This window comes from Streptomyces sp. WZ.A104 (assembly GCF_002382885.1).
Classification (GTDB): domain Bacteria; phylum Actinomycetota; class Actinomycetes; order Streptomycetales; family Streptomycetaceae; genus Streptomyces.
In genome coordinates, this window is sequence record NZ_NWVL01000040.1 from 1 (window position 1) to 55,570 (window position 55,570).

The 55,570-nt window shown below is 71.6% G+C and carries 54 protein-coding genes, 1 pseudogene and 1 riboswitch (1 of these 56 cut by a window edge); of the genes and pseudogenes, 21 read left to right on the top strand and 34 right to left on the bottom strand.

Features of this window, described 5'->3' with window-relative positions:
- Positions 1 to 67 precede the first annotated feature (67 nt).
- The 3 genes from CIB93_RS21365 to CIB93_RS21375 all read left to right on the top strand — a co-directional run bounded on the left by CIB93_RS21365 (position 68) and on the right by CIB93_RS21375 (position 3,566).
- Positions 68 to 1,048: a carbohydrate ABC transporter permease gene (locus CIB93_RS21365; RefSeq protein WP_096629066.1), complete on the top strand. Its 981-nt coding sequence runs from the start codon at positions 68 to 70 to the stop codon at positions 1,046 to 1,048.
- Positions 1,045 to 1,971 (top strand): carbohydrate ABC transporter permease, encoded by a 927-nt coding sequence (locus CIB93_RS21370; protein WP_096628984.1) that lies wholly within the window; start codon positions 1,045 to 1,047, stop codon positions 1,969 to 1,971. Before CIB93_RS21365 ends, CIB93_RS21370 begins: the two co-directional genes overlap by 4 nt.
- Before the next feature lie 179 nt (positions 1,972 to 2,150).
- On the top strand, positions 2,151 to 3,566 hold the full coding sequence (locus CIB93_RS21375) for a GH1 family beta-glucosidase (RefSeq protein WP_096628986.1): 1,416 nt from the start codon (positions 2,151 to 2,153) through the stop codon (positions 3,564 to 3,566).
- Positions 3,567 to 3,708: 142 nt separating this feature from the next.
- On the opposite strand, the gene CIB93_RS21380 is transcribed toward CIB93_RS21375, so the two are convergent.
- The 4 genes from CIB93_RS21380 to CIB93_RS21395 form a co-directional block, all read right to left on the bottom strand.
- Complete coding sequence (locus tag CIB93_RS21380) at positions 3,709 to 5,013, bottom strand: mannosyltransferase family protein (protein ID WP_179500192.1); 1,305 nt, start codon at positions 5,011 to 5,013, stop codon at positions 3,709 to 3,711.
- A 73-nt stretch (positions 5,014 to 5,086) separates the two neighbouring features.
- Entirely contained in the window at positions 5,087 to 5,446 is a 360-nt protein-coding gene (locus CIB93_RS21385; protein WP_179500193.1) for a hypothetical protein, read from the bottom strand.
- A 168-nt stretch (positions 5,447 to 5,614) separates the two neighbouring features.
- Complete coding sequence (locus CIB93_RS21390) at positions 5,615 to 6,115, bottom strand: SigE family RNA polymerase sigma factor (protein ID WP_096628990.1); 501 nt, start codon at positions 6,113 to 6,115, stop codon at positions 5,615 to 5,617.
- Positions 6,116 to 6,327: 212 nt separating this feature from the next.
- The gene (locus CIB93_RS21395; protein ID WP_257002294.1) at positions 6,328 to 6,873 is read right to left on the bottom strand and encodes an N-acetyltransferase; all 546 of its coding nucleotides are present in this window, start codon (positions 6,871 to 6,873) and stop codon (positions 6,328 to 6,330) included.
- A gap of 343 nt (positions 6,874 to 7,216) precedes the next feature.
- Here CIB93_RS21395 and CIB93_RS21400 point away from each other — a divergent pair, with 343 nt between their 5' ends.
- The gene (locus CIB93_RS21400; protein WP_179500194.1) at positions 7,217 to 8,035 is read left to right on the top strand and encodes a hypothetical protein; all 819 of its coding nucleotides are present in this window, start codon (positions 7,217 to 7,219) and stop codon (positions 8,033 to 8,035) included.
- Between the two features lie 56 nt (positions 8,036 to 8,091).
- Positions 8,092 to 8,679 carry a Uma2 family endonuclease gene (locus tag CIB93_RS21405; protein ID WP_096628992.1) on the top strand — a complete coding sequence of 196 codons (588 nt, stop codon included), beginning with the start codon at positions 8,092 to 8,094 and terminating at the stop codon, positions 8,677 to 8,679.
- Positions 8,680 to 8,682: 3 nt separating this feature from the next.
- On the opposite strand, the gene CIB93_RS21410 is transcribed toward CIB93_RS21405, so the two are convergent.
- The 9 genes from CIB93_RS21410 to thrC all read right to left on the bottom strand — a co-directional run bounded on the left by CIB93_RS21410 (position 8,683) and on the right by thrC (position 18,767).
- Positions 8,683 to 10,602: an ABC transporter ATP-binding protein gene (locus CIB93_RS21410; RefSeq protein ID WP_373558780.1), complete on the bottom strand. Its 1,920-nt coding sequence runs from the start codon at positions 10,600 to 10,602 to the stop codon at positions 8,683 to 8,685.
- Complete coding sequence (locus tag CIB93_RS21415) at positions 10,541 to 11,029, bottom strand: lasso peptide biosynthesis B2 protein (RefSeq protein WP_096628993.1); 489 nt, start codon at positions 11,027 to 11,029, stop codon at positions 10,541 to 10,543. Before CIB93_RS21415 ends, CIB93_RS21410 begins: the two co-directional genes overlap by 62 nt.
- The gene (locus CIB93_RS21420) at positions 11,026 to 11,277 is read right to left on the bottom strand and encodes a lasso peptide biosynthesis PqqD family chaperone (protein WP_096628995.1); all 252 of its coding nucleotides are present in this window, start codon (positions 11,275 to 11,277) and stop codon (positions 11,026 to 11,028) included. Before CIB93_RS21420 ends, CIB93_RS21415 begins: the two co-directional genes overlap by 4 nt.
- The gene (locus CIB93_RS21425) at positions 11,274 to 13,247 is read right to left on the bottom strand and encodes an asparagine synthase-related protein (protein ID WP_096628996.1); all 1,974 of its coding nucleotides are present in this window, start codon (positions 13,245 to 13,247) and stop codon (positions 11,274 to 11,276) included. The genes CIB93_RS21420 and CIB93_RS21425 overlap by 4 nt, the downstream gene beginning before the upstream one ends.
- Positions 13,248 to 13,297: 50 nt before the next feature.
- On the bottom strand, positions 13,298 to 13,420 hold the full coding sequence (locus CIB93_RS37200; RefSeq protein WP_107470971.1) for a keywimysin-related RiPP: 123 nt from the start codon (positions 13,418 to 13,420) through the stop codon (positions 13,298 to 13,300).
- Positions 13,421 to 14,546: 1,126 nt separating this feature from the next.
- On the bottom strand, positions 14,547 to 16,169 hold the full coding sequence (gene groL, locus CIB93_RS21435) for a chaperonin GroEL (RefSeq protein ID WP_047177982.1): 1,623 nt from the start codon (positions 16,167 to 16,169) through the stop codon (positions 14,547 to 14,549).
- A gap of 344 nt (positions 16,170 to 16,513) precedes the next feature.
- Positions 16,514 to 16,720 carry a cold-shock protein gene (locus CIB93_RS21440; protein ID WP_003967346.1) on the bottom strand — a complete coding sequence of 69 codons (207 nt, stop codon included), beginning with the start codon at positions 16,718 to 16,720 and terminating at the stop codon, positions 16,514 to 16,516.
- Positions 16,721 to 17,139: 419 nt separating this feature from the next.
- The gene (locus CIB93_RS21445) at positions 17,140 to 17,418 is read right to left on the bottom strand and encodes a MoaD/ThiS family protein (protein WP_030113311.1); all 279 of its coding nucleotides are present in this window, start codon (positions 17,416 to 17,418) and stop codon (positions 17,140 to 17,142) included.
- A 32-nt stretch (positions 17,419 to 17,450) separates the two neighbouring features.
- Positions 17,451 to 18,767 (bottom strand): threonine synthase, encoded by a 1,317-nt coding sequence (gene thrC / locus CIB93_RS21450; protein WP_096628998.1) that lies wholly within the window; start codon positions 18,765 to 18,767, stop codon positions 17,451 to 17,453.
- Positions 18,768 to 18,785: 18 nt separating this feature from the next.
- Positions 18,786 to 18,913: riboswitch (SAM riboswitch) on the bottom strand.
- 153 nt (positions 18,914 to 19,066) lie between these two features.
- Between thrC and CIB93_RS21455 the strand changes: the two genes are divergently transcribed.
- Both CIB93_RS21455 and CIB93_RS21460 read left to right on the top strand, forming a co-directional pair.
- Entirely contained in the window at positions 19,067 to 20,017 is a 951-nt protein-coding gene (locus tag CIB93_RS21455) for a glucosyl-3-phosphoglycerate synthase (protein WP_096629073.1), read from the top strand.
- 68 nt (positions 20,018 to 20,085) lie between these two features.
- A complete protein-coding gene (locus tag CIB93_RS21460) occupies positions 20,086 to 21,477 on the top strand; it encodes a trehalose-6-phosphate synthase (RefSeq protein WP_096628999.1) in 1,392 nt (463 codons plus the stop codon).
- Between the two features lie 141 nt (positions 21,478 to 21,618).
- On the opposite strand, the gene CIB93_RS21465 is transcribed toward CIB93_RS21460, so the two are convergent.
- Positions 21,619 to 22,941 carry a tetratricopeptide repeat protein gene (locus CIB93_RS21465; protein WP_257002296.1) on the bottom strand — a complete coding sequence of 441 codons (1,323 nt, stop codon included), beginning with the start codon at positions 22,939 to 22,941 and terminating at the stop codon, positions 21,619 to 21,621.
- 179 nt (positions 22,942 to 23,120) lie between these two features.
- Between CIB93_RS21465 and CIB93_RS21470 the strand changes: the two genes are divergently transcribed.
- The 3 genes from CIB93_RS21470 (at position 23,121) to CIB93_RS21480 (ending at position 24,895) form a co-directional block, all read left to right on the top strand.
- Complete coding sequence (locus CIB93_RS21470) at positions 23,121 to 23,492, top strand: DUF6415 family natural product biosynthesis protein (protein ID WP_096629001.1); 372 nt, start codon at positions 23,121 to 23,123, stop codon at positions 23,490 to 23,492.
- A gap of 111 nt (positions 23,493 to 23,603) precedes the next feature.
- Entirely contained in the window at positions 23,604 to 24,065 is a 462-nt protein-coding gene (locus CIB93_RS21475) for a hypothetical protein (RefSeq protein ID WP_096629002.1), read from the top strand.
- A 158-nt stretch (positions 24,066 to 24,223) separates the two neighbouring features.
- Positions 24,224 to 24,895, top strand: coding sequence for a bifunctional 2-polyprenyl-6-hydroxyphenol methylase/3-demethylubiquinol 3-O-methyltransferase UbiG (locus CIB93_RS21480; protein WP_096629004.1), 672 nt, complete (start codon positions 24,224 to 24,226; stop codon positions 24,893 to 24,895).
- 21 nt (positions 24,896 to 24,916) lie between these two features.
- Here the strand turns inward: CIB93_RS21480 and otsB are convergent, their stop codons facing one another.
- The 3 genes from otsB to CIB93_RS21500 all read right to left on the bottom strand — a co-directional run bounded on the left by otsB (position 24,917) and on the right by CIB93_RS21500 (position 27,703).
- Positions 24,917 to 25,768, bottom strand: a complete 852-nt coding sequence (gene otsB / locus CIB93_RS21485) for a trehalose-phosphatase (RefSeq protein ID WP_096629005.1) — start codon at positions 25,766 to 25,768, stop codon at positions 24,917 to 24,919.
- A gap of 335 nt (positions 25,769 to 26,103) precedes the next feature.
- Positions 26,104 to 26,379 (bottom strand): DUF3263 domain-containing protein, encoded by a 276-nt coding sequence (locus CIB93_RS21495; protein ID WP_096629007.1) that lies wholly within the window; start codon positions 26,377 to 26,379, stop codon positions 26,104 to 26,106.
- A 43-nt stretch (positions 26,380 to 26,422) separates the two neighbouring features.
- Complete coding sequence (locus CIB93_RS21500; protein ID WP_096629008.1) at positions 26,423 to 27,703, bottom strand: ABC transporter substrate-binding protein; 1,281 nt, start codon at positions 27,701 to 27,703, stop codon at positions 26,423 to 26,425.
- Positions 27,704 to 28,135: 432 nt separating this feature from the next.
- On the opposite strand from CIB93_RS21500, the gene CIB93_RS21505 reads away from it, so the two are divergent.
- The 3 genes from CIB93_RS21505 to CIB93_RS21515 all read left to right on the top strand — a co-directional run bounded on the left by CIB93_RS21505 (position 28,136) and on the right by CIB93_RS21515 (position 31,270).
- Positions 28,136 to 29,029, top strand: coding sequence for an ROK family protein (locus CIB93_RS21505; RefSeq protein ID WP_257002302.1), 894 nt, complete (start codon positions 28,136 to 28,138; stop codon positions 29,027 to 29,029).
- The gene (gene nagA, locus CIB93_RS21510; RefSeq protein WP_096629012.1) at positions 29,029 to 30,186 is read left to right on the top strand and encodes an N-acetylglucosamine-6-phosphate deacetylase; all 1,158 of its coding nucleotides are present in this window, start codon (positions 29,029 to 29,031) and stop codon (positions 30,184 to 30,186) included. Before CIB93_RS21505 ends, nagA begins: the two co-directional genes overlap by 1 nt.
- Positions 30,187 to 30,343: 157 nt before the next feature.
- Positions 30,344 to 31,270, top strand: coding sequence for a 1-phosphofructokinase family hexose kinase (locus CIB93_RS21515; protein WP_096629014.1), 927 nt, complete (start codon positions 30,344 to 30,346; stop codon positions 31,268 to 31,270).
- A 68-nt stretch (positions 31,271 to 31,338) separates the two neighbouring features.
- Here CIB93_RS21515 and CIB93_RS21520 read toward each other — a convergent pair whose 3' ends face one another.
- Both CIB93_RS21520 and cdgB read right to left on the bottom strand, forming a co-directional pair.
- On the bottom strand, positions 31,339 to 32,343 hold the full coding sequence (locus CIB93_RS21520) for a carbohydrate-binding protein (RefSeq protein ID WP_096629015.1): 1,005 nt from the start codon (positions 32,341 to 32,343) through the stop codon (positions 31,339 to 31,341).
- A gap of 144 nt (positions 32,344 to 32,487) precedes the next feature.
- The gene (cdgB, locus tag CIB93_RS21525) at positions 32,488 to 34,140 is read right to left on the bottom strand and encodes a diguanylate cyclase CdgB (RefSeq protein ID WP_096629017.1); all 1,653 of its coding nucleotides are present in this window, start codon (positions 34,138 to 34,140) and stop codon (positions 32,488 to 32,490) included.
- A gap of 387 nt (positions 34,141 to 34,527) precedes the next feature.
- Between cdgB and CIB93_RS21530 the strand changes: the two genes are divergently transcribed.
- The gene (locus tag CIB93_RS21530; RefSeq protein WP_096629018.1) at positions 34,528 to 35,034 is read left to right on the top strand and encodes a flavin reductase family protein; all 507 of its coding nucleotides are present in this window, start codon (positions 34,528 to 34,530) and stop codon (positions 35,032 to 35,034) included.
- A gap of 14 nt (positions 35,035 to 35,048) precedes the next feature.
- Here CIB93_RS21530 and arfB read toward each other — a convergent pair whose 3' ends face one another.
- Positions 35,049 to 35,483, bottom strand: a complete 435-nt coding sequence (gene arfB / locus CIB93_RS21535) for an alternative ribosome rescue aminoacyl-tRNA hydrolase ArfB (protein WP_096629020.1) — start codon at positions 35,481 to 35,483, stop codon at positions 35,049 to 35,051.
- Positions 35,484 to 35,684: 201 nt separating this feature from the next.
- Here arfB and CIB93_RS21540 point away from each other — a divergent pair, with 201 nt between their 5' ends.
- Complete coding sequence (locus CIB93_RS21540; RefSeq protein ID WP_096629021.1) at positions 35,685 to 36,260, top strand: TerD family protein; 576 nt, start codon at positions 35,685 to 35,687, stop codon at positions 36,258 to 36,260.
- Between the two features lie 103 nt (positions 36,261 to 36,363).
- Here the strand turns inward: CIB93_RS21540 and CIB93_RS21545 are convergent, their stop codons facing one another.
- The 4 genes from CIB93_RS21545 to CIB93_RS21560 form a co-directional block, all read right to left on the bottom strand.
- A complete protein-coding gene (locus CIB93_RS21545) occupies positions 36,364 to 37,761 on the bottom strand; it encodes a M1 family metallopeptidase (protein WP_096629023.1) in 1,398 nt (465 codons plus the stop codon).
- A 137-nt stretch (positions 37,762 to 37,898) separates the two neighbouring features.
- The gene (locus CIB93_RS21550; protein ID WP_179500195.1) at positions 37,899 to 39,122 is read right to left on the bottom strand and encodes a YncE family protein; all 1,224 of its coding nucleotides are present in this window, start codon (positions 39,120 to 39,122) and stop codon (positions 37,899 to 37,901) included.
- A complete protein-coding gene (locus tag CIB93_RS21555) occupies positions 39,119 to 39,715 on the bottom strand; it encodes an ankyrin repeat domain-containing protein (protein ID WP_096629024.1) in 597 nt (198 codons plus the stop codon). Before CIB93_RS21555 ends, CIB93_RS21550 begins: the two co-directional genes overlap by 4 nt.
- Before the next feature lie 37 nt (positions 39,716 to 39,752).
- Entirely contained in the window at positions 39,753 to 40,310 is a 558-nt protein-coding gene (locus CIB93_RS21560; RefSeq protein WP_096629026.1) for a heme-binding protein, read from the bottom strand.
- Positions 40,311 to 40,473: 163 nt separating this feature from the next.
- On the opposite strand from CIB93_RS21560, the gene CIB93_RS21565 reads away from it, so the two are divergent.
- Together CIB93_RS21565 and CIB93_RS21570 are read left to right on the top strand one after the other, a co-directional pair.
- Positions 40,474 to 42,078 carry a histidine kinase gene (locus tag CIB93_RS21565; RefSeq protein WP_373558781.1) on the top strand — a complete coding sequence of 535 codons (1,605 nt, stop codon included), beginning with the start codon at positions 40,474 to 40,476 and terminating at the stop codon, positions 42,076 to 42,078.
- Complete coding sequence (locus CIB93_RS21570; RefSeq protein WP_096629027.1) at positions 42,075 to 42,713, top strand: response regulator transcription factor; 639 nt, start codon at positions 42,075 to 42,077, stop codon at positions 42,711 to 42,713. Before CIB93_RS21565 ends, CIB93_RS21570 begins: the two co-directional genes overlap by 4 nt.
- A gap of 59 nt (positions 42,714 to 42,772) precedes the next feature.
- Here CIB93_RS21570 and CIB93_RS21575 read toward each other — a convergent pair whose 3' ends face one another.
- A complete protein-coding gene (locus CIB93_RS21575; RefSeq protein ID WP_096629029.1) occupies positions 42,773 to 43,006 on the bottom strand; it encodes a hypothetical protein in 234 nt (77 codons plus the stop codon).
- 306 nt (positions 43,007 to 43,312) lie between these two features.
- Here CIB93_RS21575 and CIB93_RS21580 point away from each other — a divergent pair, with 306 nt between their 5' ends.
- Positions 43,313 to 43,810 (top strand): hypothetical protein, encoded by a 498-nt coding sequence (locus CIB93_RS21580; protein WP_096629030.1) that lies wholly within the window; start codon positions 43,313 to 43,315, stop codon positions 43,808 to 43,810.
- A 168-nt stretch (positions 43,811 to 43,978) separates the two neighbouring features.
- Here CIB93_RS21580 and CIB93_RS21585 read toward each other — a convergent pair whose 3' ends face one another.
- A complete protein-coding gene (locus CIB93_RS21585; RefSeq protein ID WP_179500196.1) occupies positions 43,979 to 44,680 on the bottom strand; it encodes a pentapeptide repeat-containing protein in 702 nt (233 codons plus the stop codon).
- A gap of 43 nt (positions 44,681 to 44,723) precedes the next feature.
- Here CIB93_RS21585 and CIB93_RS38985 point away from each other — a divergent pair.
- Positions 44,724 to 44,948, top strand: a pseudogene (locus CIB93_RS38985) (NAD(P)-binding protein); the annotation flags it as partial.
- Positions 44,949 to 45,096: 148 nt separating this feature from the next.
- Here CIB93_RS38985 and CIB93_RS21595 read toward each other — a convergent pair.
- A complete protein-coding gene (locus tag CIB93_RS21595) occupies positions 45,097 to 45,642 on the bottom strand; it encodes a GNAT family N-acetyltransferase (protein ID WP_096629081.1) in 546 nt (181 codons plus the stop codon).
- 331 nt (positions 45,643 to 45,973) lie between these two features.
- Between CIB93_RS21595 and CIB93_RS21600 the strand changes: the two genes are divergently transcribed.
- On the top strand, positions 45,974 to 46,666 hold the full coding sequence (locus CIB93_RS21600; protein ID WP_096629032.1) for a rhomboid-like protein: 693 nt from the start codon (positions 45,974 to 45,976) through the stop codon (positions 46,664 to 46,666).
- A 67-nt stretch (positions 46,667 to 46,733) separates the two neighbouring features.
- Entirely contained in the window at positions 46,734 to 48,134 is a 1,401-nt protein-coding gene (locus tag CIB93_RS21605; RefSeq protein ID WP_096629033.1) for an FAD-binding oxidoreductase, read from the top strand.
- 86 nt (positions 48,135 to 48,220) lie between these two features.
- Here CIB93_RS21605 and CIB93_RS21610 read toward each other — a convergent pair whose 3' ends face one another.
- The 7 genes from CIB93_RS21610 to CIB93_RS21640 all read right to left on the bottom strand — a co-directional run.
- The gene (locus CIB93_RS21610; protein WP_373558782.1) at positions 48,221 to 49,042 is read right to left on the bottom strand and encodes a sortase domain-bontaining protein; all 822 of its coding nucleotides are present in this window, start codon (positions 49,040 to 49,042) and stop codon (positions 48,221 to 48,223) included.
- Between the two features lie 191 nt (positions 49,043 to 49,233).
- On the bottom strand, positions 49,234 to 50,958 hold the full coding sequence (locus CIB93_RS21615; protein WP_096629035.1) for an FAD-dependent oxidoreductase: 1,725 nt from the start codon (positions 50,956 to 50,958) through the stop codon (positions 49,234 to 49,236).
- A 9-nt stretch (positions 50,959 to 50,967) separates the two neighbouring features.
- Positions 50,968 to 51,897, bottom strand: coding sequence for a diiron oxygenase (locus CIB93_RS21620; RefSeq protein ID WP_096629036.1), 930 nt, complete (start codon positions 51,895 to 51,897; stop codon positions 50,968 to 50,970).
- 293 nt (positions 51,898 to 52,190) lie between these two features.
- Complete coding sequence (locus CIB93_RS21625; RefSeq protein ID WP_096629038.1) at positions 52,191 to 52,982, bottom strand: ABC transporter permease; 792 nt, start codon at positions 52,980 to 52,982, stop codon at positions 52,191 to 52,193.
- On the bottom strand, positions 52,979 to 53,980 hold the full coding sequence (locus CIB93_RS21630; RefSeq protein WP_096629039.1) for an ATP-binding cassette domain-containing protein: 1,002 nt from the start codon (positions 53,978 to 53,980) through the stop codon (positions 52,979 to 52,981). The genes CIB93_RS21625 and CIB93_RS21630 overlap by 4 nt, the downstream gene beginning before the upstream one ends.
- Before the next feature lie 136 nt (positions 53,981 to 54,116).
- Positions 54,117 to 55,007 (bottom strand): DUF4097 family beta strand repeat-containing protein, encoded by an 891-nt coding sequence (locus tag CIB93_RS21635; RefSeq protein ID WP_096629041.1) that lies wholly within the window; start codon positions 55,005 to 55,007, stop codon positions 54,117 to 54,119.
- Between the two features lie 188 nt (positions 55,008 to 55,195).
- Positions 55,196 to 55,570, bottom strand: partial view of a toxin-antitoxin system HicB family antitoxin gene (locus tag CIB93_RS21640; protein WP_096629042.1) — the 3' portion only. Its footprint extends 150 nt past the window's final position; only the last 375 of its 525 coding nucleotides appear in the window; its start codon lies off the right edge, out of view; its stop codon occupies positions 55,196 to 55,198.

Sequence of the window (55,570 nt, forward strand, 5' to 3'; positions counted from 1 at the left end):
CCCCCCCCCCCTCCCCCTCCCCCTCACCCTTCCTCTCCCTCCCCTCCCGACCCCGAAGGGCCGCACCGTGTCCCTCACCGCCACCGCGAAGGCCGGGCCCCGCAGCCCCGCCGGAACCGGGCCCGGTCCCGACGACGGACGGGCCGCCACGCTCCGGCGTACCTGGCGCAAGGCATCCCCGTACGCCTACATCGCCCCTTTCTTCACCCTGTTCCTCGCTTTCGGGCTCTTCCCCCTCCTCTACACCGCGTTCGTCTCCCTCTACCGGGTCGAGCTCCAGACGAGCGGCGAGATGGAGTGGCGGGGGATCGCCAACTACACGGCGCTGTTCACCGACGAGTACTTCTGGATCTCGCTGCGCAACACATTCACCATCGGCGTGCTGTCGACGGTCCCGCAGCTGGCGATGGCGCTGGGTCTGGCCCACCTGCTCAACTACAGACTCCGCGGCCGGACGTTCATCAGGACCGCGATCCTGCTCCCGTACGCGACGTCCGTCGCCGCCGCCACACTCGTCTTCGCGCAGCTCTTCGGCAGGGACTTCGGGCTGATCAACTACGCGATCGGGCTGGTCGGCCTCGACCCGGTGGACTGGCAGACGGGCACGGTCGCCTCGCAGATCGCGGTGTCCAGCATCGTGGTCTGGCGGTGGACGGGGTACAACGCGCTGATCTACCTGGCGGGCATGCAGTCGATCCCGCACGAGCTGTACGAGGCGGCGGAGATGGACGGGGCCTCGCGCTGGCGCCAGTTCATCCACGTAACGCTTCCCGGCCTCCGCCCCACGATCATCTTCACCGTGATCATCTCGACGATCGGGGCCACTCAGCTCTTCGGTGAGCCGCTGCTGTTCGAGGGGTCGATCTCGGGCGGGATCTCCCACCAGTACCAGACGCTCGGCCTGTACATGTACGAACAGGGCTGGGGCTTCTTCCACTTGGGCCGGGCCGCGGCCATCGCCTGGGTGATGTTCGTCCTGATCGTGGTGCTCGTCGGGGCCAACGCCCTGATCGCGCGCCGCCGCGCACGCAAGGAGGCCGGCCGATGACCGCGCTCGCCGCACCGCCGACCGCCCCGGAAGCGGGCCGCCCGCCGCAGGACCCGCCGCCCGGTGGGCGGGGACGCATGCGGGGACGTAAGGGAGGCGCGGGCCGCACGATGAAGGGCGGCTGGCTCTCCTACCTCATCCTCGGCTTCGCCCTCCTGATCTCGGCGTTCCCCTTCTACTGGACGATCGTCACGGCCAGCCGTTCCAACGCCGACATGGCGAAGGTGCCGCCGAGCCTGCTGCCCGGCCCGAACCTGATCAGGAACTTCGAGCAGGTCCTCGAAGAGGCGGACATCGGCAAGGCGCTGCTGAACTCGCTGATCGTGTCGAGTTCGATCACCATCGGCACGGTGCTGTGCTGCACACTGGCCGGATTCGCCTTCGCCAAGCTGAAGTTCAAGGGCCGGGGCGCGCTGCTGACGCTGACGATCGGGACAATGATGATCCCGCCGCAGCTGGGGGTCATCCCCCTCTTCATGCTGATCGCGAAGCTGGAGTGGGTGAACCAGCTCCAGGCGGTGATCCTGCCGGGCCTGGTCTCGGCGTTCGGGGTCTTCTTCATGCGCCAGTACCTCGTGCAGTCGCTGCCGGACGAGCTGATCGAGGCAGCGCGGGTGGACGGAGCCTCGACGGCCCGGATCTTCTGGTCGATCGTGATCCCGATCGCGCGGCCGGGGATGGCGGTGCTCGGGATGCTCACGTTCATGACGGCGTGGAACGACTTCTTCTGGCCGATCATCGCGCTGTCCTCACAGGAGCCGACGGTGCAGGTCGCGCTGCGGCAGCTCGGCGGCGGTTACGTCAACGACCAGTCGGTGATCATGGCAGGCACGCTGCTCGGCACGCTGCCGGTGCTGCTGGTGTTCGGCCTGCTGGGCCGACAGATCGTGGGCGGGATCATGCAGGGCGCGGTGAAGGGCTGACGGGGGCGGCGCCCGCTCAAGTCCGCAGGCAGGACGCGCCGCCCCGTCCCCGCCCCGTCCTCCCCTTCCTCTCCCTTCCCCTCTCTTCCCATCTCTTCCCCTTCCTTCCCCTCCCTCCCTTCTGTCCCCGTCTCCACTTCCTCACCTCCCTCCCCCCTCACCTCTGGAGTGTCAGTCTCATGACCGCTGTCGATGCCCGCCCGGCGACCGCCACGCATGACGCCGCGGGACTCCGCTTCCCCACCGCATTCCGCTGGGGGACGGCCACCGCCGCCTACCAGATCGAGGGCGGTGCCACGGAGGGCGGCCGTACGCCGTCCATCTGGGACACGTTCAGCCGGACGCCCGGCAAGGTGCGCAACGGCGACACCGGCGACACGGCCGCCGACCATCTGCACCGGATGCCGGACGACGTACGGCTGATGAAGGAACTCGGCGTCACGGACTACCGGTTCTCCGTCTCCTGGCCCCGCGTCCAGCCGACCGGCCGGGGCCCGGCGGTGGAACGCGGCCTGGACTTCTACCGCCGCCTGGTGGACGAGCTGCTGGCGGCCGGGATCAGACCGGTGGCCACGCTCTACCACTGGGACCTGCCGCAGGAACTGGAGGACGCGGGCGGCTGGCCGGAGCGGGACACGGCGCACCGGTTCGCGGAGTACGCGGGCCTGGTGGCGGGGGCGCTGGGCGACCGGGTGACGACCTGGACGACGCTCAACGAGCCCTGGTGCGCGGCGTTTCTCGGGTACGGGAACGGGGTCCACGCCCCCGGCCGGACCAGCGACCTCGCGGCCCTGCGCGCCGCCCATCACCTGAACCTGGCGCACGGCGCGGGCGCGAGGGTCCTGCGCGACCGCCTCCCGTCGACGGCCGAGATCTCGTTGACCCTGAACCTCCACGCCCTGCGTCCGCTGACGGACACGGAGGCGGACCGGGACGCGGTGCGCCGGATCGACGCGGTGGCGAACCGGATCTTCCTGGAGCCGGTGTTCCACGGGCGGCTGCCGCAGGACCTGGTGGAGGACACGGCGGCGGTGACGGACTGGTCGTTCGTACGGGACGGGGACCTGGAGGGCACGTCGACCCCGATCGACTCGCTGGGCATCAACTACTACTCCCCGAGCGTGGTTTCGGCGGGGCGGTCGGAGTCTCCCTCTCCCTGGGCGGGCGCGGAGGAACATGTGGCGTTCACTCCGGCCCCCGGCCCCCGCACGGCGATGGACTGGCCGGTGGACGCGAACGGCCTGTACGAGCTCCTGACCCGCCTCCGCGACGAACTCCCGGACCTGCCGCTCCTGGTGACGGAGAACGGCGCCGCGTACGACGACTACGCCGACCCGGAAGGCCGGGTCCACGACCCGGAGCGGGTGGCGTACCTGGAGGCGCACCTGGCGGCGGTGCACCGGGCGATCGCGGACGGGGTGGACGTACGCGGGTACTTCCTCTGGTCGCTGCTGGACAACTTCGAGTGGGCGTACGGCTACAGCAAGCGCTTCGGCATCGTCCACGTCGACTTCGCGTCCCAGCGCCGCACGGCGAAGGACAGCGCGCGATGGTACGCGGAGGTGATCGCGCGGGGTGGGCTGGAACGGGGGTAACTGCCGGGTGGGGGCTGGAACGGGGATGACCGCCCGGCTTGGGCCGGCGGAAGGCTGAGGGGCGTGGGATTCCCCGCCGAAGCCCACCGCGACGTCCATGTCCGCCACACCCGGCCGAGCCGCACGGGCGGGTTCGACCGACTCACCCCGCCCACCGCCCCGTGAGGAACGTCAGCGCGACCAGTGTGGTCAGCGGGGCGGCCACGCACAGGTACGCCGTCCTGAACCAGGGGCGGCGCAGGCTCAGGGCCGCCAGGCCGATCCACAACGGCCACCACAGCAGGGTCGCGCGGGGGATGGACGTGTACCAGTACGACGTTCCCAGCGCCCACAGGCTCAGCGCGACGTACACCGCCTCCGGCCAGCGGCGGTACCGTACGAGCAACGCGACCAGGGCCAGACCCACCAGCATCGCCGCCAACTCCGCCTGGAACAGCGCCGCGTAGCCGGTCGTATGTATGCCGTCGAACGCCGCGTGCCACGTGTTCGCCCACGCCTCCCAAGGGGCGTGGAAGATCCGGTACCAGCCGCGTTCCTGGGCGTGCTTCCACGCCATCCAGTCGCCCGTGTGAGCGTGCAGGTACCAGCTGTACGCGGCCGGGGGCAGCGCGGGAAGCAGCGTCCAGCCCGCCGCCCGCCAGTCCCGGCGGGTCCGGGCGGACAGCACGAAGAGCAAGGCGACGGCGGCGGCGAGGAACAGGCCGCTGACGCGCACGGTCGTCGCCAGCGCCACCAGAACGGCCGCGAGAGCCCACCGGTGCCGCAGCGCGGCGAGCCAGGCGGGCAGGGCGAAGGCGAGGAACAGCGCCTCCGTGTACCCGGCGGCCAGGAACACCGCGCAGGGAGAGAGCAGGAAGAGGACGACCGTACGGTGGTCGGCCCCGCCCTCCGGCAGGTACGCCCGCGCGATACGGGCCAGGGCCAGCACGGCCACCGCCCCCGCGACGAACGAGATCAGCAGCCCGGCCGCCGTCCAGTCGGGGACCACCGTGTGCACGGCACGCAGGAGCAGCGGGTACCCGGGGAAGAACGCCTCCCGGTTGTCCCAGCCACTCACCCAGGGGCCCGCGCCGGAGGGGAAGTAGCCGTCGCGCGCTATGTGGAGGTAGTGGTTCGCGTCCCACTGCTGGAAGGGGGCGAGGACCGGGGCCGCCTCCCGGTCTCCCGGGCGGGCGGGGAACAGCCAGCGGGCGAAGTGGGCCGTGATGCCCAGGGATATTCGGGTCAGGAGGTAGAGCCACAGCACCCTGCGGTCGGACGGGCTCAGGCGTGCGGACAGCCTGCGGAATCGGTCGGCCCAGGGGGGTCGGCTCGGCACAACGCACGCAGAGGCAGGGGTAGGAGTAGGGGTAGGGGAAGGGGCAGGGGAAGGGGAAGGGGAAGGGGAAGGGGAAGGGGAAGGGGAAGGGGAAGGGGAAGGTCTCAGGCCCGGCGAGAGTGTGAACATCGGGCACCTTTCGGACGCACCTCGGCGTGCAGGATCGCCCGGTGAGTCCGCCGGGGCACAGGAAGGAAGAGGGTCAGCGCTTACGGGAAGAGGTCACGGGGCTAGCGTCGCCGCCTCCCGCGTCGACGTCGTCGGCGTGGACGTCGGTGGAGCCGACGCAGGTGGCCGCGTCGTCGGCGTGGACGTCGGTGAAGCCGACGCAGGTGGCCGCGTCGTCGGCACGCCCCCCTGCGTCGCGGGCCCGCCCTCCGAACCCGTCGTCGTCCCCGGCACCGTATTGCTGGGCACCGGTGGTGGCGGCTCGGTCGGTTGACGGTCGGACGGTACGGGTGACGGGTAGCTGGGCGACGGGCTCGTGGCGGGGGCGACCGGGGCGGGCCGCGTCGGCAGCAGGCCCGCGGCGGCCGCGCCGCCCCCGCCGACGACCAGGCACACCCCGACCGCCAGCGCGGCCATCCGGCGTCGCTGCGCCCGCATGCCGCGCTCGGTGATGCCGGATGCCGGGGCCGCATCGGAGCGAGCCCGCCCGAAGTCCCCCGCCTGCCGGAACAGCGATCGCAACGGGTCTTCGGACCCCTCGACCCCCACGGGGTCCCGTGGTTCAGACATCAGGAGCCTCCTCCAGGCGGGGGTCCTGCAAACGGACGGCGAGCGCCGCCCGTCCGCGAACCAGATGCGTCTTGATCGTGCTGCCGGAAAGCCCGGTCTCCCTGGCGATCTGCTCGACCGTGAGGTCGCACAGGTAGTGCAGGGTCAGCGTGCGCCGCTGCTGCGCGGGCAGCTCACGGAGGGCGTCGACCAGAACCACATGCCCCGGGTCCGGCGGCGCCACGTGCTCCGGCACACCGCTCCCCCGGCCCCAGGCGTCTGCCGACCGCCGCCGGAAACGCCAACGGCTCACCGCCAGACGCCACGCGACCGTACGGATCCACGCCTCGGGCTGCCCGTCACGCTCCAGCCGCCCGCGCCGGACCCACGCCTTGACGAACGCTTCCTGCACGACGTCCTGCGCCTCCTGGAGGTCGCCGGTCATCACGTACAGCTGGCCCGTGAGACGCGCGACCGCCTGGGCGTAGAACTCTTCGAACTCCTCGACGGTCAAATGTCGCTCCCGGGTCTTTCGCTTCACCGGGTATACGCCCGTCGCAGGTCATCCGGTCGACACCGCCCACGAAGAATCGGTGGTGACGGTCGTCACAGGACCCGAAAGGCCCAGCCCCCCGGAAGATCACGCCCGAAAGGCCCAGCCCCCCGGAAGATCACGCCCGGAAGGTCCAGCCCCCGGGCGATCACGCCCCAGGAGGGAACACGCCCTCACTCGCCCAACCTCTTCTCCAACAACGTCACCCCGTACGTCCGCCCCCCGTCGCCGTTCTTCCCCGCCTGCTCGCCGACCACCACGTACCCCGCGTCCTCGTAGTAGCGGCGGAGCCGGTCGTTGGACGTCAGGCAGTCGAGCCGGCACAGCTCCCGCCCGTACGCGGCGATCCGGCGCTCGGCCTCGGCCAACAGCGCGCGGCCCGCGCCGGGCGGGGCGGTCCGGCGGTCGGTCATCAGGCGGTGGACGTAGCCCGCGACCGGGGGCTGCACGCCCCAGGCGGGCTCGTCGTCCCACCACAGCTCCCAGGCCCCGGCGCTCGGCCCGTCCGGCCCGAGGGTGGCGATCCACACCTCGCCCGCCCGCAGCCTCGCCCGGAAGTGATCGGCACCCAGATCGCCGGGCTTCCACTGCTCGATCCCGTGCGCGATCTGCCAGCGCGCGGCGGCATCCCGGAGGCGTACGAGCTCGGTCAGGTCACTCTCGGTCTCCTGCGCCCGGCGGAACGACAGGGTTGCGGGTATCAAGCTGGTGTTCGTCATACGGAGATGCTGCCGTACGCCGCGAGGCCACCGGTCGGCGGACCGGACCGCCCGAAGCTCAAGCCGTGAGATCCGAGCGCTCTTAACAAGGATTGGGTGGATGGGTCAGTTCCCCCACCCACCCACCCTGGCAGCGAAGTTGACCGTTTGTGACCGACTTGCGACGCACGGTCGCCAGGCTCTAGCGTGCGGAAGGACCAGACACAAGAAAAGACGACCCCCGCCGGTGCTGAGAACACCGAACAGGGGTCTGACCAACGAAGACCACATCACAGAAAAGACCTCCGTGGCTGACAACTACCTTAGTGCTGCCCCTACCACGCCGCACTCACCCCCGCACCCCATGGCCAACCCCGGCTACGGCAAGCGCTGCGCCCCCGGCGAACGACCGCGCACCGAACGCGACTTCGCCCACCTCCTCCCCCGCGACGCCGCCGTCGCCTCGTACATCGACCGGCTGCCCGACGGCTCCGACATCTCCGTGAAGACGCTGGCCAAGCACCTCCCGTACGGGCAGTGCGCCCTGGGCACCACCCTCAACCGGCTCCAGGCCGCCGGGCATCTGCGGCGCGGCAGCGAGTGCGTGATCACCGACAGGCAGATGTTCTGGGTCACCCGGACCTTCTTCTCCCGTACCGCCCGCGAGGACGCGTGGTGGAGCGCCTTCATCCGGGGCGACGTCCCGCCGGACGAACCCCGACGGCCCACCCGCTCCCGGGCGTTCATCCTGCTGGCCGCCCTGGGGCGTACGGCCCCGACGCTGACGCTGTCCGCCGCCGACTGCCTGCACCTGGAACCCCGGGTCGGCGAGTGGTTCGCCCGGGGCGCGACGGAGGCCGAGCTGCTGCACGCCCTCACCGACGGACTGCCCGTACCCGTGCATCACCCCGCCCGCCTCGTAGAGCGCCGCCTGCGCGACAAGCTGCCGCCCGAGCGGGTCCTGCCGGGCCCCCGGACCGTCCTGCGCACCCTGGAATGCGGCGAGTGCCAAGTCCCCGGACCGCCCGAAGCGCTGCTCGGCGGCCTCTGCCGGCCCTGCCGGGGGCCGTCCCCCAAGCCGCCTGCCGGGCCGCCCGGGGCCGTGCAGCCGCCCGGCGTGCGGGAGCGGATGAACGCGGTCCGGGCGGGCCTGGTCCCCCGGTCCGAGAGGACATACCGATGACCGTGCAGCTCGACCGCAGATCCGACGGGGCACGATGGAGGGGAGGAGGCGACGCCATGACCCCCAGCCCCGCCGATCACGCACCGCACGCCCAGATGTCCGTCGAGGAGTTCGAGCAGCTCGCCCGGACGGCCCCCGAGACCGTGACGCTTGAGCTCATCAACGGAAAGCTAGAGGTCAAGCCCGTGCCCGACGGCGACCACGGAACCATCTTCATGTGGCTGCTGCGTCAGTGCATGCAGCATCGCCCCGACCTCGACCTGCATCCGGAGCAGGGACTGATGGTGGAGGCGTACCGGCAGGGCCGCGCCCGCCCGGACGGTGTCCTCGCCCCTCGTCGGCACTTCGCCGGACAAGGGGAATGGGCACCTGCCGAGGGCGTCCTGATGACCGTGGAAGTGACCTCCCACGACCACGACACCGACCGTCGCGACCGGAACGAGAAGCCTCACGGATACGCCGCAGCGGGCATCCCGGTCTACCTCCTGATCGACCGCGAGTCCGGGACCCTCCTCGTCCACAGCGAACCCGACAAGGGCCGCTACCGGCAGCAGCACTCCTACGACTACGGTGACGCCGCCGTCCTCCCCCGCCCCGTCTCCATCACCCTGGACACCGAGGAACTCAAGGACTACGCCCGCTGACCCTCAGCGCACCTCCGCCGCCAGCTGCGTCGTCGCCAGTTCGCGGTAGAGGTCGTCCGAGTCGATCAGCTCCTCATGTGTGCCCGCCGTGCGGACCCGGCCCTCCTCCAGGACCACGATGCGGTCCGCGTGGCGGACGGTCGACAGGCGGTGGGCGATGACCAGCACCGTGCTCTGTGCGGCCAGTTCGAGGATGACATCGCGCAGCGCCTGCTCGTTGACCGCGTCCAGCTGCGAGGTGACCTCGTCCAGCAACAACAGGCGCGGGCGGCGCAGCAGGGCGCGGGCGATGGCGATGCGCTGGCGTTCGCCGCCGGAGAGGGTGACGCCCCGGTGGCCCACGGCCGTGTCCAGGCCGTCGGGCAGCCGGGCGACCAGGGTGTCCAGCCGGGTACGGGCCACGGCCTCGGCCAGCGCCTCCTCCCGCGCGTCCGGGGCGGCGAAGAGCAGGTTCTCCCGCAGCGTCCCGGCCAGGACGGGCGCGTCCTGTTCCACGTACGCGAGGGAGGCTCGCAGCTCCGCCAGCGGCCAGTCGCGGATGTCCCGGCCGTCCACGGTGATCGTGCCGCCGTCGTGGTCGTAGAACCGCTCCAGGAGGCTGAACACCGTCGACTTGCCCGCCCCCGACGGGCCCACCAGCGCCACCAGACCGCCCGTCGGTACGTCGAACGTGACGCCCTTGTGGGCCGGGGCGCGCTCGTCCCCGTACCCGAAGGTCACGTCCTGGAAGGTGACGCCCAGCGGGGTGCCCTCCCCCGGTACGCCCCCGGAGCCCGTGGTCGGTTCGCCCGGCAGCGACTCCACCTCGTCGATCCTCCGTACGGCGGCGAGGCCGCTCTGCAAGCCCGTCCAGCCCTCGACCAGGCCGCCGATCGGGCCCATCAGGTAGAAGAGGTAGAGCAGGAACGCGATCAGCGACGAGATCTCCAGCGAGCCCGACGCCACCCGCGCGCCGCCGACGCCCAGCACCGCCAGGAACGCCAGCTGGATCGACATCGTCATCGTGACGTCGGAGACCGAGGACCACTTCGCGACCGACACCCCCTGGTCGTACGCGTGCCGCGCCGCCTCCGCGACCGCCGCCGTCTCCCGCTCCTCCGCCCCGCTCGCCTTGACCGTACGGAACGCCTGGAGCACCCGGTCAAGGGCCGCGCCCATCGCGCCCACGGACTCCTGCGCGCGGAGCTGCGCCCGCTGGATGCGCGGCATCAGCAAGGCTGTTACGGCCCCGATGGCGACGATCACGACGAGGGTCACGCCGAGCAGCGCCAGGTCCATGTACGCCATCAGCGCGACTGTGCCCAGCAGCATCAGAACGCTGTTGAACGACTCGACGAGACCGCTGGACAGCACCGTGCTCAGCAGCGTCGTGTCGCTCGTGACCCGCGCCTGGAGGTCCCCGGGAGTCAGCCGGTCCACCGCCGGGACCTTCAACCGCATGATCCGGCCCACGAGTCGGCCGCGCGCCTGGAGCACGACGCCCTCCCCCGTACGGGCCATGAGATAGCTCCCGTACGCGGAAAGGTAGGCCCCGGCGAGGACGAGTGCGGTCAGCAGGACGAGCGGCCCGGCGGGCGAGCGGCCGTCGGCGAACGTGTCCACCGCGTGCTTCGCCATCAGCGGCATCGCGAGCCCCGCCCCGGACCCGGCGAGCGACAGCAGCCCCGCCCCCAGCAGGACGCCCCGGTGGGGGCGCGCCCGGGCGAGGAGGAGGCGGAGGGGGGAACGGCCCGGCACGGCCCCGGGGGCCCTCTCGGTGCCGGGGGCCTTCTCGGCCGCAGGGTCCCTCTCCACCCCAGGGGCCTCCTCGGTCCCAGGGGCCTCCTCGGGGGGACGTTTCGTCGCAGTTTCCGCCGCGCGCTCAGGCAGCCCGCCCGCTCCCGTCGCCCCCGTCGCCCCCGTCGCCCCCGCCACCGCGCTCACCCGGAACCCCCTCGCGTACCGTCGTCACCACCATCAAGGGACGCAGATCCGCCGGTTCTGCCTGCTCCCCGACCGTACGGCCCCCCGCCTGCACCCAAGCATGCGGTGAGAACGGCGGTGCCGTCCGGACCCCCGCGCACCAGTCGGGCCAGAAGCCGGACATCCTGCACGCCAGGGCGATGGCGACCGAGCGCGGCAGACAGCCGTAACGGCCCGCGCAGCGGCGACTGGTGGCGACGACCGCCTCGTACACCTCCAGCGTCTCCGCGTACGAGGCCGGGCGCGCGCCCCTGCTGCACCGGGTCAGCACCCGGCGCAGGCGGCCGGGCTTGAACCGGGCCAGGACGAACGCGGCGGCGATCGCCGCGCGCAGGCGCGGGCCGCCCGCTGCCGCGCCCCGGCGGGGCATGGTCATCTCGGTGGTCACGGGCGCAGGATCTTCGCGTCGACGAGCTGCCGGGTCAGCTCCGCCACGTCCGACTCCGCCTCGGCGCGCTCGACGTCGAACTCGGCGACGATCCGTTCGACGGCGGCCTCGGGGGCGTGTCCCGCCGCCAGGGTCTCGACGACGATGACGCTGGTGTCGTTCAACTGCCAGTAGCTGCCGTCCTTCTCGTCGAGGAGGACGCCGCCGTACTCGGTCGTCGTGACGGCTATGCCTTTTCTGAGCTTCACAGGGTCGCCTCGCTGGAGGGGGTGGTGGAATGGAGTGCGGGCCAGGCGTTCTGCGCCGTGCGCAGCCAGGTCTCCCCGGCCACGGTCGGGCTGATGGAGTGCTCGACCAGGACCGGCGAGAAGGGCTCGGCGGCGAGCCGGAGCAGACGGCGGGAGTCGACCAGGCCGTGTGCGGCGAGCCGGGAGTCCGCCCACAACTCCGCGAGTTCCGAGGCGTGTTGACTCAGCCCCTGGTGTTCGTCGGAGGACATGTGGTCCTTCGTCGTCCGGGCCAGCAGCGCGTCCGGCACCACCCCGCGCATCGCCTCGGCGAGGAGCGGCTTGTAGCGCCAGGGGCTGATCCGCTCCGGCAGCCGGACGGCGAGGGTCGCCTCCAGGACCCGGTCGTCGTAGAAGGGCGCGGCGACCGGCAGCCCGATCGTCATGCCGACGTCCTCCATCGCCTGGAAGTGCCGGGCCCCCATCCGTACGGCGTCGATGTCCACATGCCGCCCGCGCCACGGGTCGATCGGCTCGGCGTGCTCGGCGGCGGCCCGGAACTCCTCCGTGATCAGGGCGCATCCGTGGTCCGTGAACCACGGGCGCAGGGACTGCCGTACGCCCCAGGAGAGCAGCGGGGTCCTGGCTACGGGCTGGGGTTCGGTGCTGACCGCGCCCGCGATCCAGCGGGGGAACGTGGAGCGGCCCAACAGGGCCTTCAGCGTGGGCAGGAGGGGCCAGCCGAGCTGGTGGCGCAGGCCGCTGAGGTGGTTCCAGGCGGTGAGGGGGTTGCCGTGGAAGAGGTCCTGGTAGGCGTGGGGCAGGCCGAGGAAGAGTTCGTCGCCGCCGTAGCCGGTGAGATGGTAGCGGGAGCCGGTGGCGCGGGCGCGGCTCAGGAGCAGGTGCGCGCGGGCCCGGCCGGGGGCGACGGGGAGCGGTTCGTCGTTGAGCTCGGCGGAGGTGGCGGCGAGGTCGGCGTAGAAGTAGGGGGCGTCGTCGGCGGCGATGAGGTGGTGGTCCAGGGCGGAGGCACCCGCTGTTCGCCGCGCCGCCTCGGCTCCCCGTCCCGCCACGCCCTTCGGCGCCGCCTCGGCTCCCCGCGCCGCCTCCACCGCCCTCCGCGCCCAAGTCTCGTCCTCGCTGTAGCGGTCCCGGGCGGCCACCGTCAGCAGGGACAGGCTCGCCGGGCCGGTCTCCCGGGCGGCGAAGGTGAGGGCCGTGGAGTCCATGCCGCCGGAGAGCTCGCAGCTGATCCGGTCCAGGCCGCCGACATGGGCCCGTACGGAGGCGGCGACCGCGTCACCGAGTCTTCGGGCCCCCTCCGCCAGGGAGAGTTCGCCCGGCGGCGGCTCCCACCAGCGGTGCTCCGCGGGGCCGGGGACGGCGGCCGTGCCCGGTGCTGCGACGGGCAGGGCCAGGCCGTACCCGGCACCGGTCTCGTGGACGCCCCGCCACACGACGCGCCGGCTCAGGGGGTGCGGCACGAAGTCCAGCAGCCGCAGCGCGAGCGCGCCGTCGTCCAGGGGCGCGTCGATCAGGCGGGCCAGGACGGCGGGGCGGTCGGACGCGATGGTTCCGGCGTCCGGGTGCCGGGCGTGGTAGATCCGGCGCAGTCCGGTGGCGGTTCCCCGGACCCAGGTCTCCCCGGAGAGCCGGGCGACCACGTGGTAGAGGCCGGGCAGCCGGGCGAGGCGGGCCTCCAGGGCGGTCCGGCTCCGGGCGCCCTCCAGGAGCCCGGCGAGCACGGCGTCGGGGACGCGGTCCGGGCCGATGAGGACGAGGGCGTCCCCGCCCCGGGCGAGGTGGCTGACCTTGCGGACCAGCGGGCGGGCGACGACCCAGGGCCGGCCCGAGGGGTGGGCGACGGTCAGGGCGTCGCCCACCGGCGGGACCGTCCCGGTCACTCCCGGTGCGGGAAGCCGCCCGGCCGCCGCCGCTCCCGCCACGCTGTCCGGCAGGACGACGAAGTAGTCACGCAGCTGGCCGGGCATCTTCACCTTCCGGAAGTTCTCACACAGTGCGGGGGTAGGGGACCGGCGGATCAGACGATGCGCCGGGTCCAGTACTCCTTGTACGAGCCGACGAAGTAGCCGGCGGTCTTCTTCGAGAAGTCGCCCTGCTTGAACATCGACGGCTTCACGTAAGCCTTCTTCTGCTGCTTCATGAGACCTTCCCTTCTGCGTGATTGACGACCGTTATGCCCAACTTGGGTCTGCATAACTGAAGTTGTTCATGCGACTGGTGTTCACCACGTGAACACCAGAGCCATCATGTCCCGCTGCCGAACCGGTACGCATGATTCCGACTTACGGCACGAAGTTGGCCGGATAGCGCGAGCGGCGAAGACCTGGGCCCGAGCGCCCCACCACGGCACGGGGCACCGACCGGTCGGCATGTGCAGTCGCACATCGACGACTCCCTGCCGGCCGAGTGGACTGGACCAATGGCTGTACGCGGGGGCCGCATCGGGCAGTGAGCTGCCCGGAGAGCGGGCAGCGCCGGGTGTGTCGGAAGAACCAGCCGGGGCCGCGCCGTCCACAGGCCCCGCCCCCGACTGCACCACGGACGACCCGCGCGCCACCGGGATCGACGGAACCGGGCGCGCCCGTGTTGTCGTACGGCGTTGGGCGCTACAAGTAAGCATTCGGCCATGCCGAACAGCCGCGCCGCCTCCTCAGGCGCACCTCCCGTGGGCTCAGCGCGCCTCAGGTGGGCTTCGAGTGCACCTACGGTGGGCTCAGCGCGCCTACGGTCGGCTCAGGCCCGCCACCGGCCCGCCTCGCGCACCCGGTAGCCGCCCCAGGCCGCCGTTCCGACGCCCAGCAGCAGCGGGATCATGCCGTAGCCGACGAGCTCCGACGAGTGTGCGAACCACCGTCCGCCGTCGAAGACCTGCGTCGCGGTGATCGTCTCGGGGTCGGTCCTGCCGTCGTGGTCCGCGCTCGATCCGGCCGAACGTCTCCACCCGCATGCCGAGTAGGCCGGAGAGGCCCGTGCCGGTCACCACGACGAACAGCCCCGCCGCGAACAGGACCGTCCCCACGAGGACGAGCGAGGCGCCCTTGAGCCGGCCTCTGCTCCACCGCGTGCGCCCCGGGCCGCTGCTCCCCGCGCTCCCCGCCTGCGCAGCCGCCATGGCCACCCCGCCCCCCGTGTCCGTACAACCGTCCCCGCATTGTCCCAGCGGAGCCCGTCCCGGGACACGCCACAGGGGCGGCACCTCCGGTGAAGGAGATACCGCCCCTGTGGGACGTACGCGGAACTTCGATCGACCGGCGGACCGGACCCGATCAGAAGTCCATGTCACCGCCCGGCATGCCACCCGGGGCGGCCGCGCCGGCCTTCTCGGGCTTGTCGGCGATGACGGCCTCGGTGGTGAGGAAGAGCGCGGCGATGGACGCGGCGTTCTGCAGAGCGGAGCGCGTGACCTTCGCCGGGTCGAGAATGCCCTCGGCGATCATGTCGACGTACTCGCCGGTCGCGGCGTTGAGGCCGTGACCGATCGGCAGGTTGCGGACCTTCTCCACGACGACGCCGCCCTCAAGGCCACCGTTGACGGCGATCTGCTTGAGCGGGGCCTCCAGCGCGAGCTTCACGGCGTTGGCGCCGGTCGCCTCGTCACCCGTGAGGTCGAGCTTCTCGAAGACGGCCGAGGCCTGGAGCAGAGCCACGCCACCACCGGCGACGATGCCCTCCTCGACGGCGGCCTTGGCGTTGCGCACCGCGTCCTCGATGCGGTGCTTGCGCTCCTTGAGCTCCACCTCGGTGGCGGCGCCGGCCTTGATGACGGCCACGCCGCCCGCGAGCTTCGCCAGGCGCTCCTGGAGCTTCTCGCGGTCGTAGTCCGAGTCGGAGTTCTCGATCTCGGCACGGATCTGGTTGACGCGACCCTGAACCTGGTCGCTGTCACCGGCACCGTCGACGATCGTGGTCTCGTCCTTGGTGATGACGACCTTGCGGGCGCGGCCGAGCAGGTCGAGCCCGGCGTTCTCCAGCTTGAGGCCGACCTCCTCGGAGATCACGGTGCCACCGGTGAGGATGGCGATGTCCGCGAGCATGGCCTTGCGGCGGTCACCGAAGCCCGGGGCCTTGACGGCGACGGACTTGAAGGTGCCCTTGATCTTGTTGACGACCAGGGTGGACAGGGCCTCGCCCTCGACGTCCTCGGCGATGATCAGCAGCGGCTTGCCCGACTGCATGACCTTCTCCAGCAGCGGGATCAGGTCCTTGACGCTGCCGACCTTCGAGTTGACGATCAGGATGTACGGGTCGTCGAGCGACGCCTCCATACGCTCCATGTCGGTGGCGAAGTACGCCGAGATGTAGCCCTTGTCGAAGCGCATACCCTCGGTGAGCTCCAGCTCCAGACCGAAGGTCTGGGACTCCTCGACGGTGATGACGCCTTCCTTGCCGACCTTGTCCATCGCCTCGGCGATCTTCGCGCCGATCTCGGTGTCGGCGGCGGAGATGGAGGCGGTCGAAGCGATCTGCTCCTTGGTCTCCACGTCCTTGGCCTGCTCCAGCAGGGCGGCGGAGACGGCCTCGACGGCCTTCTCGATGCCCCGCTTGAGCGCCATCGGGTTGGCGCCTGCGGCGACGTTGCGCAGGCCCTCGCGGACGAGAGCCTGGGCCAGAACGGTGGCGGTGGTCGTACCGTCGCCGGCGACGTCGTCCGTCTTCTTGGCGACCTCCTTGACCAGCTCCGCACCGATCTTCTCGTACGGGTCCTCGAGCTCGATCTCCTTGGCGATGGAAACACCATCGTTGGTGATCGTGGGCGCGCCCCACTTCTTCTCGAGGACGACGTTACGGCCCTTGGGGCCGAGGGTGACCTTGACGGCGTCGGCGAGCTGGTTCATCCCGCGCTCGAGACCGCGCCGTGCCTCCTCGTCGAACGCGATGATCTTGGCCATGTGAAGTGGTCCTCCCGGACAGGGGTGGATTTCTCCGGACCGAGAGGCGCCCGCGACGGACGGCCTGCGTGCGTGGTGGTTCCTTGCCCCACCGCGCCTGCGGGCCTCACCGGCCCGGTCCAAGTTCTGTCACTCTCACCTGGAGAGTGCTAACGCCAATGATTAGCACTCGACCCCTGCGAGTGCAAGCGTCCCTGGTCGAATATGGACCGGACAGCGGACCGGATCCGGACAGCGATCGCGCCGTCCGCCCCGGACCCGGCACGCGCGAAGGGCCCGATCCCCCTGATCCGGGGGCCGGGCCCTTCGTGCGTGAGTGGTGTCGTCGGACGACCGCGCCGAGCTCAGCCGACGGCGAGCTTGACCATGTCGGCCTGGGGCCCCTTCTGGCCCTGCGAGATCTCGAATTCAACTCGCTGACCCTCTTCGAGGGTGCGGTACCCGTCCATCTGGATCGCGCTGTAGTGGACGAAAACATCCGCACCACCGTCGACCGCGATGAAGCCGTACCCCTTCTCCGCGTTGAACCACTTGACGGTGCCCTGAGCCATGCCTAACTCCCCTATTACTGGCCCTTGCACAGGACCGCACTTCGCGGGCCCGGGTCAGAACTCACCCTCCGACAGGAGAGGGTGTGCGGCGCCGTAGCGCGTCGACCGCGGCTGAATGTATCTGTCCAACTGCCCTCTGCAACAGGTCAATCGGACGAGAATTCTGGGCGCGGCCGAACGCCCGAATATGCGGGATTGCTGAAAATTACGGGCAAGTCGGGCCAGGCAAAGGCCACTTATGCCTCAAGAGGTTCACGTACTTTGGCTGCTTCTTATCGGTCCGGGCGCATTCTCATATGTGCGGGCGGCACGGGCAGCGAAGGAGGCTTCCCCAACTGTACCCCGCTCAACCATGCAGAATTGCCCCCTCCGCTTCTCTCGCGGAGGGGGCAACTGCGGGTGCTGCGGGTGCTGCGGCGTCAGCAGCCGCCGGCCACGGCCGGGATGATCGAGACACCTGCACCGTCGGGCGTGGCCGCGTCCAGGCCGCCCTCGAAGCGCACGTCGTCGTCGTTGACGTACACGTTGACGAAGCGGCGCAGCTTGCCCTGGTCGTCCAGGACGCGGGCGGCGATGCCGGGGTGGTCCTTCTCCAGGGACTCGATGACCTCGGAGAGCTTCGCGCCCTCCGCCGTGACCTCGGCCTGGCCGCCCGTGTACGTACGGAGGATGGTGGGGATGCGGACCTTGACGCTCATGGTGGTGCCCTTCTTCCTTCGTTCTGGGGTGGTCAGGCGGAGCCGAGGCCCGCGGTGCGGAACGCGTCCAGGCTCGGCTTGATCGTCGCCGTGGCCTGCGAGGTCGCGGAGACCGCGTCGAGCGTCTTGAGTCCGTCTCCGGTGTTGACCACGACGGTGGTGAGCGCCGGGTCGATGACGCCGGCCTCGATGAGCTTCTTCGTCACGCCGAGCGTCACCCCGCCCGCCGTCTCGCCGAAGATGCCCTCGGTGCGGGCCAGCAGCTTGATCGCGTCGACGACCTGCTCGTCGGTGACGTCCTCCACCGCGCCGCCGGTACGGCGGGCGATGTCCAGGACGTACGGGCCGTCCGCCGGGTTGCCGATGGCCAGGGACTTGGCGATGGTGTTCGGCTTCTGGGGCCGCACGACGTCGTGACCGGCCTTGAAGGCGGCGGAGACCGGGGAGCAGCCCTCGGCCTGGGCTCCGAAGATCTTGTACGGCCTGTCCTCGACCAGGCCGAGCTTGATGAGCTCCTGGAGCCCCTTGTCGATCTTCGTCAGCTGGGAGCCGGACGCGATCGGGATGACGATCTGGTCGGGCAGCCGCCAGCCGAGCTGTTCGCAGATCTCGTACGCCAGGGTCTTGGAGCCCTCGCCGTAGTACGGGCGGAGGTTGACGTTGACGAAGCCCCAGCCCTCGCCGAGCGGATCGCCGATGAGCTCGGAGCAGAAGCGGTTGACGTCGTCGTAATTGCCCTCGATGCCGACCAGTTCACCGCCGTACACCGCGGCCATGACGACCTTGCCCTGCTCCAGGTCGTGCGGGATGAACACGCAGGAGCGCAGTCCCGCGCGGGCGGCGGCGGCACCGACGGCCCCGGCCAGGTTGCCCGTGGAGGAGCAGGAGAGGGTGGTGAAACCGAAGGCGCGGGCGGCCTCGACGGCGATCGCGACGACGCGGTCCTTGAAGGAGTGCGTCGGGTTGCCGGAGTCGTCCTTCACGTACAGGCCGCCGGTGACGCCCAGCTCACGGGCGAGGTTGTCGGCCTTGACCAGCTTGGTGAAGCCGGGGTTGAGGTTGGGCTTCTGCGCGACGTCGGCGGGGACCGGCAGCAGCGGGGCGTAGCGCCAGATGTTGTCCGGACCGGCCTCGATGCGCGCCTTCAGCTCCTCGGGGGAACCGGCGGGCAGGTCGTACGCCACTTCCAGCGGCCCGAAACAGGACGCACAGGCGAAAAGGGGGCCGAGCTCGAAACGCTCGCCGCACTCGCGGCAGGAAAGCGCCGCGGCGGGACCGAGGTCCACGGAAGGCGTAGTGGTGGTGGTGCCGGGGGTGGCGGCGTTACCTGCAACTGTCTGAACAGCCATGATGGCGGAGGCCCTTTCTCCTCATCTTCCTCGCGACGCATTTCGCCACAAGACGGAATTGGCACCTTCCCCACCGTGACCTCGCGGTCGGTAGGAGGGTTGCCGGGACTTCAACGGGCCGTTCCCTCAGTCCCTCTGGATGAGCTCTATGGCGCTGGATCTTCGATCCAGGCGTTTATGTGCGGTGTGACCCCGACATGCGACGGTCATCCGCGTTGTTCAAGACTGTAACCGAAGCACCGGACCGTTGAGATAGTCGTCCGAACCGCGAGATGGATCACACACAGGGAGTGCCGACCGTGCTCGAAGAGGTGGAGCGCTGGCTGACCAGGCGTTCCTGGTCGTGCGACGACCGCCCGCTGGACCGGCTCACCGACGCCCGGGCCGCCGACCCCCACCGCACGTCGGTGAGCGTGGTGCTGCCCGCACTGAACGAGGAGGCCACGGTCGGGGCGATCGTGACGACGATCCGGCGCGAGCTGATGGAGAAGGTCCGGCTGGTCGACGAGCTCGTGGTGATCGACTCCGGCTCCACCGACGCCACCGCCGCCGTCGCCCGGGCGGCGGGCGCCCGAGTGGTCCACCGGGACGCGATCCTCCCCCGTATCCCGGCCCTGCCCGGCAAGGGCGAGGTGCTGTGGCGGTCGCTCCTGGTGACCAGCGGCGAGATCGTCTGCTTCGTCGACGCCGACCTGAAGGACTTCTCGGCGGACTTCGTCTCGGGGACGGTCGGACCGCTGCTGACCGACCCCGCCGTCCAGTTCGTCAAGGCGATGTACGACCGTCCGCTCGGCAACAGCGCAGGTCAGGGCGGCCGGGTCACCGAGCTGGTGGCCCGGCCGCTGCTCAATCTGCACTGGCCGCAGCTGGCCGGATTCGTACAGCCGCTGGGCGGGGAGTACGCAGTGCGGCGCTCGCTGCTGGAGCGGCTGCCGTTCCCGGTCGGTTACGGGGTGGAGCTGGGGCTGCTGGTGGACGCGCTGCACACCGTGGGCCTGGACGCGCTGGGCCAGGTCGACGTCGGGGTGCGCGTCCACCGCCACCAGGACGGGCAGGCGCTGGGCCGGATGGCGGCGGCGATCTACCGCACGGCGCAGCTGCGGCTCTCCCGGGGCCATCTGGTGCGGCCCGCGCTGACCCAGTTCGAACGCAGCGCGGAGGGGTTCGTGCCGCACACCCATGCGGTGGACACGGAGGAGCGGCCGCCGATGCGGGAGATCGCGGAGTACGCGGAGCGCCACGCGGCATGAAGAGGTTCGCCGGGCGGTGTGCGGGCCGAGGCGTTTGGCGGCTTCCGTAACGGGCTAGGTTCCGCTACATGGTCTCCGAGCACGCACCCAACTCGACTGCCCAGGTTCTCGTCGCGTCCAACCGCGGCCCGGTCTCGTACACGCTCGGTGAGGACGGGACGCTCGACGCCAGGCGCGGCGGCGGCGGCCTCGTCTCCGGGCTGAGCGCCGTGGACGACAAGCTGTGGGTCTGCGCGGCCCTCGGCGACGGCGACCGCGAGGCCGTGCGACGCGGGGTCGGTGAGCCGGGCGTCCGGATGCTGGACATCGACGCCGAGGTGCACGCCGACGCGTACAACGGCATCGCCAACTCCGTGCTGTGGTTCGTCCACCACCTGCTCTACCAGACCCCCGTCGAGCCGGTCTTCGACGCGGAGTTCCGCCGCCGGTGGGCCTCGTACGAGACGTACAACCGGGCCTTCGCCCGGGCGCTCGCCGAGGAGGCCGGCCCCGGGGCGGCGGTCCTCGTCCAGGACTACCACCTGGCACTGGTCCCCGGGATGCTCCGCGAACTGCGCCCCGACCTGAGGATCGGCCACTTCTCGCACACCCCGTGGGCGCCCGTCGACTACTTCCGGCTGCTGCCCGACGACATCGCCGAGCAGCTGCTGCGCGGCATCCTCGGCGCGGACCGGGCCGCGTTCCTGACCCGCCGCTGGGCGGACGCGTTCATCGGCTGCTGTACGGAGTTCCTCGGCGGGACCGGCGGCACCCGGATCGGGGTGCACGGGCTGGGGGCCGACGCCGACTTCCTGCGGCGGCGGTCCCGGGAACCGGACGTGGACGACCGGATGGCGGCGCTGCGCGAGCAGATCGGCGAGGGCCGGAAGACCATCGTCCGGGTGGACCGCACGGAGCTGTCCAAGAACATCGTGCGCGGCCTGCACGCGTACCGGGCCCTGCTGGACGCCCACCCGGAATGGCGCGAGCGAGTCGTGCACATCGCCTTCGCCTACCCCTCCCGCCAGGACCTCGCGGTGTACCGGGACTACACGGCCGCGGTGCAGTCCCTGGCCACGGAGATCAACGGGGCGTACGGGACGGAGAGCTGGACGCCGGTGGTCCTCCACGTCAAGGACGACTTCGCCCGCTCGCTGGCCGCCTACCGGCTGGCGGACGTGGCGCTGGTCAACCCGATCCGCGACGGCATGAACCTGGTCGCCAAGGAGGTCCCCGTCGTCTCCGACCACGGCTGCGCGCTGGTGCTGTCGCGGGAGGCGGGGGCGTACGAGGAACTGGGCGAGGACGCGATCGTGGTGAACCCGTACGACGTGGTGGGCACGGCGGAGGCACTGCACGAGGCCCTGTCGATGGGCTCCGAGGAGCGGACGGGCCGCACGAAGCGGCTGGCGGAGGCCGCGACCGCACTGCCGCCGCAGCGGTGGTTCCTGGACCAGCTGGAGGCGCTTCGGGAGGGGTGAGGCGCACGTGCCGGTGCCGAGGCCTCGCCCGGCCGCCCTTGGCACACGTGACGGAAGCCCGTCCGGCCGCCCCCGTCATCGTGGCTGACTCTCGTGGGCTGAGGTCCACACGGGGCCACAAGGGGAGGCAGTCGTCGCAGGTCAGGGCTGGGGTGTCAGCAGGTGCTCGGCGCGCTGGACGAGGGCGTCGACCTCGGCCACGCTGCGGTAGCGGTCCAGGCGGGTGCTCATGTCCTCGGCGGCCTCGGCGATCTTCACCGACCGGACACCGTCTGCGCAGTCCAGGAACTCCGTCCACGTGGACAGGGCCGCGTCGAGGTCACCCTGCCGCAGGCGCACCTTCCCGAGGTCCGCGAGGACGATCGCCCGGCTCCTGCGCCGGTCCAGGCCGTGGATGTCGAGCGCCTGCTCCAGATGCCCGGCCGCGCCGTCCAGGTCGCCGAGCCGGGAGAGGATCATCCCAGAATGGTGGGCCCACCGGCCGATGCTGAAGTGCGACGCCCACGACTCGCCGGGCGGATGCCCGGGGTTCCGCTCGATCGCGGTCTGCGAGGCGGCGAGTGCCTGCCCCGCCATACGGCGGTCCCCGTCGAGAGCTGCCGCGTCAGCCAGGGTGGTCTGGTAGTAAGACACCGCCCTCGGGTCGTCGATCGTCTTCGCCTCCTGCACGCACCGCTCGGACAGCCGCAAAGCGACCGCCCCGAACTTCGGGCCCAGATCGATCGCCTGCACGGCCAATCCGCGCAGCGCCGTCGCGGACAACTCCGGGTCGCCGGCCTCAGCCGCGAGCGCGAACGCGTGCCCGTAGTACCGCTGAGCCATGCCCTGATTGCCCTCGTCCTGGGCCATCCACCCGGCCAGGTGTACGAGCTGCGACGTCGCCGCGTACAGAGCCCGGCCGGTCGCCTCGTTGTACGAGCCGTTCAGCCACCGGTCGACGTCCTCTGTCAGGTAGCGCACGACCAGGTGGCGGGCGTGACCACCGCCCAGCTCGGCCGCCGTGTCACCGAGGGCCTTCGACATGGACCGCACGGCGTCGACCTCGCCCATGCCCACGCGCACACCACTGGCCCGGTTCACCCGCCGCTGTATGCCCTCCGGGTCCGGCAGGCCAAGAGCGTTCAGCGCGTAGGCGCTGGACGCTGCCAGGAAGTTCCGCCGAAGCACGTCGCTCCTTCCCAACTCGACTACGGACGCCACGGTATCCGCCGCTCCCGGTTCCGGCCGGGCGGATTGCGCTGCCTCCAGTAAGGCCGGGTCCAGGTCCAGAACCCCGACCAGGTACGGCAGCCAGTACTTCGGCGTGCGACCGCCCGCCACCCATCGCCGTACCGACTGCCGGTCCAGTCCGTCAGGGCCACGGCCTTCGGCGATGCCGAGTTCACGGGCGAGCTTCGTCGGACCCCAGCCGCGCACCTCGTACGCCTGCCGGATCAGCTCACCGACCGTCGGGGTGTTGGACACCTCAGCCCCTTTCCGTGGTCACCGGCGCGGCGTGCGGGCCGCCCCTCGCGCTGGCCTACACGGGCCTACACGGGCCTACACGGGCCTACAGCCTGGCACCTACTCACGCACTGTGAACAGCCGTTGACTGGACATCACACCGAAGTGACAGGACAGCAACGGAGAACGGTGATCAGTTCGTGCACACTTCCGACAAGACGCAGTTCACGAGTGCCGACGTTGTGGCGGACGTCAGCCTCGCGCTCGCCCTCGCGCAGACCAGACCGACAGGCGAGGCGGCCGACTCGCTGCGGCAGCGGCTGCGCGGCTACATCGGCGTCCTGGCGGACCCCGCCGACACGTACGCCGACGGCCTGGGCGACAGCCGTGCGAAGGACATCGCCGTAAACACCGTTCGTCACGCCCGCGCGGTAGCCCTCGACCCGGTCACCGACCCGGCAGCGAACATGCGGCTGCTGGCCAAGTCCACTGACTCGCTGTTCCGTTACGCGGCTGCGGTGCGGCAGTGGCCGCCCCAGGTATGCCCCCCGGACTCGCCGGCCTGCCCATAGGGCAGGTGTTCGGCGAACGGGGCAGGCCCGGTGGAGTCGCCCCCGACTCCACCTCATCCGGGCCCGCCCCACCCTGCACCACTCGAAACACTGATCGAGAGGAGCACGACCATGACCCTGCTGGCCATCGAGCCGGAGGCCGCCGAGGCCCCCGAGTTCCGTGACCCCCGCACCTTCGTCAAGCCGGAAGTGTGGGAGCGCGAGATCGCCCTGCTCATGCGCGACAACCCCTTCGACGAGGTGATGGCGACCCCGCTGTTCCACGCGGCCGTGTCGTACCTGGTCACTGCCATGGAGAAGTGGGGCCGAGGCCTGGAGATGTGCTGCGGCCGCATCGTCGACATCGCCGTGCACGTCTTCATCCTGGACACCCGCAACTACCGGGAGTTCTGCGCCGAGCACTTCGACGGCCGGTTCCTGGAGCACATCCCGGAGATCGCGTTCAAGTACGACGGCTCCGTGGAGCGCACCGCCCAGATCATCGCGGACAACGGGTTCGAGGTGGACTGGAAGCTGTGGGAGGCCGACTACGCCAAGTGCGGGCCGTGTTCGCCCGGCTCGAACTGCCACTGACCCGGTACCCGACTACCGCCCGGGGGTGCCTCGTGCACCCCCGGGCACCACTTTGCCTATTCCCGAGCAAGTCACGGCATTCGCCCACGACACAGGGGCGACGCGAGTAGCTTGGCGGCCCCCGCCAGCAACCGTCACCGCGCCATTCCGGAGAAGCGATGCTCAGCGCCGCCCCCAGTACCCCCGCCGAATACTGGGACAAGTACAAGCCACACCGAGGCGAGGGTCCCCAGCCCCGTCCTGCGGCCGACCGGTTCAGCTGGACCGGCCTCGACGAGGAAGGGCCGGGTGCCGAACTCCTGGGCAGCCCGGCGACCGCCCTGGACCTGGGGCCGGCGGAGGGCGAGAACGCCGCCTTCCTCGCCCGCGCCGGGGTCGAGGTGACCGCCGTCGACTTCTCGGCCGTACAGGTCGACCGCGCCCGTGCCTTCTGGGCCGACGAACCGGGTCTGACATTCGTTCTTGCCGACGTGTGCACCTTCCTGGACGACGATCCAAGGGAGTACGAAGCCGTCTACTCGACATGGGGGGCGGTCTGGTTCGCCGATCCCGAGCAGCTGTTCCCGCGCGTCGCCGCGCGCCTCGCGCCGGGCGGCGTCTTCGGCTTCTCGCATCGCGAGCCGGTGACCGGGCAGTACGGGGCCCAGCGGATGGGCGGCAAGTGGCTGAAGGGCCGCGAGACCGACCTCACGGTGCTGCGCTGGCAGTACGGGCCCGGGCAGTGGGCGGACATCCTCAAACGGCACGGCTTCGCGGCCGTCCGCACGGAGGTGCTGCCGAACCCGGACCGAGCCGCTCTCGGCACGCTGCTCGTGACCGCGAAGGCCTGACGCCCGGCCGGGGCCCTCCGCCTACAGCCGCTCGGCCAGCGCCGCCAGGAACGCGACCACGGCGGCCGGGCCCGGCACCGACAGGTCGGCGCGCTCGGCCAGTTCGGGCACCTCGGCGCTGCCGCTGCACACCAGCAGGCCGGGGATGCCGTCCGGGCCCCCCGACCGCAGCTTCTCCACCGCGGCGAACGCGGCGAGGTCCCCGAGGTCGTCGCCCGCGTACACCACGGACTCGGCGTCCAGCTCCGTCACGTAGTCCGCCAGGGCGACGCCCTTGTCCATGCCCGGCGGCCTCAACTCCAGTACCAGGCGGCCGGGTTCGACGATCAGCCCGTGCCGCGCGGCCAGCTCGCCCAGGGGGCCGCGCAGCGCTTCGAAGGCCGCCTGCGGGTCCTTGGCTCGCCGGGTGTGGACGGCGACGGCCTGCCCCTTCTCCTCGATCCAGGTGCCGCGCCAGGCGCCGAACTCGTGGAGTACGCCGGGTAGTTCGGCGCGCACGGCGCTGACGCCGGGGTGCGGGGCGGGGGCGTGGACGGTGCCGGTCACGGCGTCCCAGCGCTCGGCGCCGTAATGTCCGAGAACGACGAGGTGCTCCAGGCCGGGGACGCCCGCGAAGCCGCCGTGGCGCACCGCGACGCCCGCCGGGCGGCCGGTGATCACGGCGATGGAGGCGACCTTCGGCGCGAGCGCGGCGAGCGCGGGCACCGCGCCGGGGTGGGCCCGGGCCTGCTCGGGGTCCGGGACGATGTCGGCGAGCGTGCCGTCGAAGTCGAGGGCGATGACCGCGCGGTCGGGGCGGGCGAGGACGGCGCTCAGGCCCTCGCGGCCGGCCGGGGTGGTCGGGGTCGGCAGGTGTGCGGAGTGGCTGCCCATGCTGCGACCCTAACGCCGTGCGGCGGGTGGCGACCTCCCTTCCGATGACGGAAGCGAAAACACGTTGGCTCACTTGATCTTCAACCTGTGCGGCGGGTCCCGCCCACGGCCAGCAGCGCCAGGGCCGTCAGGGCCGCGCCGATCCACAGCACGCTCGTCGTACCGATGCCGTTGACCGCCAGGCCGCCGATGAGCGCGCCGAGCTCGATGGAGAGGTTGAACGCGGAGACGTACAGCGAGGTGGCGCCCTCGGCGGTGTCCGGCGCCGCGTCGAGTATCCAGGTCTTGGTGCCGAAGACTCTCCGACCGCGTCAGCGGCGGGGCCTCCGGCCCGGTCAGCGGCGGCCGCGTCTCGCGTCGCGCACGCGCCGCAGCCTGTTCACCGTGACCGGGTCCTCCCGCAGGGCCCGCTCGTCGTCGATCAGCGCGTTCAGCAGCTGGTAGTAGCGGACCGGCGAGATCGCGAGCTCCTCCCGGATCGCCCGCTCCTTGGCGCCCGGCCCTGCCCAGGACCGCCGCTCCAGGGCGAGCAGTGCCCTCTCCCGTACGGACAGCGCAGCGGAACCGGGACCGGGCTCGGTGCCGCGGTTGTCGTTGTCGGGGGCGGTCATATCAACCAACCTAACGCCCACCCCCGACAACGACACCGACCGACTACTCCGCCGCCTCCGCCTGCGTCGCCTCGGCGGATATCCCGCCGAGCACGCTCTCGGGGTTGCTGCCCGGGGCGACCGCCTCGCCGATCTTCCTCTTGACCGCGTCGCTGACCGTGGCCCAGGACGTCTTGCCGAAGGGGGGCAGCGTCGAGTTCGGCAGGGCCGCCAGGAACTCGTGCAGCTTCTTGTGCTTCTTGTCCGACTCCATCGCGGCGGAGGCGCTGCCCGTGACCGGGAGCAGGTCGTACTCCTCGGCGAAGGCGAGGACGTTCTCGTCGGTGTAGGCGTAGTCGAGGAACTTGCCGATCTCCTTGCGGTGACCGTTCTGCTTGAAGCCCATCATCCAGTCGGCGACGCCCATGGAGCCCGTGGTCGGCCCGTCGGCGCCGGGCAGCGGGACCATGCCGACCTTGACGCCCTTGGCCTCGGCCTCGTCCATCAGCGTGGGGTGGCCGTTGAGCATGCCGACCTTGCCCTCGGTGAACGCCTCGAACGCCTTGGCCCGGTCGAGCTTGGCCGGTGCGACGGGGCCGGTGAGGCCCTTGCCGACCAGGTTGTCCCGGAGCCAGCGGAAGGTGTTGATGTTCGCGGCCGAGTCGATGTCGTACGCGCCGACCTCGTCCGTGTAGCCGCCGCCACCGCTGAGCAGCCACATGAGGGTCTCGGCCTGGGCCTCCTCCTGCCCGAGCGGCAGGGCGAAGGGGTAGTCGACGCCCTTCGCCTTGAGCGCGGCGGCGCCGGCGGCGATGTCGTCCCAGGTCTCGGGGGCGTCCAGGCCCGCCTGGTCGAAGAGCTTCTCGTTGTAGAAGAGCAGCCGGGTGCTGGCGACGAAGGGCATCCCGTAGAGGGTGCCGTCGACCCGGCCGGCGTCGGTGAGCGAGGGAAGGAAGTTCGCCGTGGTGCGGATGGCGAGCGTCTCGTCGGCGGTGTAGAGCTTGCCGTCCTTGGCGTAGTCGGCGTACGCGCCGATCTGGGCGATGTCCGGGGCCTTGCCGGCCTTGACCATCTCGGCGACCTCGCGGTCGACGTCCTTCCAGGAGAGGACGGTGACATCGACCTTGATGCCGGGGTGCTCCTCCTCGAAGCCCGCCGCGACCCCGCTCCAGTACTTCTCGGAGCTGTTGGCCGGGCCGGTGCCGTAGTCGGCGGCGACCAGCTTCAGGGTCACGTCGCCCGATTCGCTCTCACCGCCGCCACAGGCAGACAACGTTGCCGTCATTCCCAGCGCGGCCACCACCGCGGTCAGACCCAAAAAGCGCCGCTGCACAGCCTCGCCCATCCTCGTTGATCGCCTTGCTCACGGGCGGTGCTCCTGGCGTCGCCCACGGCCGTTCCTGTCGGTCGCGGCACCGCCAGCTGTCCTGGCACCGTCCGGATGAACTGCGATTTTCCCCCATCGCCGAGGCGGCGGTCTACACCATCGGAGTATCGCTTCGGCAACGTATACGGGCTCTGGAGGCCACAACTGGCGCACGGTTACTGGCAGTCGGGGACCCGCACCCCGTATCTTGGTCCAGACCTTTGGTCCGGATTCCCCCCGATCCTGGTTTCCATTTCGTCGCTTTACGGCACAAAAAGCCCCGCCTTCACTCGTCCATCATTTTGTATGGATGCGCAACAAACAGTGCTAGTGGACTAGACCTTTTGGAGTCGGCGGGCGAAACTGTCTTCCGTGAGACATGTCATCGCCCTCGATGTGGGCGGCACCGGAATGAAGGCCGCACTGGTCGGGGCCGACGGCACGCTGCTCCACCAGGCGCGGCGGGCCACCGGCCGGAAGCGCGGCGCCGACGCGGTCGTCGAGACCATCCTCGGATTCGCCGCGGAGCTTCGCGCCCACGGCGAGGAACACTTCGGCCAGAGCGCCGTCGCCGCGGGCGTCGCCGTACCCGGCATCGTCGACGCCGAGCAGGGGATCGCGGTCTACGCGGCGAACCTGGGCTGGCGCGACGTACCGCTGCGCGCCCTGCTCGGTGAGCGGCTCGGCGGCATCCCGGTCGCCCTCGGCCACGACGTCCGTACCGGCGGGCTCGCCGAGGGCCGCATCGGCGCCGGGCGCGGCGCGGACCGCTTCCTGTTCGTCCCGCTGGGCACCGGGATCGCCGGGGCCATCGGCATCGCGGGCGCCATCGAGGCGGGTGCCCACGGGTACGCGGGCGAGATCGGGCACATCGTGGTCCGCCCGGACGGCCCGGAATGCGGCTGCGGCCAGCGCGGCTGTCTGGAGACCCTGGCCTCCGCGTCCGCCGTGAGCCGGGCCTGGGCCACCGCCTCCGGGGACCCCGAGGCGGACGCCGCGGACTGCGCGAAGGCCGTCGAGTCGGGCGACCCGGCGGCGGTCGAGGTCTGGCACAACGCCGTCGACGCGCTCACCTCGGGCCTCGTCACCGCGCTCACCCTGCTGGACCCCCGCAAAATCATCATCGGTGGCGGGCTCGCCGAGGCCGGGGAAACCTTGTTCACACCACTGCGTGCGGCCGTCGAGGAACGCGTCACGTTCCAGAAGCTGCCCCACATCGTCCCGGCGGCCCTCGGGGACACCGCCGGATGCCTGGGCGCGGGGCTGCTCGCCTGGGATCTACTCTCCACGGAGGTTTCCGCCTGATGGCCGGACGCGCAGCAGACAGCACCGTTCTCGCCGGCGCCCGGGTGGTGCTCCCCACCGGCACCGTCGAGGACGGCCGGGTGACCGTCGAGGGCACCCGGATCGCCGGCTCCGCGCCGGAGGGCGCCCGGACCGTCGACCTCTCCGGCCACTGGGTGGTCCCCGGCTTCGTGGACATGCACAACCACGGCGGCGGCGGGGCCTCCTTCACCTCCGGCACCGTTGACGAGGTCCTCACCGGCATCCGTACGCACCGCGAGCACGGCACCACCACCCTGGTCGCCTCCACCGTCACCGGCGAGATGGACTTCCTCGCCCGGCGCGCGGGCGTCCTGTCCGAACTGGTCGAGCAGGGCGACCTGGCCGGAATCCACTTCGAGGGCCCTTTCATCTCGCCGTGCCGCAAGGGCGCCCACAGCGAGGCGCTGCTGCGCGACCCGGACCCGGCCGAGGTCCGCAAGCTGCTGGACGCGGCCCGCGGCACCGCCCGGATGTTCACCCTGGCCACCGAGCTGCCCGGCGGCATCGACTCGGTGCGGCTCCTCGCCGAGCACGGGGTCATCGCGGCCATCGGCCACACGGACGCGACGTACGAGCAGACCGTCGAGGCCATCGACGCGGGCGCGACCGTCGCCACGCACCTGTTCAACGCGATGCCGCCGCTCGCCCACCGCGAGCCCGGCCCGATCGCCGCCCTCCTGGAGGACGACCGGATCACGGTCGAGCTGATCAACGACGGCACCCACCTGCACCCGGCGGTCCTGGAGCTGGCCTACCGCCACAAGGGCGCGGGCCGGGTCGCGCTGATCACCGACGCGATGGACGCGGCGGGCTTCGGCGACGGCGAGTACCAGCTCGGCCCGCTCGCGGTCGAGGTCACCGACGGTGTGGCCCGGCTGGTGGAGGGCGGCTCGATCGCGGGCTCCACGCTCACCCTGGACACCGCGTTCCGGCGGGCCGTCACCATCGACGAGATCCCCGTCGAGGACGTCGTCCGGTCCATCTCCGCCAACCCCGCGCGGCTGCTCGGCGTCTACGACCGGGTCGGTTCGCTGGACCCGGGCAAGGACGCCGACCTGGTCGTCCTCGACGAGGACTTCGTCCTCAAGGGCGTCATGCGGCAGGGCGAGTGGATCGTCGAGCCCAAGTCGGACTAGTCCGCCTAGCCTGACCAGGCCGACGGGTAACGAAGCGATGGCGGTCGGCGCCCGGCACTGGGCCGACCGCCATCGTTTTGACATGATCATCAGAAGCGCGTGCCGCAGCGAGGCGCGCACCACTGGGGCCATGCACCCGAGGGAGGGACCGGCAGAGGTGATCCTGACCGTCACTCTGAACACCGCGCTGGACGTGACGTACACCGTCGACGCGCTCGTCCCGCACAGCAGCCACCGGGTCGGCGAGGTCATCGAACGCCCCGGCGGCAAAGGCCTCAACGTCGCCCGGGTCCTCGGCGCGCTCGGCCACGAGGCCGTCGTCACCGGCTTCGCCGGAGGCCCCACCGGAGACGTCCTGCGCTCCCTGCTCGCCCCGCTCCCACCGCGCGACGCGCTCGTCCCGGTCGCCGGGAACACCCGCCGCACGCTCGCCGTCACCGACCGCTCGACCGGTGACACCACCCAGCTCAACGAGCCCGGACCGCAGGTGAGCCCCGCGGAATGGGCCGCTTTCGTGCGGACGTACGAGGAGCTCCTCGCGGAGGCCGACGCGGTCGCGCTGTGCGGCTCCCTGCCGCCCGGCATCCACGTCGGCGCCTACGCCGAGCTGGTCCGGGCCGCCCGCGCCGCCGCCGTGCCCGTCCTCCTGGACACCAGCGGCGAACCCCTGCGCCGGGGCATCGCCGCCCGCCCCGACCTGGTCAAGCCGAACGCGGAGGAGCTGGCCCGGCTGACCGGCGCCCGCGAGCCGCTGCGCGCCGCCGGGGACGCACGCCGCCGCGGGGCCCACGCGGTGATCGCCTCCCTGGGCCCGGAGGGCGTGCTCGCCGTCACCCCCGAGGGCACCTGGCGGGCCGCCCCGCCCGCCCCGGTGCGCGGCAACCCGACCGGAGCGGGCGACTCCGCGGTGGCCGGTCTGCTGTCCGCCCTGGCCGAGGGGCTGGACTGGCCGCAGCGCCTGGCCCGCGCGGTGGCCCTGTCGACGGCGACGGTGCTCGCCCCGACGGCCGGGGAGTTCGACGCGGCGGCCTACGTGGAACTGCTGCCGCGCGTACGCGTGGAGCCGCACACGCCGACGCCCTGACCACCTGGGCGGCGATCAGGGCGTCGGTACGGCGGGTGGCGGTCAGCCGTTCTTCTTGGCGGCTGCCGCTATTTGATGTGGCCCGACTTCAGCTCAAGCTGGTCGAGGTTGGCGTCGCACTCGTCGCCCGTCTCGCACGACAGCTTGAGGGTGTTGGAGCCCTTGTCGAGCTGGACGTACGCGTACGTGTTCGTCCAGCCCTTCTCCAGATCGCCCTCGGCGGCCTTCGCGAAGTTCTTCATGTTGATGGAGCGGGGCTCCTGCGCGTTGACGGTCAGGGTCGTCTTCGCGTCCTTGCCGGGCACGCCGTAGGTCACGTACAGGGTGTACGCGCCGGCCTCGGGAACCTCGACCGTCCAGGTCGCCGAGCGGCCGACCTCGTTGAGGTTGATGTAGTTCCCGTTCGCGCCCTTGGCACCCTTGACCGTGTTGTCCAGGGAGGCCGTGCCGCCCAGCGTCAGCGTCGCCGCGTCCTGCTTCGGGAGCTCGACGGGGGTCGGGGTCGGCTCGGGCTTCTCCTCCGGCTTCTTCGACTCCTCGACCTGGCCCGCGGAGCCCTGCGAGGAGGAGGCCTCGTTGCTCTTGTCGTCCTTGTCACCGTCGTCGCCCGTGAGCAGGGCCGCGCCGATGCCGATGAGGACGACCGCGACCACGGCGACCGCCGCGATCAGGAGCGCCTTGGTGTTCGGGCCGCCGCGGCCGGGGCCGCCGTGACCGCCCTGGGCCGGGTGCTGCCCGGCGGGCGCGCCGCCGGGGTAGGTCTCGGGGGCCGCGTACTGCGGGTTCGGCCGGTTGTACTGCTGCGCGGGCTGGCCGTACTGCTGCTGGGGCGGGTAGCCGTACCCCTGCTGCGGGGGCGCCTGCGCAGGCGCCTGCTGCCCGTACTGGCGCTCACCGACGGCCCGCACCTGGTTGTACGACGTTCTGGGCACGCCCGGCTGCGCGGCCGGACCCGGATAGCCGTAGCCGCCCTGGCCGGGCGCCTGGGCGCCTGCCGCCTGTCCGTCCGCGTACAGATAGCCGAACGGATCGTCGTCCTCGGGCTTGCTCGCGCCGTTGTTCCCGGCCGTCATCCCTGGGTCACTCCTCACCATGTCGCCAGCCGTCGCCGACCGGCCGAGCCTACCTCGAACGGAGCAGGGCCCGAATTGCGATCATGGGCCGGGACGGGGCCGGGAAAGCCGGTACGGGGTAGGGGAGGAACGGGGCCGTGAACGTCAGCCGGCCCTGCGGTGAACCTTCGACCGGGACCGTTTCTCCACGTACATCCGCTGGTCGGCGGAGCGCAGGACCTCTTCCACGGTCATCCCGCACTCGGCCCAGCCGATGCCGAAACTCGCCCCGACCCGAACGGCGCGACCGTCGACCCTTATGGGCGGAATGATGGCATTCCGCAGGCGTACGGCCAGGTCAGCGGCGTCCGCCGATCCGAGGCCGTCGGCGAGAACGACGAATTCGTCACCCCCGAGCCGGGCGACGGTGTCACCGTCCCGGACACAGGTGGTCAGCCGCCGGGCCACCTCGATGAGGACCGCGTCACCGGTGTGATGTCCGAAACGGTCGTTGATGGACTTGAAGCCGTCGAGGTCGCAGAAGAGCACCGCGAGCCCCTTCGTCCCGTCGTCGTGCTCCGGGTCGGGGGCCACCGCGTGCACATGGTGGTCGTAGGGACCGCCGGGCAGCGCCTCCCCTTCGTACCCGTCGGCGCGGTAGCCGTGGGTGAGGGACGACTCGACGTCCCCGTACGCCGCGTCCAGCGCCTCGATCGCGGTCGCGGCCGGGGAGTGCGGACGCCCACAGAGCCGGGCGCTGAGCCGCGACTTCAGCTCGGCGCTGTTGGGCAGCCCGGTCAGCGCGTCGTGCGAGGCGCGGTGCGCGAGGTTCAGTTCGTGGCGCTTGCGCTCCTCGATGTCCTCGACATGGGTGAGCAGGAAGCGCGGCCCGTCGGCGGCGTCCGCGACCACCGAGTTACGCAGGGAGACCCAGAGGTACGTGCCGTCACGGCGGCTCAGCCGCAGCTCGGCCCGGCCGCCCTCGGCGGAGGTACGCAGCAGGGTGCCGATGTCCTCGGGGTGGACCAGGTCGGCGAAGGAGTAGCGGCGCATGACGGAGGCCGGGCGGCCGAGCAGCCGGCACAGGGCGTCGTTGGTCCGCAGCAGCCTGCCCTGCTGGTCGCCGCCCATCTCCGCGATGGCCATCCCGCTGGGCGCGTACTCGAAGGCCTGCCGGAACGACTCCTCGCTGGCCCGCAGCGCCTGCTGTTCGCGTTCGAGTCTGACCAGGGCGCGCTGCATGTTGGCCCGCAGCCGGGCGTTGCTGATCGCGATGGCGGCCTGGGACGCGTACATCTGGAGCGCCTCGCGCCCCCACGCTCCGGGGCGGCGCCCGTTGCGCGGCCGGTCGACGGATATGACACCGAGGAGGTCCCGGCCGCCGCCGGATGCGTACATCGGGGCGTAGAGCCGGTCCAGCGGATGCCACTCGTCCTCGAACCTGGGCTCGGGACCCTCGGTGTGCCACTGCGGCACGTCGTCGTCGAGGAGGACCCAGCCCTCGGTGTGCGGGATGAACCGGAGGTCGTCCCAGGCCTCGCCCATGGAGAGACGGCGCTCCCAGGAGGTGCGGGAGCCGACGCGGCCGGTGATGAGGGCTTCGGCGGCGGCGTTGCCCGCGAAGGCGGCGATGACGAGGTCGCCGTCGGGCCGGACCAGGTTGACGCAGCCCAGCTCGTAGCCGAGGCCCGTGACGATGCCGTCGGCCACGGACTGAAGCGTGTCCGCCAGGCTCCGCGCCGTGTTGAGATCAGCGACGGCCTGATGCAGCTGCCGCATGGTCGCAAGGCGGACATACGGCTCCGACTCGGCCTCCATTGCTCGCACTCCCCGAGACCTCGACAGCAACTCCAGGTTTCATATCGACGTACTTGTTTGCAGTGTCCCCGCCACTGAATCACAGTGAGCTGTGCACCCGGTACACAGGGTCAGCAGAAAATGGACTCTGTGACTCAAGTCACAATAGATGATCATGGGTTGCCAGTGACCCGGAACGACAACTGTCGTTCCGATCCCGTTCAGGATCTATTCAGGGTCCGTTCATGAGCGCGTCCCGGGGGCCCGTCCGGGGCCCGTCCCGGAGTCCTAGGACCGGCTTGGTCCCTTGGCCCGATGCGGTCGTCCGGCCGCCACGGCTAGCGTTCCGGTGTGCTCCAGACGAAACCCCCCACCCCGCGCCCCGAGCCCATCCCCCATGCTGAGGGAGTGAGCAACGACGAGTTCCGCGCCGCACTCGCGCGGCTGGCCGCCGGGGTGGTGCTGGTCACCGCCCAGGAACCGCCCCTCGACGCGGACGGCCGGGGCGAGGACGTCGGTATGACGGCGACCGCCTTCATGTCCGTGTCCCTGGACCCGCCCCTGGTGATGGTGAGCCTGCGCAACGGCTCCAGGATGGACGACCTCCTCGACGAGCAGCCGCTGTGGGCGGTCTCCGTCCTGGCGGCGAGCCAGCGGCACATCGCGGGCCGGTTCGCCATGAAGGGCCGGATCAGCGACCGGCTGTTGTTCGAGGACATCGCGTACGTACGCGGCGAGGTGACGCACGCGCCGCTGATCGGCGGGGCGCTGGCGACGCTGGAGTGCCGGACCGAGCAGCGGGTGGCGGCCGGGGACCACACCCTGGTGATCGGGCGGGTGCTGACGGCGGAGCTGCCGAGCCCGGACGGGGACCCGCTGACGTACTTCAAGGGGCGCTACCGACAGCTGGGCTGACGGGCCCGACCGGGCTACCAGTCGCGGCCCGAGCGGCCGCGCTTCGTGTCGCCGCGCTGCTTCTTCTCGCGCAGCCTGCGCTCGTTGATCCCGCGCGGGATCTTCCGCTTGATGCGCGGCTTGGGCGGCGGCGCCGTGGCCTCGGCCAGCAGCGCGGCGAGCCGCACGGCGGCCGTCTCGCGGTTGCGCCACTGGGAGCGGTGCTCGGACGCCCGTACGGAGACGACTCCGCCCACCAGCCTGCCCGCGAGCCGCTCCAGCGCCCGCGCCTTCCACACATCGGGGAGCGCGTCGGTCGCCGCCAGGTCGAAGCGCAGCTCCACCTGCGAGTCGCTGGTGTTGACGTGCTGGCCGCCGGGGCCCGAGGAGCGCGAGAAACGCCACATGAGCTCGGCCTCCGGGAGGGAGACCGAACCGCGGATGACATAGGGCCCGGACATGACACCCATGGTCCCCTCCCCGCACCCCGCCCGTCACCTTCTTTTGCCGCCGGAACCCGTCCGGTTCTCGCCGCAGGATCCCGTCCGGAGGAAGTTCGGCAAAGAAAGTAAAGCGAACAGGAACCTCGTGGTCTGCTGCTTGCGTTATGACGGATGACGGTAGCTTCGTGATGGCACGAAGCCCGCACACGACGAGGAAAGGGACTTCCCATGGCAGTAAGCCTGTCCAAGGGCGGCAACGTCTCGCTCACCAAGGAGGCACCGGGCCTGACCGCCGTCACGGTCGGCCTCGGCTGGGACGTCCGTACCACCACCGGCACCGACTTCGACCTCGACGCCTCGGCGATCGCGGTCAACCCGGCGGGGAAGGTCTTCTCCGACGGCCACTTCGTCTTCTTCAACAACAAGTCGACGCCGGACCAGACCATCGTGCACACCGGTGACAACGTCACGGGTGAGGGCGAGGGCGACGACGAGCAGATCAACGTCAACCTGGCAGGCCTGCCGGCCGATGTGGACAAGATCGTCTTCCCGGTCTCCATCTACGACGCCGAGACCCGCAGCCAGAACTTCGGCCAGGTCCGCAACGCGTTCATCCGCATCCTCAACCAGGCCGGCGGCGCCGAGATCGCCCGCTACGACCTGAGCGAGGACGCCGCCACCGAGACCGCCATGGTCTTCGGCGAGCTCTACCGCAACGGCGCCGAGTGGAAGTTCCGCGCGGTCGGCCAGGGTTACGCCTCGGGCCTGCGCGGCATCGCCCAGGACTTCGGCGTCAACCTCTGACCCGAGCGGGCACAACAGCTTCACCGGCTTCACCCGAGCCCCCGGCCGCACCGCGCGGCCGGGGGCTCCGGCGCGCGACGGGTCCTCTGCCCGCGTGCGCAGGTCAGCCCTCCCCGGGCGGCCGGCTTTCGCCGTACAGCCAGGCGTCCCACAGCCCGGTCAGATCCTGCCCCGTCTCCTCCTCCACGTACGCGGTGAAGTCGTCGGTGGAGGCGTTCCCGTGCCGGTGGGCCTTGGTCCACCCCCTGACGAGGGCGAAGAACGCCGGGTCGTCGTCCATGGCGAGCCGGACGCGGTGCACGACCATGGCCCCGCGCCCGTACACCGGCGGATCGGACAGATCCACGGCGTTCGGCGGATCGGCGGGCGGGAAAGCCCAGTTGGCGTCGTTCCGGTACGCCTCCTCGAAGCTCTCCTCGACGGGCACGTCCTCGTGGTCGGCGGCCCAGAGCCACTCCGCGTACGTGGCGAAGCCCTCGTTGAGCCACATGTCCCGCCAGGTCGCGGGGGTGACGGAGTTCCCGAACCACTGGTGGGCCAGCTCGTGGACGAGGAGAGCGGTGTCGGGCGGGCCTGGGAAGACGGGCCGGTTCTGGGTCTCCAGGGCGTACGTCGAGTCACCCGTCCGCTCGACGATCGCCCCGGCGGAGGCGAAGGGGTACGGGCCGAACTTCCCGGCCGACCACTTCAGCACCGCCGGAATCCGCCCCAGCACGTCCTCGCTCGCCGCCGCCGACTCCGGATCCACGGCGGTGAACAGCCGGATGCCGTCAGGCGTCACCGACTCCTCCGTGGCGAACCGGCCCACGGCCACCGTCGCCAGATAGCTCGCCATGGGCTCGGCGGTCCGCCAGCGGAAGGCGGTACGGCCGCCTTCCGTACGCCGGGACACCAACTCCCCGTTGGAGACGGCGGTCAGCGCCTCGGGCACGGTGATCTCGATGTCGTACACGGCCTTGTCGCTCGGGTGGTGGTTGCCGGGGAACCAGGCCATGGAGCCGGTCGGCTCGCCGAGGGCCACCGCACCGTCCGCCGTCCGCAGCCAGCCCTCCTTCTCACCGTCCGCGTCGGTGAGGGTCTCCGGAGATCCGGAGTAGCGCACAACAGTGGTGAACGTGCGCCCCTTGTGCAACCGGTGTTCCACCGCCCCCGCCGGACGCAGCGTCATCTCCTTGCCCGCCCGGTTCACGGCAGCCGGCCGACCCGCGACGGTCGCGCTCTCGACGTCCAGCCCGGCCAGGTCGAGGTGGAACGCGCTCAGGTCCTGGGTGGCGCGGGCGGTGATCGTCGCCGTGCCGCGCAGCCGGTCGGCGGCCGGGTCGACGTCGAGCTTCAGGCCGTAGTGCGTGACGTCGTAGCCGTCGTTGCCGAGCCCGGGGAAGTACGGGTCGCGCAGCCCGGCCGCGCCCGGCGTGCCCTCGACCCCGCCGGAACAGCCCGCGCTGAGGAGGGCGAGGGCGAGGAGGAAGGACGCGGTACGGGCCGGGGGGCGGAGATTCACCCGGTCGATCCTAGGCGGGCCTGCCGCCAAAGCCTGTCGATCAGTTCGGGTCAGGGAGAAGCCGCCCGCCTCGGGGAACGGGCGGGCGGCTTCGGCTCAGGGAGGCGGCTTCCTCTGCTGAGGGAAGCGGGTTCTGCTCAGAGGACGGCGATACCGAGGGGCCGGTTGCCCGCCGTCAGGCGGACCGGTTCGCTCTCCGGGTCCTCCATGCCGTCCAGGTCGACGACCGTGATCCCGTTCCAGTAACCGTCGCGGGTGAAGCCGCCGGTGACGTACGCCGTCCGGCCGTCCTTCGACACCGCCACGTCCTCGTGCGGTCCCTTCAGCGGGACGACCCGCTCCTTGCCGTCAGGAGTGCGGACGGTGAGCGAGGGGCCCTCGTCGTCCGAGCCGATCGGGCCGGTGCCGACGACGAGGAGAGTGCCGTCGGGGGTGAGGGCCGCGCCGTGCTGGTGGGTGTTGGCGGTCATCCGCTCGACCGTCACCTCGCCGGTGCGCGGGTCGAGGACCGCGAGCCGCTCCCCCTCGAAGGGCAGCAGCAGCTTGCCGTCCGCGGGGCGTACGACGGCGTAGTGCGGCTTGAGCCAGGAGCCGAGCCCGCCCTCGGTGCCGTACGGGGCGACTTCCATGCGCCGGGTCCTGAGTGTGTCCGCGTCCACCGCCGTGACGTCGAAGGAGTCGTGATCGGTGGCGTACACCTCACGGCCGTCCGGCGAGACGTCCACGTCGAAGGGGCGACGTCCGACCGGCGCGGTGCCGGTGACCTCGCCGGCCTCGGTGTCGATGACCTCCACGGTGCCGTTGCCGTCGGGCACGTTGACGCCGACGTAGACGTGCTCGCCGCCGGGGGCCAGGGCGATGCCCATGCCGCCGCCCCGGTACTCGCCGGCGGTGACGGGTCCGGTCTCCGTCTCGTACGGGATGAGCGCGAGGCGTGTCCGCCGTCGCGTGTCCACGACCGCGACGCCCTCGGCGGTGGCGACCCAGGCACGCCCGTCCTCGCCGACGACGAGGCCATAGGGGGCGGTGCCTACCTCGACCGAGGCGATGGGGGCCCCGCCCTCCCCGGACCCGTCGCGCCCCGGGTCGACGAAGGTCACGGTGTCGCTGCCGAAGTCGGCGACGAGGAGAGTCCCGTCGGCCGTGCGGCCGGTGGGGGTACGGGAGGGGTCGGGGGTGCGCACGGTGCTCGGCGCGGCGGACCCGGCCGGGGTGCCGGAGGTGTCCGGGGCGGCCTCCGTGGTGCCGGTCGCGCACCCGGCGAGCAGGGCGGCGGCGACGAGGGCGAGCGTGATGCGGCGGGCGCGGGTGACGGGTGCCGTGGCTGTGCGGCGGGCGCGGGGACCGCGCTTCGCGGTCATGCGGCGTCTCGCAGCAGCGCGGCCAGCTCCGCGAACCCGCGCCGCTCGGCGTGGGCGAGCGGGGTGACCCCGTCCCCGTCGGGCAGATCCCGTGTCGCCCCGGCCGCGAGCAGCAGTTCCACGACCTCCTGGTGCGCCCGGCCGCCCTCGCCGAGGATCACCGCCTCCAGCAGGGCGGTCCAGCCGAGCCGGTTCACGTGGTCGACGTCGATGTCGGTGACGCGCAGCACCTCCCGTACGTACGCGACATGGCCGCGTTCGCTGGCAGGGATGAGGGAGACGCCGCCGAACCGGTTGCGCAGGGTCAGGTCCGGTCCGGCGGGCAGCAGCACGTGCAGCATCGCAACGCTGCCGGTGACCCCGGTGACCAGCCAGGGGCTGTCCTCACGGCGGTCCTGGGCGTTCGGGTCGGCCCCGGCCGCCACGAGCAGCCGGGCCACCTCGACATGGTCACCGTGGACGGCGAGCAGCAGGGGGGTGCGCAGCTCGTCGTCGCGGACGTCGACCCGGGCACCGCCCTCGATCGCGGTGCGCGCACCTTCGGCGTCGCCGGTGCGTGCGGCGGTGAGCAGGTCGTGATCGAGGGCGTTCATGGGTACTCCGTTCTCGGCTGTGCCTGTGCGGACGCGACTACCGGGCGAGGGCGGCGACGCCCGCCCGGGCGAACTTCTCGTCGAGGTCGCCGCTGGGCGCGCCGGCCACGCCGATGCCCGCCACCGGGGCGCCCTTGGCCTGGACCGGGGCGCCGCCGCCGAGGAACAGGGTGCCGGGGATGTCCTTCAGGTTCGGGGCCTGCTCCAGGCGCTTGACCAGCTCGGAGGTGGGGGCGTTCCAGGAGACGGCGGTGTACGCCTTCTTCACGGCGGACTCGGGGGACTGCGGGCCCGCGCCGTCGCCGCGCAGGGTGACGATGGTGTTGCCGTTGCGGTCGACCACAGCGACGGAGACGCGCTGGTTCTCCTTCTTCGCGGCGTCCAGCGTGGCCTGGGCGGCCTTGGTGGCGGCAGCCACGGTCAGGTGCGTGGTCTGCTGGAGGTTGCGGTTCTTCGTGTCGGCCTTGACCGCGGCGGCGGGGGCGGCAGCCGGGGAGGAGGCGCTCGCGGACATCGCGCCGAACGTCCCGGCCCCGAGAGCGGCGACGACAACGGCACCGGTGACGACACGGGTACGCAGCGACAGCTTCTTCATGGTGGCTCCTTGATGGTTTCCGGGGCGGCCCGGTGGTTCGTACGAGCGGGCCGGGCGTTTCGCTCTGGTATCGATCCTCCCGACGGATCCGGCCCCGTACGGTCGACGTACCGGCTGGAAGCGGCGCGCGGGACGGCTGACGTCCCCATCAGCCGATCGGTTGATGCGGGGGTGGTCGGACCGGGCCACCATGGAGGGATCTGCGCAGGTCAACAGGGGCGGCGACACAGGGAACGCGAGGTATGAGGTGCACCACCCAAGCGGTCCGCGCGACGCGGAGAGGGGTGGCTCCGGTGCGCACGAGGGGGAGAAGGGTGCCCCCCGTCCGCACGACTTGGAAAGGGGTGACCCCCGTCCGCACAACGCGGAGAAGAGTGCCCCCCGTCCGCACGCCGCGGGGAAGGGTGCCCACCGTCCGCACGCCGCGGGGAAGGGTGCCCACCGTCCGCACGCCGCGGGGAAGGGTGCCCACCGTCCGCACGGCCCGGACAGGGGCGACCCCCATCCGCACAGCGCGGAGGAGAACGTCCCCACCGGCCCGGACCCCGACGCCCGCTGGCTCGCGCTCCTCATGCACGCCGCGTTCTTCCTGCTGCTCGGCGCCTCGCTGACCCGCTTCCTGATGCGGCACCCCGGCGAGGCCCGCACCCCGTGGATCATCGCTCTCTCCATCACCCTCGCGGCGCTCTACCTCCTCGGCCCGGTCCTCGGCTCGCGCCCCACCCCGCGCCGGCTCACCTGGCTCGGGGTCCTCGTCGTCGTCTGGATGGTGCTGGTCGTGCTCGCGCCGAGCTTCGCGTGGTGCGCGGTGCCGCTCTTCTACACGGGGCTGCGCATCCTGCCGCCGCGTGCGGCACTCGCGCTCGTCGCCCTGCTCACGGCGTTCGTCGTCGCCGCGCAACTGCGCCTGGCGACCGGGTTCGACCCGAACCTGGTACTCGCCCCGCCCGCCGTGGCCGCCGTAGCGACCGCCGTCTTCGTCCATATGCAGCGCCAGGCGGTACGCCAACGGGAACTGGCCGCACGCCAGCGCGAGCTGATCGACGACCTGCTGCGCACCCGGCGCGAACTCGCCGCCACCGAGCGCCGCGAGGGCACCCTCGCCGAACGCCAGCGGCTCTCCATGGAGATCCACGACACCCTCGCGCAGGGCCTGTCCAGCCAGCAGATGCTGCTCCAGGCCGCCGACCGCACCTGGACCGCCGACCCGGACGCCGCCCGCCGCCATGTCCGTACCGCCACGGGTATCGCCGAACGCAACCTCGCCGAGGCCCGCCGCTTCGTCCACGACCTGGCCCCGGCCGACCTCGCGGAGGGCGGCGGCCTGGAGGCGGCGCTGCACGCGCTGGCGGCCCGCGAGACGGCGCAGGCCCAGGGCGCCCTGACCGTCCGGTGCCACGTGGAGGGCACTCCGCACACCCCCCTGCCGGACCGGGTGCAGTCCGCCCTGCTGCGCATCGCCCAAGGGGCCCTGGCCAATGTGGGGGAGCACTCCGGGGCGACCGCCGCCGGCCTGACCCTGACCCACCTGGACGACCGGGTGGTCCTGGACATCGCCGACAACGGCCGCGGCTTCACCGTGGAGCCCGCAGGCGCACACGGCACCCCCACCGTCCGCGGCCACGGCCTCCCGGCGATGCGGGCCCGAGTGCACCAGCTCGGCGGAACGCTCACGATCGAGTCGGCGCCGGGCGAGGGCACGGTGCTCTCGGCCGAGGTCCCCCTCACCACGGCCCCGGCCCCCAGCGCCCCGGAGGAGCCCTCATGACCAGCCGCCCGACAACTCCCGTACGCATCCTGCTCTGCGACGACCACGTGGTCGTGCGCGCCGGACTGCTCGCCCTCCTCGGCAGCGAACCGGACATCGAGGTCGTCGGCGAGGCGGGCAGCGGCGAGGAGGCCGTGGTGCTCGCCGCCCGGCTCACCCCGGACGTCGTCCTCATGGACCTCCAGCTCGGCGAGGGCATCGACGGCGTCGAGGCGACCCGCCGCATCGCCGCCGACGGCACCGTCCACGTCCTGGTTCTGACCACGTACGACACCGACGCCGACATCACCCGCGCCATCGAGGCCGGCGCCACCGGCTACCTGCTGAAGGCCGAACGCCCCGAGGAACTGTTCGCCGCTATCCGGTCCGCGGCCCAGGGCCGCACCACGCTCTCGGCCCCCGTCGCCAGCCGCGTCATGGCCCGGATGCGCAGCCCCCGCCCCAGCCTCACCGACCGGGAACGCGACATCCTCGCCCAGCTCTCCCAGGGCCTCGGCAACCGCGACATCGCCCGCGCCCTGTTCATCAGCGAGGCCACGGTCAAGACCCACCTGGGCCGGATCTACGACAAGCTCGGCGTCGACACCCGCGCGGGCGCGGTATCGGTCGCGAAGGAACAGCGTCTGCTGCCGTAGGGCTCGGCCGGCGGCCTCGTTCTGATCGTCGAAGGTCGGCTCTCGAACCGGCCTTCGGATCAGCTCTCGTCGAACAAGGCGTCGACACTCGATGTGGTGACCGCCCGCTCGAACCACACGTCGAGCACCGCAAGGTCGGTACACGTGGTGATGCGCTGCCGTGCCGCGTCCGGCACCTCCACACCGCGCACCGCGAGAATCCGCAGAATGTCCTCGGCCCGGCTTTCCACACGACCTTCGTCGCGGAAGGATTCGGCGACGAAGCCCCGGAAGTGACTCAGCCCAGTGCCCATCAGGTTCCTCCAGATCTCACGGGCCGGGGTGGCTCCCAGACCCGCCTCGGTGAATTCGGCGAAGACCGCTGCGGCATCGGCGTCCGTGGCCCGGAGCGCCTCGGCGAGAGCTTCGCACCGCCCAGTTCACCTGCTCCGCCGGTCACGACACCACGACAATCCGCGTCGCAGCCTCCGGCAGACCACGCACCTGACCGTGGCTGCCGCCACCAAGGCCGCCCAGGCCACGCTGAACACCGCGAAGAAGAACCTGCGCCCTCACCCGATCGTGTCAGCCCCGGTGACCGGGCATGACACCATCGATCCGTGCTCGACATCGGCTACTCCCTCTCCCGTCGCTTCCCCGACCCCCCGCAGACCGACTACCGCCGCGCGGACGTCCGCGCGCTGCGCCACGATCTGTTCTCCGGCGACGTCTACCTCGCGGACACCAAGGCGGACCGCGAGGTGTCCACAGCCTGGGGATGGGTGCCGGTGCTCGACTTCGCGTGGGCGCTGTGCGACATCGTCGAGCAGATCGACCAGGACCCGCGCGGCAACCGCTCGCACCGGCGGCAGTACGCGGAGCTGGACTTCACCGAGTCCTCGGACGTCATGATCTTCGAGCGTCGCTTCGGCTGGGTCGACGTCGAGGCGGACTGGATGCCCGGCGACGAGCCCCCGCTCACCTTCAGCCACTCCCTCCTGCGCCGCGAGGCGCGCGACTTCCTGCACGACCTGATCGCCGATCTGGCCGACATGCACGAGGGCCTCGCCGACAACCCCGTGATCTGGGACCTCCAGGCCCGCTTCCCCCGTGTGTGAGCCGGCAAGAGAACCGAGGCGACCCGTATCTGCCTCGTACGTCCCTCGCGCCCTCACTCATACGCGCCTCGTGCCTCCCTCGCCCGAAACCCGAAACCCGTAACTGGTTACCGGTAACCAGGTATCCCGTACTGCCCCGTACGGGATGACCTCCCCCCCCCGCCTCCCTCACGCCTCCACCCGCACCCCGATCTGCGCCGCGAACGCCGGTGCCAGCTCCATCAACTGCGCCGGGCTGATCACCGCACCCGCCAACCGCTCCACGCCCCGCGCGATGTCCAGTTCGGCCACCGTCCGCAGGTCCACCGACTCCATCCGCACCGCGCTGAAGTCCGCCCGCTTCAGCACGCACTCCCGGAACTCGACCCGGACCAGCCGCGCGTCCCCGAAGTCCGGCTCGGAGAGCACGCACCCCTCGAAGACGACGTCCTTCAGCCGGGCCTTGCGCAGATTCAGGTAGTCGATCTTCCCGCCCCGGATCACCACCCGCTCCAGCACCGCCCCGTGCAGCTGAACCCCGCCCAGGCGTGCGTCCACCACCTCCACGTCCCGCAGCGACGCCCCCGCGAGATCGGTGCCCACGCCCCGTACACCGGTCAGGACCGAGTCGATGAAGCGGGCCCGCACCAGCTCCGTACGGTCGAGGCCGCAGCCCTCCAGCGCGCAGTCCATGAACCGCGCACCCGGCCCCGAAGCGTCCGCCAGGTCCACCCCGGCGAACCGCACCCCGTCGTAGTCGCCGTCCGGCTCCAGGCCCTCCCCGTCGTACGGAACGAGCGGGGGAAGGCGCACCTCCGGCCGCCGCGCCGCCGCGATGCCGTCCTTCTTGCCCTTGTTGGTCCCGGCCGTCCTGCCCGTACTCGCTGCCATGCCCCCATCGTGACGCACACCACTGACAACGCCCCCGCAGACCGTGTCACGCGCCGCCTCCCCCGATCCGTCACACCACCGACGACGCGTCGCATCATCCAAGAGGCGAAGGGTCGAAGGCGTTCCAGCTATGGACCACATCCACGTCATCGGCGGCGGGCTCGCCGGACTCACCGCCGCGGTCACCGCCGCCGAGCCCGGTGCGCGGGTCACTCTGTACGAGGGCCACCGGCCCCCGGGCGGCCGGGCCAGGACCGCCGACGGCCCCCGTCCACCCTGCTGCGCCCCGCCGTCCAGGGATCCCCCTCGCCGAAGCGGCCGCCTCCCACCACCCGCTGGAGACCCGGGGCACGATCGGCAAGGTGATCCTGGAGCTGTGAGACGGGGGCTGGGGCCGGGTCGGGTTTCCGGCCCGGCTAGGACCGGGGAGTGTCCTCGGCGGCGCCCAGCCTCGCCAACGCCCCGTCCGTCAGCCGGTACGTCGTCCACTCGTCCTGCGGCCGTGCGCCCAGCGACTCGTAGAACGCGATGGACGGGGCGTTCCAGTCGAGCACCGACCACTCCAGCCGCTCGTACCCCCGCTCCACGCAGATCCGCGCCAACTCCGCCAGCAGCGCCCTGCCGTGTCCGCCGCCGCGTCGCTCCGGGCGGACGTACAGGTCCTCCAGGTAGATGCCGTGCACCCCGCGCCAGGTGGAGAAGTTCAGGAACCACAGGGCGAAGCCGACCACCTCGCCATCACCACGATCACCACGGTCACCGCCATCACCCCCGTCGCCCCCGTCGCCCCCGTCGTCGGCCGTCGCCACGTGCGCGTACGCGGCGGGCCGCTCGCCGAACAGCGCCTCCCTCAGCTGTTCCTCGGAGGCCACCACCTCGTCGAGGGCCTTCTCGTAATCGGCGAGTTCACGCACCAGGGCGTACAGGACGGGGATGTCATCAGGCGTAGCGGTACGAATCATGGGGTCAGCGTAAGCAGCCCCCGAACTGCGTATCGGCCCTGTCCATTTCCGCTCACCCTCACCCTCACCCTCGCCCTCGCCCTCGCCCTCGCCCGACAACGGCCGCCGCCCGTCCGCCTCCCGCACCACCGGCAGCGCCAACGCGCACCCGCAGTACGTCGACGGCCCGTCCGGCCGCAGCCCCCACCGCTCCAGACACCGCGCGGCAAGGCCCGGCAACCCGGCGACCAAAGCCCGCCAGGCGGCTCCGTTGTACGTGGACCGGGTGTCGATCATTTCTTCGGGAATGTCGATCACACCCCCGATCCCAGGCGCATGCGTCAATCGGGCCATGCCCCGAGAACAGCCGGGAAACCGCCCTCGCGCCCCCGGCACCCGCAGCCCCCGGTCCACAGCCGCGGCCGCCGTCCGCCACTGGATCGCCACCGCCCCCGGCACGTACATCTGGCTGGGCATCCTCTTCGTCACGGCCGTCGTCCTGCGGCAGATGTCGCCCGCCTTCGAGGACGAATTCCTGCGGGACCGTTCCACCAACCTGCACGAGCTCTCGCGGAACCCCCTCCGCGTCCTGATCTCCAGCGCGCTGTGGATCGACGGCGGCCGCTGGCTCCCGTACGCCGTGCTGTTCACCGTCTTCCACGCCACCGCCGAACACTGGCTCGGCACCCTGCGCTGGCTGACGGTCGTGGTCCTCGCGCACGTACTGGCGACCCTCGTCAGCGAGGGCGTCCTGGCCTGGGCGATCCGGTACGGGCACGCCCCGCCGTCGGCCACCGACACCCTGGACGTGGGCGTGAGTTACGCGCTGGCCGGGGCCGTCGCCGTCCTCACGTACCGCGTACCGCACCTCTGGCGGTACGCCTACGCCTTCGCGGTCCTGGTGGCCTACGGCGTGCCGCTGATCGGCGAGGGCCGCACGTTCACCGACCTGGGCCACTTCACCGCCGTGCTGATCGGCCTCGCCTGCTACCCGCTGACCCGCCGCCGTACGGACCAGGAGACGCAGCGGCCCCCCGCGCAGTAACGTCCCGCCACACATACGCTCGGCATCAGTGAGTACCGGACACCGGAACAGGGACACCAGGGGCATCATGAGCACCGTCAGTACCGTCAACGGCGGCATATCGTTCTGGTACGCGCAGGAGGGCACCCCCGCCCCGCGCGAGCCCCTCCCCGGCGACGCGAGCGCCGACGTCTGCATCGTCGGCGGCGGCTACACCGGGCTCTGGACGGCGTACTACCTGAAGAAGGCCGTTCCCTTCCTCAACATCACCGTTCTGGAAGCCAAGTTCTGCGGTTACGGGGCCTCCGGCCGTAACGGCGGCTGGCTCTACAACGGCATCGCGGGCCGCGACCGGTACGCGAAGCTGCACGGCCACGACGCCGCCGTACGGCTCCAGAAGGCGATGAACGAGACGGTCGGCGAGGTCGTCCGGGTGGCCGCCGAGGAGAAGATCGACGCCGACATCCACCAGGGCGGTGTCCTGGAGGTGGCCCACACCCCGGCACAGCTGGCCCGCCTCAAGGACTTCCACAGCGTCGAGATCGCGTTCGGCGAGAGCGACCGGGTCCTGCGCGGTGCCCGCGAGACCGCCGAACGTATCCATGTCACCGGGGCCGTCGGCTCCACCTGGACCCCGCACGGCGCCCGGCTGCACCCGGTCAAGCTGGTCAAGGGCCTCGCGGACGCGGTGGAGGCGCTCGGCGTCACGATCCACGAGTCGACGCCCGTCACCGAGATCAAGGCCAAGCACGCCGTCACCCCGTACGGTACGGTCCGCGCCCCGTACATCCTGCGCTGCACCGAGGGCTTCACCGCGAGCCTCAAGGGCCAGAAGCGCACCTGGCTCCCGATGAACTCCTCCATGATCGCCACCGAGCCGCTGCCCGCCCATATCTGGGACACCATCGGCTGGGAGGGCCGCGAGACCCTCGGCGACATGGCCCACGCCTACCTCTACGCCCAGCGCACCGCCGACGACCGCATCGCGATCGGCGGCCGCGGCCGCCCCTACCGCTACGGCTCCGCCACCGACAACGACGGCCGCACCCGGCCCGCCACCGTCGCCGCCCTCCGCGACCTGCTGGTCCGCCTCTTCCCCACCACGGCGGGCGTCCGCATCGATCACGCCTGGTCCGGCGTCCTCGGCGTCCCGCGCGACTGGTGCGCCACGGTCACCCTGGACCGGTCCACGGGCCTGGGCTGGGCAGGCGGCTACGTCGGCTCCGGCGTCGCCACGGCCAACCTCGCCGCCCGCACCCTGCGCGACCTGATCCAGCAGGACTCCGGCCAGGCGGGCACCACCGACCTGACGACGCTCCCCTGGGTGAACCACAAGGTCCGACGCTGGGAACCGGAACCCTTCCGCTGGCTCGGCGTCCACGGCCTGTACGCCGCCTACCGCGCCGCCGACCGCCGCGAGACGTCCTCTCCGCGCCCCGGCACCGACCCGATCGCGAAGACGGCGGACCGCATAGCGGGCCGCCACTGACGCCGGGCCACTGACGCCGGGCCACGGCGTCGGGCCACGGCGTCGGGCCACGGCGCCGGGCTACGGCGTCGGGCCACGGCGCCGGGCTACGGCGTCGGCCGCTCCGCCACCAGCACGCCCACCTTGTCGATCCGGTGCTCGGGGTTGCCGAGGGCGTCCCGCCAGAAGTTCCCGGCCGCGTCGTCCTCGGGCGTCGCGCAGGTGGAGATCGTGATCATCGCCCGGGTCGGCTCGACACCGGGCTTGCCCGGCACCTCGGCCCGCTGCTCGGCGAGCGACCGCTCGCTGCGGAAGGAGGTCTGCCGGGTCTCGGTGATCTCGTACGTGTAGCGGGTACCGCCCTCGGTCACGTACACGGAATCGCCCTTGCCGAGATCCGGCAGATCACGCAACACGCCTCCGGCACTGAGCCGGTGCGCGGTGACCAGGTAATTGCCGACTTCACCCGGCCCGACCCCGCCCTCCTCGCCGTACGGGCTGGAGGCGACGCCCCGGTCCTGGATACGGCTGCCGGGCCGGTCGTCGGTCGTCCCCTCGTACGGCACGACGTCCAGGTCCTCGACACCGATGGCGGGTATCGCGAGGACGGCGGTCGCGGTGCGGGGATCGGTGCGATCAGCGGGGACGGGGGTGGGGGTGGAGGCCGGGGCCGACACAGGGGCAGGCACCGAGGCGGGTACGGAGGCGGGCGCCGTCACCGAGCGCCCGGTCGCGGAGGGCGGGGCCGGGGCCATGGACTCGGCCGCGGGGAACGGGGCCCGGGCCTTGGACTCGGCCGCGGGGAACGGGGCCGTGTCCTGCGTCCCCACACCCGGGCCGCCTGACAGCCCGGCCGCACACCCCAGGCTCAGTACGACGGCGGCACAGCCACCGGCGGCAGTACGGGCGACGCTACGAAGACGGCGCATGGGCAGCCCTCCTTCTCCTCCCAGTACACCACCGGCCCCACGATCCGCATACGGACGCCCGCCCCTGCCCCGCCCGCGAGGGGCGGGCGACGGCCCGGGAAGCGATCGCCGCCAGGCCACCCCGCCAGCAGCCTGCCTCCTCGGCCACCAGCCCCCCAGCCCCCAGCCCCCAAACGCTGAGAGCTCAGCGCTCAGCGCCGGAGCCCCGACAGCCGCCCCGCCTTGGCCGTCGCCACCAGTTCCTCCACGGTGGCGAGCTTCACCCGGGGCCGCCCGGCACGCCGGCCCCGGTCCCGTTCGGCGCGGTCGATCGCGGCCAGGCCGCGGGCGTCCACGACGCGGCGGTTGCGCTGCCGGGCGAGCCGGCGGAACGCCTTGGCATCGCCCGTGGGCGTGGGCAGCGCCCCGGCGACCGCGTCGGCCAGGAGCGTGCCGACCGTCTCGGCCGCGCAGGTGCGGTTGGCACCGATCCCGCCGGACGGCCCGCGCTTGATCCAGCCGACGACATAGCTGCCGGGCAGTCCGGCGACCCGGCCGCCCTCGTGCGGGACCGTGCCCGAGGCCTCGTCGAACGGCAGGCCGGGGACCGGGAGCCCCCGGTAACCGATGGCCCGCAGCAGCAGCCCGGCGCGCAGGTCCGCCATGCCTCCTCCGCCACCACCGCCGCCGCCGGCTCCGTCCGTGACGCGTACCGCGTGCACGCCACCGCCGCCAAGGATCTCCACCGGCTCGGAGTGGAAGCGCAGCACGATGCGCCGGGCCGCCCCTTCACCGAACGCGGGGGACCCGGCATCCGTCCGTACCCGGGCCAGCCCCCGCAGCATCCCGGCCCGGTCGCCCGCCCCCGCCGCGTCGATCGCCGCCGCCGTACGCGGGTCGTGGTCGTCCACGGCCAGCTCCACGCCCTCCAGGTGCTTCAGGGCCAGCAGTTCGGAACGGGTGTACGCGGCGTCCTCCGGCCCCCGCCGCCCCAGCACCACGACCTCACGGACTTGGCTCGCCCGCAGGGCCTCCAGCGCGTGGGTGGCGATGTCGGTCGCCGCGAGCGTCTCCGGGTCGGCGACCAGAATCCGGGCCACGTCGAGGGCGACGTTGCCGTTGCCCACCACGACGACCCGCTCGGCGGAGAGGTCGACGCTCTGCGCGACGGCCTCGGGATGGGCGTTGTACCAGGCGACGAACGAGGTCGCGGACAGCACGCCGGGGCTCTCCTCGCCCGGGATGCCGAGCCGCCGGTCCGTGGACGCGCCGACCGCGTAGATCACCGCGTCGTGGTGGGCGGCCAGCTCCTCGGCGGTGACGTCCCGGCCCACCTCGATGCCCAGGTGCATACGGACCCGGGGGTGGCTGTGGAAACGGGAGAAGGTGTCGCCGACCTTCTTCGTCGCGGGGTGATCGGGCGCCACGCCGTACCGGACCAGGCCGCCCGCCACCGGCAGCCGGTCGATCAGGGTCACCTCCGCACCGGTGTGCAGCAGCAGGTCCTGAGCGGCGTACATCCCCGCCGGACCGGTGCCCACGACGGCCACCCGCAGCGGCCCGAAGTCGGACGGCAGGCTCCGCTCGAAGACCGGCTCGCCCCAGACATGGAAGTTGGGCCCGTCGACACCGGCCCCGGCGGAAGGGGACTCCTCCCCCTCGTAAAGCGCACCCTCGTAAAGTGCACCCTCGTAATAGGCGGCGTTGATGTCCGCGTACTCCCGTTGCCCGGCGGGCAGCACGTCCACCGGGAAGATCGCGTCCACCGGGCAGGCGTCCGCGCAGGCCCCGCAGTCGATGCACGCCCGGGGGTCGATGTGGAGCATCTCCGTACGGCCGAAGGCGCGTTCCTCCGGCGTCGGATGGATGCAGTTGACCGGGCACACGGCCACACACGTGGCGTCGTTGCAGCAGGTCTGGGTGATGGCGTAGGTCATGTCCCCGGCTCAGATCAGGTTCGCGCGCTTGTAGAAGGCGAGGGCGGGCTTGGTGAGCAGCCGGGCGGAGGCGAGGAAGTCCATCAGCCCCGAACAGCTGGACCGCATCATCGACTTGTGGTGCTCATTGCCCTTCGCGGCGGCCAGCGCACGCTTCCGGTCGAGCCCGGCCCTGCGGTAGACCTCCGGGTTCACCATGCTGGTCACGATGAAGTACGAGGCGACGGCGACGACGAACGCGTTGATCTGCCGCCGCGCCCACCCCGCGCCCTCCAGCCGCTTGAGGGTCTCCTCCCGGGCGAACTTCATGTGCCGGGACTCCTCCACCACATGGATGTTGTTGATGGTGCGGACGAACGGCACCACCCGCTCGTCACGCATCCAGTCCCGCTGCATCACGTCGAGGACTTCCTCGGCGACCAGGATCGCCGCGTACGCGGCCTCGCCGAACGCGAGCGTCTTGAATGCCCGGCCCAGCTCCATCACCCCGCGCCGGGGCCGGTAGTGCGGGGCCCCGAGCTTCTGCGCGCCGCGCGCGAACATGATCGAGTGGCGGCACTCCTCGGCTATCTCGGTCAGCGCCCACTGGAACTCCGCGCCCGCCGGGTCCTTCATGTAGATGTCCCGCAGCACCATCTGCTGAAGGATCATCTCGAACCAGATCCCCGTGCTGGCGACCGAGGCCGCCTCCTGCCGGGTGAGCTCCTTGCGCTGCGCCTCGGTCAACTCACGCCAGTACGGCGTGCCGTAGAGCGTGCTCCACTCGGGGCTCGCGCCGTGGAACTCCTTGTCCAGCGGCGTCTCCCAGTCGACCTCGGTGGCCGGGTCGTACGCCAGCTGCGCGGCCGAGCCGAGCAGCCGCCGCGCGACATCGTCACCCTCGGGACTGTCCTGGACCTTCGACGGATGGGCCTTCGACGGAACGGTGCTGCCGGCCATGCTGCGGCTCCTTTGGGTCGAGTGCGGTGATCCTTGATCGCGGCGATGTGTGCGTACAGGGGGCTGCTGTGCGCGTACAGGGTGCTGTCGCGGGCGTACAGCGTGGTGATGCGCGCGTACGACGTGGTGGCGTGCGCACGGCGCGGCGGAGTGCGTACGACAACAGCCCTCTGCTGCCCGGGCAGCGGCCGGATGCCCCACCCGCTTGTTAGACGCAAGGTATAACAAGGAGCCCGGGCCGCCTACCCCTCGGTAGAAATCGGCCCGGGCCCCTCACCACACCTCCCCGTGGGCTACCTGGGGTCCTGGCCGAACTTCGAGGTCGACCAGAGGTAGCCGAGCACCACGAGCCCGAGGCTCCAGCCGACGGTCAGCCAGCCGTTGTGGCCGATCTCGCTGCCGAGCAGCAGGCCGCGCAGGGTCTCGATGGCGGGCGTGAACGGCTGGTACTCGGCGATCGGTTGGAACCAGCCCGGCATCGTCCCCACCGGGATGAAGGCGCTGGACAGGAGAGGCAACAGGATCATCGGCAGGGCGTTGTTGCTGGCGGCCTCGGCGTTCGGACTGATCAGGCCCATGCCGACCGCGACCCAGGTGAGGGCCGAGGCGAAGAGCACGAGCAGCCCGAACACCGCCAGCCACTCCAGGACGGTGACGTCCGTCGGCCGGAAGCCGATGGCCACGGCGACGGCGCCCACCAGGACCACGCTCAGAACGCTCTGCAGCACGCTGCCGACGACATGTCCGACGAGCACGGAGCCGCGGTGGATCGCCATGGTGCGGAAGCGGGCGATGATGCCCTCGGTCATGTCGTTGGAGACGGAGACAGCGGTCCCGACCACGGTGGAGCCGACCGTCATCAGCAGCAGACCCGGGACGATGTAGGCGATGTACTCGGCGCGATCGGCGCCCCCGCCGCCGAGACCCGCGCTCATCACATCGCCGAAGATGTAGACGAAAAGCAGCAGGAGCATGACAGGTGTGAGGAGCAGGTTCAGGGTGAGGGAGGGGTAGCGCCGGGCGTGCAGGAGGTTGCGGCGCAGCATGGTGTTCGAGTCGCGGACGGCGAGGGCGAGGGAGCTCATCGGAGTGCCTCCTTGGGCTGGCCGTTCCGGGCGGGCGCGCCGGATCCGGTGAGGGCGAAGAACACGTCGTCGAGGTCGGGGGTGTGGACGGTCAACTCGTCGGCCTCGATCCCGGCCGAGTCCAACCAGTCGAGGATGGAGCGCAGTTCGCGCTGACTGCCGTCGCTGGGAAGGCGCAATGCCAGCGCCTGGTCCTCGCGCGCGGCCTGGTGCAGGGTGGAGGCGGCGGACCGGTAGGCGTCCGGGTCGGTGAAGCGGAGCCGGACGTGCCCGCCCGGAACGATCCGCTTCAACTCCTCGGCACTGCCCTCGGCGGCGATCCTCCCGTCGTTGAGCACGGCGATACGGTCGGCCAACTCGTCGGCCTCCTCCAGGTACTGGGTGGTGAGGAAGACGGTGACGCCGCCGGCGACCAGCTCCCGGATGATCCCCCACATGGTGTGACGGGAACGCGGGTCGAGACCCGTGGTCGGCTCGTCGAGGAAGATGATCCGCGGGGAGCCGACCAGCGTCATGGCGATGTCCAGGCGGCGCTTCATGCCGCCGGAATAGCCCGCTACCGGCTTCTTCGCCGCCTCCACGAGGTCGAAGCGCTCCAGCAGTTCGGCGGCGACCCGTCGGCCCTCCCGGCGCGGAAGACGGTGCAGGTCCGCCATCAGCAGCATGTTCTCCTCACCGGTGACCAGGCCGTCCACGGCGGAGAACTGCCCGGTGACACCGATCGCGCCGCGCACGGCCTGGGGATCGACGGCCGGGTCATGGCCGCCGACGCTCAACCGGCCGGCATCGGCGGTGATGAGGGTGGACAGGATCTTGACGGCGGTGGTCTTGCCCGCGCCGTTGGGGCCGAGCAGGGAGAAGACCGTGCCCTCGGGCACCGACAGGTCGATGCCGTCGAGCACGAGCTTGTCGCCGTAGGACTTGCGCAGTCCGGTGGCGGTGATCGCCTGCGTCGCAGCCTGCTCGGCAAGCGGCGCGGAGGCACGGATGACAGTCATGCTGGTTCCCTTTCGTGAGCGGTGAGTCGGGCGTGGGCGGTGAGCCGGGGATGAGGCGGCAAGGCGGGCGTGGGCGGCGAGCCGGGCGTGACGGGCGAGGCGGACACGGGCGGGGGCGGGCGGACGTGGGCCGGGGTCAGGCGCGGCGGACGATGATGTCGCCGGCCCCGCTCCGGGCGTGCACCTCGACGGTCTCGTCGGAGCCCTCGGGACCGGCGGCGGCGCCGAGCGAGTTGCGTACGGTGCCGAACCTGGGGTTCAGGTCGAGCCAGGCGGCGGTGCCCTCGTGGATGCCCACTTCGAGGTCGCCGACGGAGGTACGCAGAGTGATGCGGCCACGCATCACATCGCCGACACGGATGTGCCCGTTGGAGGAGGTCGCATCGACCCCCGCACGGGCGACGCCGATCTCGATCCGCCCGTTGGCGGACTTGGCGACGACGCTGCCGTGCGCGACGCCCACGGAAATGTCGCCGTTGGCCGCGTTGACCTTCAGCTCACCACCGACCTCGTCGATCCCGGTCGTACCGTTGCCGTTCTTGACGGCAGCCGCCCCGCCCACCACGCCGACCTCGACCCGGCCGGATCCGACGATCTCGGCGTCCCCGGTGGAGCGGACCAGCCGGATGTCGCCGTGGTCGGTCCTGAGCTCGGCGCGGGCGGCCTCATCCACCTGGAGATCTCCGAGCGAGGTCGTGAGCTTCACGTCCCCGAGGGGGCCTTCGCAGAGGAAGCCGCCCAGGGCGGACGCGCCCCGAACGTCGGACCCCGCGGGCAGTTCGACGCTCACGACGACGGTGCCCGGCCTGCCGAACAGGGACCGCTTCCTGGGGGTCTTGACGGTGAGACGCCCGCCCGAGCAGGAGACCTGGGTCTGCCGCACGGCGCGTACGTCGTCCTCGTCGGATCGGTTGCCCGGCAGCACCTCGACGACCGTGTCGGTGCGCTTGCCGGCAGCGATACGGGCAGTACCGGCGTCCAGTTCGATGACGGCGGAGATCGGCTCAGGAGTATCGAAAGAAGGCATGGCGGTCCCGTCCTCTTGGCTCGGTGAATGATGAGTGATCAGCGATGAGCGATCGGTGACGTCGGCCGGATCGGCGATCCGCCGGTGAAAGTGGGGCTGGGGGCCCCGTAGGGCTGGAAGGCCCCGGTGCCAGGGCCTGTCGTCGAACTGCCGCCTGCCGGGCGACGACGGCAGTTTGACGACAGGCCCTAGCGGACCCAGCCGGTGAAGCCGCGACCGCCCGAGTCCTCGCCCCGACCCGGTGCGCTCGCACGCCCCCCGCCGTCGAGGGAGACGGACACGGCCCGCACGAGCCAGGCGTTGACCGACAGCCCCTCCGCCGCCGCGGCGCTCTCGGCGCGGCCCTTGAGGTGGGCGGGGAGGCGGAGGTTGATCCGCACCATGGTGCCGTCCTCGGCCTCCCCGGCCGGCGGCGCGGCCACGACGGGAGCCGCGACCGGCTCCCGCGCCTCCCGCACCGGCTCGGGCACCGGCGGCGGCGTCACCACGAACTCGGGATCGAGCCCGCGCAGCCGCACATCGACCGAACCGGGTGCCAGATCCCGAGTGACCTCACCCATGGC

Coding starts and splice junctions, on each gene's coding strand:
- CIB93_RS21370 (WP_096628984.1), top strand. CDS start 1,045: ATGACCGCGCTCGCCGCACCGCCGACCGCCCCGGAAGCGGGCCGCCCG.
- CIB93_RS21375 (WP_096628986.1), top strand. CDS start 2,151: ATGACCGCTGTCGATGCCCGCCCGGCGACCGCCACGCATGACGCCGCG.
- CIB93_RS21380 (WP_179500192.1), bottom strand. CDS start 5,013: ATGTTCACACTCTCGCCGGGCCTGAGACCTTCCCCTTCCCCTTCCCCT.
- CIB93_RS21395 (WP_257002294.1), bottom strand. CDS start 6,873: ATGACGAACACCAGCTTGATACCCGCAACCCTGTCGTTCCGCCGGGCG.
- CIB93_RS21400 (WP_179500194.1), top strand. CDS start 7,217: ATGGCCAACCCCGGCTACGGCAAGCGCTGCGCCCCCGGCGAACGACCG.
- CIB93_RS21405 (WP_096628992.1), top strand. CDS start 8,092: ATGACCCCCAGCCCCGCCGATCACGCACCGCACGCCCAGATGTCCGTC.
- CIB93_RS21425 (WP_096628996.1), bottom strand. CDS start 13,247: ATGCCCGGCCAGCTGCGTGACTACTTCGTCGTCCTGCCGGACAGCGTG.
- CIB93_RS37200 (WP_107470971.1), bottom strand. CDS start 13,420: ATGAAGCAGCAGAAGAAGGCTTACGTGAAGCCGTCGATGTTCAAGCAG.
- groL (WP_047177982.1), bottom strand. CDS start 16,169: ATGGCCAAGATCATCGCGTTCGACGAGGAGGCACGGCGCGGTCTCGAG.
- CIB93_RS21440 (WP_003967346.1), bottom strand. CDS start 16,720: ATGGCTCAGGGCACCGTCAAGTGGTTCAACGCGGAGAAGGGGTACGGC.
- CIB93_RS21445 (WP_030113311.1), bottom strand. CDS start 17,418: ATGAGCGTCAAGGTCCGCATCCCCACCATCCTCCGTACGTACACGGGC.
- thrC (WP_096628998.1), bottom strand. CDS start 18,767: ATGGCTGTTCAGACAGTTGCAGGTAACGCCGCCACCCCCGGCACCACC.
- CIB93_RS21460 (WP_096628999.1), top strand. CDS start 20,086: ATGGTCTCCGAGCACGCACCCAACTCGACTGCCCAGGTTCTCGTCGCG.
- CIB93_RS21475 (WP_096629002.1), top strand. CDS start 23,604: ATGACCCTGCTGGCCATCGAGCCGGAGGCCGCCGAGGCCCCCGAGTTC.
- CIB93_RS21480 (WP_096629004.1), top strand. CDS start 24,224: ATGCTCAGCGCCGCCCCCAGTACCCCCGCCGAATACTGGGACAAGTAC.
- otsB (WP_096629005.1), bottom strand. CDS start 25,768: ATGGGCAGCCACTCCGCACACCTGCCGACCCCGACCACCCCGGCCGGC.
- CIB93_RS21495 (WP_096629007.1), bottom strand. CDS start 26,379: ATGACCGCCCCCGACAACGACAACCGCGGCACCGAGCCCGGTCCCGGT.
- CIB93_RS21500 (WP_096629008.1), bottom strand. CDS start 27,703: ATGGGCGAGGCTGTGCAGCGGCGCTTTTTGGGTCTGACCGCGGTGGTG.
- CIB93_RS21505 (WP_257002302.1), top strand. CDS start 28,136: ATGAAGGCCGCACTGGTCGGGGCCGACGGCACGCTGCTCCACCAGGCG.
- nagA (WP_096629012.1), top strand. CDS start 29,029: ATGGCCGGACGCGCAGCAGACAGCACCGTTCTCGCCGGCGCCCGGGTG.
- CIB93_RS21520 (WP_096629015.1), bottom strand. CDS start 32,343: ATGACGGCCGGGAACAACGGCGCGAGCAAGCCCGAGGACGACGATCCG.
- cdgB (WP_096629017.1), bottom strand. CDS start 34,140: ATGGAGGCCGAGTCGGAGCCGTATGTCCGCCTTGCGACCATGCGGCAG.
- arfB (WP_096629020.1), bottom strand. CDS start 35,483: ATGGGTGTCATGTCCGGGCCCTATGTCATCCGCGGTTCGGTCTCCCTC.
- CIB93_RS21540 (WP_096629021.1), top strand. CDS start 35,685: ATGGCAGTAAGCCTGTCCAAGGGCGGCAACGTCTCGCTCACCAAGGAG.
- CIB93_RS21550 (WP_179500195.1), bottom strand. CDS start 39,122: ATGACCGCGAAGCGCGGTCCCCGCGCCCGCCGCACAGCCACGGCACCC.
- CIB93_RS21555 (WP_096629024.1), bottom strand. CDS start 39,715: ATGAACGCCCTCGATCACGACCTGCTCACCGCCGCACGCACCGGCGAC.
- CIB93_RS21560 (WP_096629026.1), bottom strand. CDS start 40,310: ATGAAGAAGCTGTCGCTGCGTACCCGTGTCGTCACCGGTGCCGTTGTC.
- CIB93_RS21565 (WP_373558781.1), top strand. CDS start 40,474: ATGCGGGGGTGGTCGGACCGGGCCACCATGGAGGGATCTGCGCAGGTC.
- CIB93_RS21570 (WP_096629027.1), top strand. CDS start 42,075: ATGACCAGCCGCCCGACAACTCCCGTACGCATCCTGCTCTGCGACGAC.
- CIB93_RS21575 (WP_096629029.1), bottom strand. CDS start 43,006: ATGGGCACTGGGCTGAGTCACTTCCGGGGCTTCGTCGCCGAATCCTTC.
- CIB93_RS21585 (WP_179500196.1), bottom strand. CDS start 44,680: ATGGCAGCGAGTACGGGCAGGACGGCCGGGACCAACAAGGGCAAGAAG.
- CIB93_RS21595 (WP_096629081.1), bottom strand. CDS start 45,642: ATGATTCGTACCGCTACGCCTGATGACATCCCCGTCCTGTACGCCCTG.
- CIB93_RS21600 (WP_096629032.1), top strand. CDS start 45,974: ATGCCCCGAGAACAGCCGGGAAACCGCCCTCGCGCCCCCGGCACCCGC.
- CIB93_RS21605 (WP_096629033.1), top strand. CDS start 46,734: ATGAGCACCGTCAGTACCGTCAACGGCGGCATATCGTTCTGGTACGCG.
- CIB93_RS21610 (WP_373558782.1), bottom strand. CDS start 49,042: ATGCGCCGTCTTCGTAGCGTCGCCCGTACTGCCGCCGGTGGCTGTGCC.
- CIB93_RS21615 (WP_096629035.1), bottom strand. CDS start 50,958: ATGACCTACGCCATCACCCAGACCTGCTGCAACGACGCCACGTGTGTG.
- CIB93_RS21620 (WP_096629036.1), bottom strand. CDS start 51,897: ATGGCCGGCAGCACCGTTCCGTCGAAGGCCCATCCGTCGAAGGTCCAG.
- CIB93_RS21625 (WP_096629038.1), bottom strand. CDS start 52,982: ATGAGCTCCCTCGCCCTCGCCGTCCGCGACTCGAACACCATGCTGCGC.
- CIB93_RS21630 (WP_096629039.1), bottom strand. CDS start 53,980: ATGACTGTCATCCGTGCCTCCGCGCCGCTTGCCGAGCAGGCTGCGACG.
- CIB93_RS21635 (WP_096629041.1), bottom strand. CDS start 55,007: ATGCCTTCTTTCGATACTCCTGAGCCGATCTCCGCCGTCATCGAACTG.